Origin of the sequence: Tenacibaculum sp. E3R01, from assembly GCF_003318185.1 — a bacterium.
Classification (GTDB): Bacteria; Bacteroidota; Bacteroidia; order Flavobacteriales; family Flavobacteriaceae; genus Polaribacter; species Polaribacter halocynthiae.
This window is the reverse complement of record NZ_QOCC01000008.1, coordinates 1-57671: the sequence shown is the minus strand read 5'-3', so window position 1 is coordinate 57671 and position 57671 is coordinate 1. Positions and strand designations below refer to the sequence as shown.

General features: G+C 27.2%; 62 protein-coding genes and 1 tRNA gene (1 of these 63 running past the window's edge). 18 read left to right on the top strand and 45 right to left on the bottom strand.

Annotated elements, in window-relative coordinates; genetic code table 11:
• Positions 1-471: the 5' portion of a DUF6714 family protein gene (locus DS884_RS01115; RefSeq protein WP_113785454.1), read on the bottom strand. 144 nt of this gene lie to the left of the window's left edge; the window shows 471 of its 615 coding nt (coding positions 1-471); it begins with the start codon at positions 469-471; its stop codon lies off the left edge, out of view.
• Positions 472-760: 289 nt separating this feature from the next.
• Between DS884_RS01115 and DS884_RS18705 the strand changes: the two genes are divergently transcribed.
• Entirely contained in the window at positions 761-883 is a 123-nt protein-coding gene (locus tag DS884_RS18705; RefSeq protein ID WP_255414808.1) for a hypothetical protein, read from the top strand.
• Positions 884-1091: 208 nt separating this feature from the next.
• Here the strand turns inward: DS884_RS18705 and DS884_RS01110 are convergent, their stop codons facing one another.
• The 21 genes from DS884_RS01110 to DS884_RS01010 form a co-directional block, all read right to left on the bottom strand.
• Positions 1092-1484 (bottom strand): SH3 domain-containing protein, encoded by a 393-nt coding sequence (locus DS884_RS01110; RefSeq protein WP_113785453.1) that lies wholly within the window; start codon positions 1482-1484, stop codon positions 1092-1094.
• A gap of 19 nt (positions 1485-1503) precedes the next feature.
• Positions 1504-2016 (bottom strand): hypothetical protein, encoded by a 513-nt coding sequence (locus tag DS884_RS01105; protein ID WP_113785452.1) that lies wholly within the window; start codon positions 2014-2016, stop codon positions 1504-1506.
• Between the two features lie 42 nt (positions 2017-2058).
• Positions 2059-2523 carry a hypothetical protein gene (locus DS884_RS01100; protein WP_093871908.1) on the bottom strand — a complete coding sequence of 155 codons (465 nt, stop codon included), beginning with the start codon at positions 2521-2523 and terminating at the stop codon, positions 2059-2061.
• A gap of 20 nt (positions 2524-2543) precedes the next feature.
• Positions 2544-3179, bottom strand: coding sequence for a vancomycin high temperature exclusion protein (locus DS884_RS01095; protein WP_093871909.1), 636 nt, complete (start codon positions 3177-3179; stop codon positions 2544-2546).
• A 99-nt stretch (positions 3180-3278) separates the two neighbouring features.
• On the bottom strand, positions 3279-3683 hold the full coding sequence (locus DS884_RS01090; RefSeq protein ID WP_093871910.1) for a hypothetical protein: 405 nt from the start codon (positions 3681-3683) through the stop codon (positions 3279-3281).
• Entirely contained in the window at positions 3680-4042 is a 363-nt protein-coding gene (locus DS884_RS01085; RefSeq protein WP_113785451.1) for a hypothetical protein, read from the bottom strand. Before DS884_RS01085 ends, DS884_RS01090 begins: the two co-directional genes overlap by 4 nt.
• 2 nt (positions 4043-4044) lie before the next feature.
• Positions 4045-4404, bottom strand: a complete 360-nt coding sequence (locus DS884_RS01080; protein ID WP_113785450.1) for a hypothetical protein — start codon at positions 4402-4404, stop codon at positions 4045-4047.
• A gap of 267 nt (positions 4405-4671) precedes the next feature.
• Complete coding sequence (locus tag DS884_RS01075; protein WP_113785449.1) at positions 4672-5403, bottom strand: hypothetical protein; 732 nt, start codon at positions 5401-5403, stop codon at positions 4672-4674.
• Between the two features lie 52 nt (positions 5404-5455).
• Positions 5456-7408 carry a hypothetical protein gene (locus DS884_RS01070; protein ID WP_113785448.1) on the bottom strand — a complete coding sequence of 651 codons (1953 nt, stop codon included), beginning with the start codon at positions 7406-7408 and terminating at the stop codon, positions 5456-5458.
• A 27-nt stretch (positions 7409-7435) separates the two neighbouring features.
• Positions 7436-7723: a hypothetical protein gene (locus DS884_RS01065; protein ID WP_147239346.1), complete on the bottom strand. Its 288-nt coding sequence runs from the start codon at positions 7721-7723 to the stop codon at positions 7436-7438.
• Between the two features lie 80 nt (positions 7724-7803).
• On the bottom strand, positions 7804-9339 hold the full coding sequence (locus tag DS884_RS01060) for a hypothetical protein (RefSeq protein ID WP_147239345.1): 1536 nt from the start codon (positions 9337-9339) through the stop codon (positions 7804-7806).
• Positions 9340-9415: 76 nt separating this feature from the next.
• Complete coding sequence (locus tag DS884_RS01055; protein WP_113785445.1) at positions 9416-9661, bottom strand: hypothetical protein; 246 nt, start codon at positions 9659-9661, stop codon at positions 9416-9418.
• Between the two features lies 1 nt (position 9662).
• Complete coding sequence (locus tag DS884_RS01050) at positions 9663-10013, bottom strand: hypothetical protein (protein ID WP_113785444.1); 351 nt, start codon at positions 10011-10013, stop codon at positions 9663-9665.
• A 152-nt stretch (positions 10014-10165) separates the two neighbouring features.
• A complete protein-coding gene (locus DS884_RS01045) occupies positions 10166-10552 on the bottom strand; it encodes a hypothetical protein (protein WP_093871919.1) in 387 nt (128 codons plus the stop codon).
• Between the two features lie 35 nt (positions 10553-10587).
• On the bottom strand, positions 10588-11154 hold the full coding sequence (locus tag DS884_RS01040; RefSeq protein WP_147239344.1) for a hypothetical protein: 567 nt from the start codon (positions 11152-11154) through the stop codon (positions 10588-10590).
• Between the two features lie 127 nt (positions 11155-11281).
• Complete coding sequence (locus DS884_RS01035; protein ID WP_113785442.1) at positions 11282-12019, bottom strand: LytR/AlgR family response regulator transcription factor; 738 nt, start codon at positions 12017-12019, stop codon at positions 11282-11284.
• Positions 12019-14208, bottom strand: a complete 2190-nt coding sequence (locus tag DS884_RS01030) for a tetratricopeptide repeat protein (protein WP_233487087.1) — start codon at positions 14206-14208, stop codon at positions 12019-12021. Before DS884_RS01030 ends, DS884_RS01035 begins: the two co-directional genes overlap by 1 nt.
• Before the next feature lie 261 nt (positions 14209-14469).
• Complete coding sequence (locus tag DS884_RS01025; RefSeq protein ID WP_113785440.1) at positions 14470-15321, bottom strand: CPBP family intramembrane glutamic endopeptidase; 852 nt, start codon at positions 15319-15321, stop codon at positions 14470-14472.
• Positions 15305-16039, bottom strand: coding sequence for a CPBP family intramembrane glutamic endopeptidase (locus tag DS884_RS01020; protein ID WP_113785439.1), 735 nt, complete (start codon positions 16037-16039; stop codon positions 15305-15307). The genes DS884_RS01025 and DS884_RS01020 overlap by 17 nt, the downstream gene beginning before the upstream one ends.
• A gap of 25 nt (positions 16040-16064) precedes the next feature.
• Positions 16065-16634, bottom strand: a complete 570-nt coding sequence (locus tag DS884_RS01015) for a helix-turn-helix domain-containing protein (protein ID WP_113785438.1) — start codon at positions 16632-16634, stop codon at positions 16065-16067.
• Positions 16635-17086: 452 nt separating this feature from the next.
• Positions 17087-17563 (bottom strand): RDD family protein, encoded by a 477-nt coding sequence (locus DS884_RS01010; RefSeq protein WP_113785437.1) that lies wholly within the window; start codon positions 17561-17563, stop codon positions 17087-17089.
• Between the two features lie 415 nt (positions 17564-17978).
• Between DS884_RS01010 and DS884_RS01005 the strand changes: the two genes are divergently transcribed.
• Positions 17979-18176 (top strand): hypothetical protein, encoded by a 198-nt coding sequence (locus DS884_RS01005; RefSeq protein ID WP_147239343.1) that lies wholly within the window; start codon positions 17979-17981, stop codon positions 18174-18176.
• Between the two features lie 1045 nt (positions 18177-19221).
• On the opposite strand, the gene DS884_RS01000 is transcribed toward DS884_RS01005, so the two are convergent.
• Positions 19222-20307 carry a metallophosphoesterase gene (locus DS884_RS01000; RefSeq protein ID WP_113785435.1) on the bottom strand — a complete coding sequence of 362 codons (1086 nt, stop codon included), beginning with the start codon at positions 20305-20307 and terminating at the stop codon, positions 19222-19224.
• Positions 20308-20542: 235 nt separating this feature from the next.
• On the opposite strand from DS884_RS01000, the gene DS884_RS18700 reads away from it, so the two are divergent.
• Entirely contained in the window at positions 20543-20671 is a 129-nt protein-coding gene (locus DS884_RS18700) for a hypothetical protein (protein WP_255405269.1), read from the top strand.
• 748 nt (positions 20672-21419) lie between these two features.
• Here DS884_RS18700 and DS884_RS00995 read toward each other — a convergent pair.
• Complete coding sequence (locus DS884_RS00995; protein ID WP_158530807.1) at positions 21420-21701, bottom strand: hypothetical protein; 282 nt, start codon at positions 21699-21701, stop codon at positions 21420-21422.
• 50 nt (positions 21702-21751) lie between these two features.
• Positions 21752-21967 (bottom strand): hypothetical protein, encoded by a 216-nt coding sequence (locus DS884_RS00990; RefSeq protein ID WP_113785433.1) that lies wholly within the window; start codon positions 21965-21967, stop codon positions 21752-21754.
• A 265-nt stretch (positions 21968-22232) separates the two neighbouring features.
• Here DS884_RS00990 and DS884_RS00985 point away from each other — a divergent pair, with 265 nt between their 5' ends.
• A complete protein-coding gene (locus DS884_RS00985; RefSeq protein WP_093871930.1) occupies positions 22233-22511 on the top strand; it encodes a hypothetical protein in 279 nt (92 codons plus the stop codon).
• 1456 nt (positions 22512-23967) lie between these two features.
• Positions 23968-24138, top strand: a complete 171-nt coding sequence (locus DS884_RS18365) for a hypothetical protein (RefSeq protein ID WP_158530806.1) — start codon at positions 23968-23970, stop codon at positions 24136-24138.
• Positions 24139-24288: 150 nt separating this feature from the next.
• Here the strand turns inward: DS884_RS18365 and DS884_RS00975 are convergent, their stop codons facing one another.
• Both DS884_RS00975 and DS884_RS00970 read right to left on the bottom strand, forming a co-directional pair.
• Positions 24289-24762, bottom strand: coding sequence for a hypothetical protein (locus DS884_RS00975; protein WP_113785432.1), 474 nt, complete (start codon positions 24760-24762; stop codon positions 24289-24291).
• A gap of 232 nt (positions 24763-24994) precedes the next feature.
• Positions 24995-25618, bottom strand: coding sequence for a hypothetical protein (locus DS884_RS00970; RefSeq protein ID WP_113785431.1), 624 nt, complete (start codon positions 25616-25618; stop codon positions 24995-24997).
• A gap of 1155 nt (positions 25619-26773) precedes the next feature.
• Between DS884_RS00970 and DS884_RS00965 the strand changes: the two genes are divergently transcribed.
• Entirely contained in the window at positions 26774-26956 is a 183-nt protein-coding gene (locus DS884_RS00965; protein ID WP_113785430.1) for a hypothetical protein, read from the top strand.
• Positions 26957-27136: 180 nt separating this feature from the next.
• Positions 27137-27331, top strand: a complete 195-nt coding sequence (locus DS884_RS00960) for a hypothetical protein (protein ID WP_113785429.1) — start codon at positions 27137-27139, stop codon at positions 27329-27331.
• A gap of 541 nt (positions 27332-27872) precedes the next feature.
• On the opposite strand, the gene DS884_RS00955 is transcribed toward DS884_RS00960, so the two are convergent.
• Both DS884_RS00955 and DS884_RS00950 read right to left on the bottom strand, forming a co-directional pair.
• Positions 27873-28328 carry an HIT family protein gene (locus DS884_RS00955; protein ID WP_093871935.1) on the bottom strand — a complete coding sequence of 152 codons (456 nt, stop codon included), beginning with the start codon at positions 28326-28328 and terminating at the stop codon, positions 27873-27875.
• 154 nt (positions 28329-28482) lie between these two features.
• Complete coding sequence (locus DS884_RS00950; protein ID WP_113785428.1) at positions 28483-28701, bottom strand: hypothetical protein; 219 nt, start codon at positions 28699-28701, stop codon at positions 28483-28485.
• 112 nt (positions 28702-28813) lie between these two features.
• On the opposite strand from DS884_RS00950, the gene DS884_RS00945 reads away from it, so the two are divergent.
• Positions 28814-29005, top strand: a complete 192-nt coding sequence (locus DS884_RS00945) for a hypothetical protein (RefSeq protein ID WP_113785427.1) — start codon at positions 28814-28816, stop codon at positions 29003-29005.
• Between the two features lie 726 nt (positions 29006-29731).
• On the opposite strand, the gene DS884_RS00940 is transcribed toward DS884_RS00945, so the two are convergent.
• The 6 genes from DS884_RS00940 to DS884_RS00915 all read right to left on the bottom strand — a co-directional run bounded on the left by DS884_RS00940 (position 29732) and on the right by DS884_RS00915 (position 34393).
• Positions 29732-30283, bottom strand: a complete 552-nt coding sequence (locus tag DS884_RS00940) for a hypothetical protein (RefSeq protein WP_113785426.1) — start codon at positions 30281-30283, stop codon at positions 29732-29734.
• Positions 30284-30464: 181 nt separating this feature from the next.
• Positions 30465-30686 (bottom strand): hypothetical protein, encoded by a 222-nt coding sequence (locus DS884_RS00935; protein WP_113785425.1) that lies wholly within the window; start codon positions 30684-30686, stop codon positions 30465-30467.
• A 589-nt stretch (positions 30687-31275) separates the two neighbouring features.
• Entirely contained in the window at positions 31276-31455 is a 180-nt protein-coding gene (locus tag DS884_RS00930) for a hypothetical protein (RefSeq protein WP_113785424.1), read from the bottom strand.
• Positions 31456-31587: 132 nt separating this feature from the next.
• Positions 31588-31848, bottom strand: coding sequence for a hypothetical protein (locus DS884_RS00925; protein ID WP_113785423.1), 261 nt, complete (start codon positions 31846-31848; stop codon positions 31588-31590).
• A gap of 671 nt (positions 31849-32519) precedes the next feature.
• Positions 32520-33545, bottom strand: coding sequence for a hypothetical protein (locus DS884_RS00920; protein ID WP_113785422.1), 1026 nt, complete (start codon positions 33543-33545; stop codon positions 32520-32522).
• A 35-nt stretch (positions 33546-33580) separates the two neighbouring features.
• Positions 33581-34393: an alpha/beta hydrolase gene (locus DS884_RS00915; protein ID WP_113785421.1), complete on the bottom strand. Its 813-nt coding sequence runs from the start codon at positions 34391-34393 to the stop codon at positions 33581-33583.
• An 862-nt stretch (positions 34394-35255) separates the two neighbouring features.
• Between DS884_RS00915 and DS884_RS00910 the strand changes: the two genes are divergently transcribed.
• Positions 35256-36650, top strand: coding sequence for a TlpA family protein disulfide reductase (locus DS884_RS00910; RefSeq protein ID WP_143032741.1), 1395 nt, complete (start codon positions 35256-35258; stop codon positions 36648-36650).
• Between the two features lie 91 nt (positions 36651-36741).
• On the opposite strand, the gene DS884_RS00905 is transcribed toward DS884_RS00910, so the two are convergent.
• Together DS884_RS00905 and DS884_RS00900 are read right to left on the bottom strand one after the other, a co-directional pair.
• A complete protein-coding gene (locus DS884_RS00905) occupies positions 36742-37542 on the bottom strand; it encodes a TIGR00266 family protein (protein WP_113785420.1) in 801 nt (266 codons plus the stop codon).
• Positions 37543-37588: 46 nt separating this feature from the next.
• Positions 37589-38041, bottom strand: a complete 453-nt coding sequence (locus tag DS884_RS00900; protein ID WP_113785419.1) for a DUF4442 domain-containing protein — start codon at positions 38039-38041, stop codon at positions 37589-37591.
• Positions 38042-38196: 155 nt separating this feature from the next.
• Here DS884_RS00900 and DS884_RS00895 point away from each other — a divergent pair, with 155 nt between their 5' ends.
• The 4 genes from DS884_RS00895 (at position 38197) to DS884_RS00880 (ending at position 41492) form a co-directional block, all read left to right on the top strand.
• Positions 38197-38625: a DUF4870 domain-containing protein gene (locus DS884_RS00895; RefSeq protein WP_093868720.1), complete on the top strand. Its 429-nt coding sequence runs from the start codon at positions 38197-38199 to the stop codon at positions 38623-38625.
• 18 nt (positions 38626-38643) lie between these two features.
• Entirely contained in the window at positions 38644-38988 is a 345-nt protein-coding gene (locus DS884_RS00890; RefSeq protein ID WP_093868721.1) for a PadR family transcriptional regulator, read from the top strand.
• Positions 38981-40957: a PspC domain-containing protein gene (locus DS884_RS00885; RefSeq protein ID WP_113785418.1), complete on the top strand. Its 1977-nt coding sequence runs from the start codon at positions 38981-38983 to the stop codon at positions 40955-40957. The genes DS884_RS00890 and DS884_RS00885 overlap by 8 nt, the downstream gene beginning before the upstream one ends.
• Positions 40958-41027: 70 nt before the next feature.
• Positions 41028-41492: a nuclear transport factor 2 family protein gene (locus tag DS884_RS00880; protein ID WP_233487086.1), complete on the top strand. Its 465-nt coding sequence runs from the start codon at positions 41028-41030 to the stop codon at positions 41490-41492.
• Positions 41493-41622: 130 nt separating this feature from the next.
• On the opposite strand, the gene DS884_RS00875 is transcribed toward DS884_RS00880, so the two are convergent.
• Positions 41623-42237 (bottom strand): YceI family protein, encoded by a 615-nt coding sequence (locus tag DS884_RS00875; RefSeq protein ID WP_158530805.1) that lies wholly within the window; start codon positions 42235-42237, stop codon positions 41623-41625.
• 217 nt (positions 42238-42454) lie between these two features.
• On the opposite strand from DS884_RS00875, the gene DS884_RS00870 reads away from it, so the two are divergent.
• From DS884_RS00870 to DS884_RS00855, 4 genes are all read left to right on the top strand, one after another.
• Positions 42455-43120 (top strand): M15 family metallopeptidase, encoded by a 666-nt coding sequence (locus tag DS884_RS00870; protein ID WP_113785416.1) that lies wholly within the window; start codon positions 42455-42457, stop codon positions 43118-43120.
• A gap of 69 nt (positions 43121-43189) precedes the next feature.
• Positions 43190-43867 carry a hypothetical protein gene (locus DS884_RS00865; RefSeq protein WP_113785415.1) on the top strand — a complete coding sequence of 226 codons (678 nt, stop codon included), beginning with the start codon at positions 43190-43192 and terminating at the stop codon, positions 43865-43867.
• A gap of 142 nt (positions 43868-44009) precedes the next feature.
• Positions 44010-44999 (top strand): pyruvate dehydrogenase (acetyl-transferring) E1 component subunit alpha, encoded by a 990-nt coding sequence (pdhA, locus tag DS884_RS00860; protein WP_093868726.1) that lies wholly within the window; start codon positions 44010-44012, stop codon positions 44997-44999.
• Positions 45000-45025: 26 nt separating this feature from the next.
• Complete coding sequence (locus tag DS884_RS00855; RefSeq protein WP_113785414.1) at positions 45026-46672, top strand: pyruvate dehydrogenase complex dihydrolipoamide acetyltransferase; 1647 nt, start codon at positions 45026-45028, stop codon at positions 46670-46672.
• Positions 46673-46733: 61 nt separating this feature from the next.
• On the opposite strand, the gene DS884_RS00850 is transcribed toward DS884_RS00855, so the two are convergent.
• The 6 genes from DS884_RS00850 to aroC all read right to left on the bottom strand — a co-directional run bounded on the left by DS884_RS00850 (position 46734) and on the right by aroC (position 55903).
• On the bottom strand, positions 46734-47273 hold the full coding sequence (locus DS884_RS00850) for a DinB family protein (RefSeq protein WP_113785413.1): 540 nt from the start codon (positions 47271-47273) through the stop codon (positions 46734-46736).
• Positions 47274-47324: 51 nt separating this feature from the next.
• Complete coding sequence (locus tag DS884_RS00845) at positions 47325-47861, bottom strand: Crp/Fnr family transcriptional regulator (RefSeq protein WP_113785412.1); 537 nt, start codon at positions 47859-47861, stop codon at positions 47325-47327.
• Between the two features lie 88 nt (positions 47862-47949).
• A complete protein-coding gene (locus DS884_RS00840; protein WP_113785411.1) occupies positions 47950-50562 on the bottom strand; it encodes a glycosyl hydrolase family 18 protein in 2613 nt (870 codons plus the stop codon).
• Positions 50563-50649: 87 nt separating this feature from the next.
• Positions 50650-53403 carry a glycoside hydrolase family 19 protein gene (locus DS884_RS18360; RefSeq protein ID WP_158530804.1) on the bottom strand — a complete coding sequence of 918 codons (2754 nt, stop codon included), beginning with the start codon at positions 53401-53403 and terminating at the stop codon, positions 50650-50652.
• 205 nt (positions 53404-53608) lie between these two features.
• Complete coding sequence (locus DS884_RS00825; RefSeq protein ID WP_113785410.1) at positions 53609-54673, bottom strand: PA0069 family radical SAM protein; 1065 nt, start codon at positions 54671-54673, stop codon at positions 53609-53611.
• Between the two features lie 165 nt (positions 54674-54838).
• Complete coding sequence (gene aroC / locus DS884_RS00820; RefSeq protein WP_113785409.1) at positions 54839-55903, bottom strand: chorismate synthase; 1065 nt, start codon at positions 55901-55903, stop codon at positions 54839-54841.
• Positions 55904-56226: 323 nt separating this feature from the next.
• Here aroC and DS884_RS00815 point away from each other — a divergent pair.
• Positions 56227-56311, top strand: a tRNA-Ser gene (locus tag DS884_RS00815).
• 551 nt (positions 56312-56862) lie between these two features.
• Here DS884_RS00815 and DS884_RS00810 read toward each other — a convergent pair.
• A complete protein-coding gene (locus tag DS884_RS00810; RefSeq protein WP_113785408.1) occupies positions 56863-57387 on the bottom strand; it encodes a hypothetical protein in 525 nt (174 codons plus the stop codon).
• Positions 57388-57671 lie beyond the last annotated feature (284 nt).

Here is a 57671-nt window from a genome sequence, read left to right as displayed (position 1 = left end):
TCTGTACTCAATAAATTTCACTAAACACATTAATTGTTTATGATTGAATAGCGAAAAATACTCCTCATAAAACTTTTTATTTTGATTATCATTTTCATCAGATAAATGCTTTGTTATAGCTATTAAATGATCTGTTATATCAGGTTTATAAAACTCTTCGATCATTCCCTCTTTGATCAACTTTTTTTCTTCCTCTTTATATACATCTAATGATACAAGTAAATATTTAGGCATATGAAATAGCATTCCTTTAGCATCAAAAAAAGTGATGGAACTATTACAAGCATATAAATCTATCAAAGATATTTTTGTCCAATCATTTCTTTCATCTTTAGCTCTTAGTTTTCTACATTCTTTAGCAGTCAATCTATCATCATGCCCTTGCGCTTCCCATAGACCTATACCTTCTTCAAGTTTTATATTTTTAAAAGCCTCGTTGATGTTTCTAATTAATTCTTCTTTTTTAATCATTTAAACAAATTAGCCAAAGTAAAAAGCTATTTAAAACCATTAATTGTTAGAAATTTCTTTTATTTTTCCTTCATAATATTCTTCAACTCCATTTACAGTCTGCTTACTGTAATTAATTATTTTATAAATAAATTCTGTTTCAGTAACCCAATGAAATTCCTTAAATGTACAAGTATCATTATTCCAGTTAAATTCAGTAAGATAAATAAACGCTCCATTTACTTTTTTTTGAAAAAAGTAAGATATGCATTCTTGCCCTCCAAAATAACCATTTAGACGATACGTATTTTTGGGTGAAGAAATTATATATTTAGGGTTACCAATCGTTAATTCTGTTTCTCCTGTTTTAATTGAAAAACACTTATCACTTGAATGCCCTCCTTCTAAAACTAAAATATTATATGCTGGATAATATCCAGACCATCCTTCTGAAAAACCATAATCATTACTATGTTGATTTAGTATAAGCTTTTGTCCGTTTTGAGTTTTAATACTTTTTATAGCATCTTCTCTTTTATAATTTTCATTTTCAAATTTAGTTACCCATGTTACACGGTTTTTTAATATCTTTTTAATTGAATCTAAATTTCCGTTTTTTTTAGGCCTATGTATTATTTCTTCTATTTTTTTTTTAATACATTAAACTTTGTTAGACTAATCTTTGACGTATTAATTACATTTTTATTTTTTACCTTTTTCAAATAACCATCAAATACATATCCTTCTTTTTCAAATGGTTTCTCCTCTTTTGAAACTAAATATATATAATTGTTATACTTTATTTTAATCCAACTTCCTTCAATTGGTTTACCATTATCATTAATAGTTATTTTTTTATTGGTATCAAATAGCTTTTCTACCACAACACCAAATGGAATTTTAGCAATTTTTAATGATGACGAATTACTTTTAGACCGAACATTTAAACCATTCTCAGCATTTATAAAATAATACTCTTGTGCTAATACGTTACTAAACATAAACAGCATGTATATTTTAACCAATATTTTCATGTATACAGTTTTAATGTTCTTAAATATAATCTTTCCAACGAAACGGATTTTCAGCTACCAATGCAAAAGATGTTAAATGATACTCATTGGTATTTAATCCTTCAACATCATTTATGTTTCCAAAGGTCAATTCCACACCACTTTTTAAGCGTAACAAAACTCCGAGGTTATCTGTTTTCTTTTTATAATCTATGTTTTCCTCATTTAGTTTTGCTAGTACATATAAAAGGGTGAGTTTATCTATATCTTCAAAAATCCATTTATTAAGTACTAGTTCTTTTGTATTTAACAGTTTACCTTCATACCAATAATCAGAATATATTAAAAACAACACCCCTTCCTCAAAATGCAATTCAATACCTCCATACGTCCAAATATTAAAACTTTCATTTGTATCAGGATCATATCCACTATCAGGATCAGGAAAATTATTTAAAATCCATTCTTGAGTTTGACCAAGTTTTAAATAATCAAACTTTCCGGTTTTAAAGAATTCTAATAAATCTACTTTTATAGTGTGATTTAACTTCATATTACAAATTAACCTTAAGAATCATAGCTATACATAATAACATTACAATCTCGTTTCTTGTAAAGCTAGTTGCCTTTTATTTATATCTGATATTGTTCCGTATATATCACCATTATCAGAAACCACTAAGGTGTTCACTGATACTGGTACTGGGATATCTTTTATTCCACTTAAAAATTGATTTATTTTTTCAATATTGTTGTTTAATGCATTGGATTCACAATAAATTACAATAATTTGTTCTCTAAACTGTCTTGCCAATCTACCTCTTAAAAAACCTCCATAATTAGGCTCATCTTTTAAAATATAGTCAAATCCTTTAGGTACATTCTTTTTATGAGCATCTTTGGCATTAAATAATTTACCATTTGGATAAATCCAAAAAACAAACTCAGGATATGTATGTGTATATTCCTTGATATCTTTTCTCCTTCCTCGATATTTTAATTGTAAAAAAGGAAAAAATTCTGTTGCTTTTTCTCTTGAAATAGAACCTACTGTTATCATTAATTATTTTTAGTATTGCTTCATTTTATTTCAACTTTTTCCCCTAAAAATTTAGGTTCTACTCCAAACATGATATCTAAAAAAGCTTTTGTTCTTGCAAAGTATTCTCTAATTCTAACTTTTAACCCATATTTTCCAGTTAGATCCCTTGCATTAAACCCTATAGCATTAATTCCATTTTTTTCTGCTAGAAAAATTGCGCGTTCATTATGAAACTTCTGAGAAATAATAGTAACACTTGTTTGCCCAAAAATTTCTTTTGCTCTTACCACAGAATCTAAAGTTCGAAATCCAGCATAATCAAGAAATATTCTATTTGCTGGAATTCCTTTTTTTATAAGCTCATTTTTAAAATCCGTTGGTTCATCATAATTTTTATTTCCATTGTCACCACTAACCAAGACAAAATCTATTTTCCCTTTTTTATAAAGCGCTACCGTTGCTTGTATTCGATATTTAAAATATAGGTTAATCCTACCATTATTTAGAATTTTTGCAGTCCCCAATACAAGCCCTACTTTATTCTTTTTTATTTCGTTAGAATCAGTAAAAGTTTTGTTTACTGCATTTTTTTCTATAGAATAATTTGCTACAAACACTAACATAAACGGAATTATAAAAACCAGTAGTACTCCTATTATTTTTTTCTTTTTCATTCAATCTTATTTTTATTAGTTAAACATAACACTTTATATTAAAAACAAAACATTTCTAGTAGAGTTTGGTTTTCAAGAAAAAGTTTATCCAATATCTCTTTAAAATTCAGTTCCTTTTTCCCATACATACACTGCTTTGGGGATTGACTTGCTTTCTTGAACTTCATACCAAACTGTAATCCATGTTTCTTTATCTTTTTCCCAAGTAACTTCATCTATTATAATAGTTTTGCTTACTCTTTCTTCCTGAAGATATTGGTTAGTTATATTATTTCTAAATTCCCCATAAGCAGCATCTAAAGTAAATCGTTCTATAAAAGAAGCTTTTTCATATTTAGCAACAGCTTCTTCTTTTGTTAACAACATCAATTTTTGAATAGATACCTCCTCTTTTAAACTTCCTGCTTTTTCTATTACATGATTGCTTTTCTTTAGAGAAACCTCTTTCTTGTTTACTGAGCAAGAACTAATTATGAGTATTAGTATACAATAAAAGTATTTCATTTTTTTATTTCGTAATAGATATACAATTCTTTTAACTTGTACTTTAGTTTAATTGCTTTTTCCCAAGCTAGATATTCTTTTTTAAAATTATTATAATCACTAGGAATTCCTTTTATCCAGTACATATCACCATGAAGTGCTAGCATTGCCCAATGAAATTCTAATTCATGACCTAAAAACTCTACATCATCTTTAGATTCTGGTTCTTCTATTAAAAAACTGTTTTTTAATTTTTCGTTAGCCCTTTCATATGTTATTTCCCCATATTTCACCATGATATGTTTAATCATTTCACAGAAAGAGTCATGATTAAAAATAACACCTTCTGTTTCTCCTACAAAATGTAAATTATTTTTCAAATCTAATTTTTCTCTTTAAATACATACTTAATTACTCGTCCATTTAAATGAGTAACACTTCCTATAAGTTGTTGTTGCTTTAATTCTAAAAACAATTTCTCTGCATAAGTACCTTTTGTTTTTTCTGTAGCAAAATCTATTATAATTTTCTGGTTTTTTACTAATTTCCAATTAAAGGTACCTATTAATGATATAGATTCTTTACCACAAGTAAAAATTTCTTTTTCAGCTATTTCTACTTTTTTCTCATCAAATAGAAGGCTTAAATATATTTCACTACCTGCACAAGGATTATCATCTGGTGTTTCTTCACAAATTGAGCCTACATTTGCAAGCAATTCTTTATGTAAATAAGTATTCATTTTTTGGGCATAAGACGAAAAGTAGCATATAAAAATCAACAAAATCATTATAAAAACCCGTTTATTATCAGTACCAGTAAAGTTATCCAACTTCATTTTATCTATATTTAAAATATTATTATATCTAACTATCAACAACCTTTTTAAAGTACTATTTAAAATCAACATTCTAGGCTCTTATTTACCTAAAGCTCTTTTCTTTCTTCAGTTGGTTCTCTTATGTCAATTCTTTTACAATTACACTTTAAAACTGTATGTTATTACGAATTAAATTTTCACCCAACCTATCATACTTCTATCTACTTCTTTAAAAACTACTAGCAACCATTCATCTTGGTTTTTAATAATTGTAACCACTTTATCTTCTATAGTTCTAAGTTGATTTCCAATTTTCACATCTCCTGTACAAGGATCATTTTTCTTTGTGTCATCTACAACAGCTTGTGTTCTTAAAACTCCTGAAACTCGTTGTGTTTTTAATGTTTTATTTATGTTATTAAGTTTAGTATCTACATGAAGGGTTAATATGTTTTCTACAATAACAGTATCATCCTTAATCATAAGCTCAGATAAGCTCGCTTCATTAAGGCAACCTATAGCGTCATTTAAAACAAAAAAAGTAGTTTTTTTTCCTTGTTTTACATCTACTAATCTTCCTGGTCTTTTCCATATTTCGACAAAATCATTTCCCTTTTTTACTAATAACATAGTTGTTTGATAATGTCGATTATCTTGATAGATTACATCTTTATCTCCATCATTATTAAAATCTACCAAATATAGATTATTACTATTCATCGTAAACACTTCAGCATTGCTGTTTTTAGTAAAAAATATTGAACTTTTTATTTCTGAATAACCTTTACTATCTAAAGGATATTGATATCCTGGTGGGGTTTGAAATAATTGAAGTTTCTTTTCTAAAGAATTGTTAGAAGCACATGCTATTAGTATTAAAATCATACACCACATAGCTAAAGAAAAAGCTTTATTTTTCATCTTTATACTTTTTAGTTATAAGTTAGATGTATAGTAATACACTAGCGTTTGGTTAATTTTTATTCTTTATATATTCTTCTCCATTGAATTTTAACACTACTGATTTTGTAGTTGTTTTTTCTTTAGAATCGCATTCTCCATTTTCATTTACACTATTTTTAGTCTCAGTAACTTTACTTTTTATAATGATATCAAAATATTCATTCGTCTTTTCTTTTAACATAATGAGTGTATTCTTAACATCTGTAAATTCTCCAACACATTCGGTATTCCATTCTCCACCATAGTTCATTACATCATAATTATGCAGTAGTTTTTTTAACTTGTTTTTTGACTTTATAAATAGTGAAATAGTTTTATTACTATATGGATTGGCTTTAGAACTTCCATAATAATGCACTTTAACCCCAAAAGCTCTATTGTTTTTCGAAACTAGATAAGGAGCAGTATCAATCGTTATTTCTCTTAGTTGTATCGCATCTGAAACCCAACCATTATTTTGAGAACTTTCAAAATACTTATGAGTTATTTTACCTGTATTACTATTTACAATTACAATATGACTATTTAATTCAAAATGATGTTCGTCATTATTAGTATCTGCATATGCTGGAATAACCATAATAATTTCTTGTGAATTGTTAGGCATAGTCTTGGTTACCAAAAAATCAGTATTAACCTTTGAAAGGTCTAAATTTAGTTGTTCAATTACACTATCAATTAACTCTTCTTCTTTAGAAATAGGAATTATTTTTCCATTTGATTTTATTTCAAAAAATGTTGTTTCAATTTTCTTTTCATCTATCCATAAAATATTATGAATTGTTAGCTTATTTTTTTCAATTTTAGATTCAATTTTTGATTGTCCTTCGGCAATTTCATCATAAGAAATTACTTTAGAATCAAGAATATTACCTTTAAGATCGTAATTAATTAATCGAGATTCCATTTCATTATCTCCCTTTTTTATAGTTACTATAACTGAATGAAACGCTTTTGAAATCTTCACTTTATAAGAAGCTATAGCTCTGTAATTATAACCTTCTTTATTTAACTTAGGGTAAACTTCCTCTAATTTTAACGCTTTTATATTTACCTCATTATAATCACCTTCTTCAATAAAACTATCAAAATTTGTGTTATCAACTAAAGGCAATGACCTAACTCTAATCTCATTAATAACCTTGTTAAAATTTGGATTTTCAAATTGACTTATAAAAGTGGCATCTTCTTTTATAAACTGGCCTTCTTGATATGGATTTTGATACGAATGTGTGTTTTTAAAACTTTTATAATTTTCTTTATGAAAGTGTTTTGTTAACCAAACATCACCATTAAATTGGTGTTCTATTTTCAGTTTAGCAGCATCGAAGTTTTTTGCTTTTTTATAATTTTCGAGGTATTTATAATATTCTTGTTTCGTATTTTTAATTGTTTTATTTAATGATATATAAAAATCAGATTCATCTTTCTTTTTCTTATAAAGCATGTAATTTCTAAAATTTCCTCCATATTTAATTACTCCTAATAAATCTCCTTTTTTATGAATGAAAACTTTATTATGCAAATAAAATCCATTAGTAAAATTGTTTTTATCATAGCCTTCAACACCTTCTTCATTACATATTGCTAATTTATAAAAGTCGTTTTTAAAACTTCTTAAAACTCCAAAATCACCTATTGGTGAAATTCCTTTTGTTTTATGAGCAGAATAAAAACCAAAATCAGTTTCAGATAATCTATTAATTACAATAGCTGCTTTGTATATCTCAAAATTGTTGTCACCAATAATATGAGTTTTACCATGTACCAATTCATAAACTCCTGAAATATCTTCTTTAGTATATTCAATACTACTTTCCTTTCCGTCATTTACCTCATCCACAGATGTCCTTACTATTTGTTCACTAATATCTTGCACCTTAAGAACTCTTTCTTTCTTTTCATTTGTGTTTTGAGCACATGAAAAAAATACTAGTATAATTAATATATATATGTTTTTCATTTGTATGTCTATCTATTTTCTAATTTATTAACATGACACTTTGCCTGTTTTAAGGTTAATTGTTTTTCCTCTTCCATATCGTACTTCATTATTTTCCATGTCCCAATGCACCTCAATACTATCTTTAAAAATAGCACAATTATTATTATTTCTGGTCGAACCAATTCCCCTTCCATGGGGATCTTTTAAAACAATTTCTACATAAAAACTAGAACTATCTCCTGGCATAGTTGAGGTTAAAAAATCTAAATCACTCCTTTTTATAATCAACTCAAACTTTCCATCAGGGCTTTTATATGACTTTAAAAAAATCATTGAATTATAAAAACATATACCTAAAACAACAATACTTAATATTACTATAAATAATACGTTATAAATAAATTTTACTCTATTCACCTCTGTTTATATTCTAAAGTATTATATCTAAGAATAAATGTTTTTTTTTCGCATTCTTTTTCTACTTGATTACAGTCTCCTTCTGAATTAATTTCTGAAATTAAATTGCATTGTCTTTTTTTTATAAGAATATCGTGATACCCATTAGTAACAGATTTTCTGACAACCAATTCATTTTTTTTAGTTTTTATATTAGAATAACAAGCATTTTTATTTACAGTAGCTTCTCCTGAATATTCATCTAATACTATATTGTCTAGTACTTTCTTTAACTTGTTTCCTTCTTTTGTATACAGTGAAAGATAGTTACTACGGTAAGGATTAGATTGAGAACTTGTTCTGAAACTAGTTATAATTCCAAAAGTTAATATGCCTACAGATAATTCATATCTTTTAGTATCAATACGAATATTATCTATAAACTCAGCATTAGAAATCCAACCGTTTCCTTTAGAGTTTTCTGAAAAGTAATTTTTAATGTTTCCTGTTACTGAATTTACGATTACAATATGACTTGTTAACCTATAATCATCAGAATCAAAAATAGCTCCTTCAACTTCACCTAATATAATTAGAGTTTCATTATTAGAAAGTTCTTTCTGTAATTTGACTTCAATTTTATTAGTGCTTAAATTTAAGGTCTTAATTATTCTATTCTCTAATTCAATAGTGTTTAACTTATACCAAGAAACATTTTCTGGTTTTATATATTTTTCATTAGAAGTATGAATCCCTTTATCTTTATAACTAGTATGTAAATAAAAATTTCTATCCTTCTCATTTACTATACTATCCCATTTTTGCTCGGAAAAATTAAACCAAGGCTTGGCATATTTTAAATTTATTACTTCCTCTCCATCTCCAATATCAAAGTGTTTTGCATATTTATAAGGAAACCTTCTAAATCCCCAAATACAACTTTGTGAGCTATTTTCTTTATAATTTTTCTTTACTCCTACAAATCCTCTTACTGCTCCATCTTCATAGGTAGTATCCATATCAAATGAAACATCATCAGCATAGATGTTATTAGTAAAAAGTATCATTTTTAATTGACCGATATATGTGCCTGAATCTTTTCCTCTAGTGTTTTCAATTAATTTATAAGTTCCTATTAAAGCAACTTCAACAGGTACATTAGAAGTATTAGCAATTGCTTTTTTAAAAGTAATTTCACCTTTAAAATCATTAATACTTCCATTACATTTTGTTTTACCTTTTACCCTGTATAAAGAATGATCGTTTTTACTTTTTTTTACTTCAGTAAAAACAAACTCAATTTTATTAAAACTATCGCCTAAAAGACCATATAAAGGAATAATTTCTTTTTCAGTGCTAAAACCTGGGTAAGTACCTTTTAATAAAGATGCTAAGTTTTTTTTATAAATTATTTGTTTAGTAACATCAATAATTGAGCCTTCATTACTAATATGTTTTCTATTATATCTCCCCCAATCTTCACTATAATCAACTTGAGCATAACAAAAATGGTGAAATACAATACATACAAATATGAATACTATCTTATTCATTTGGTTTTTAAACATTATCCTTTCTATAAATAACTCTCCTTTAATTGTCTCAATAATTAATTTTCTTTGCTCATTTTTACCAAACTCTCATCTCTATACCACAATAACCAGTAGCTATGTCTAAAATATCATCTACAGCATGTTGAATTGTTTGATTAGTAATATTTTCTTCTTTCATTTTATATAACACTTTTACTACATCATTTTGAGTTCCCCCAAGTTTTTTATATTCTAAAAGAACCTCTCTTGTTTTTTGAGTAAAACAATTTCCTCTTTTTACAAATTCTAGTAAAACCAATTGTAATTCTTCCTTCTTTTCCATTTTAAATTACATCAATAACTTTTTCTAACACATAATGTATTCCTCCTACAAACATTGTTATTAGTGTAAGAAACAGAAAACGAATGATTGTAGCTTCCATATTTTTTTTCAATTTCTTTTTAAGATAAAAAACATCCAAAAAAATAAATAAAAGGGCTATAACAACTCCAATAATTAATCCCACATAAATAGCTCCCCAATAAAAAAAAGCGTGTAATAAGTTCCCCCCACCTTTAACAGGTATCTCATTAACTCCCAAAATAACCTGTATACAACGCATGTAACCAATACCTATTAATAATGCTACAAGCGTCCAAATACAATAAATTATAATTTGCTTTAAGATTTTCATTTATTTTTAGATTATCTTTTTTCTTACACAATACATCTAATAATTTGCTTTACTTAAAAAAAATAATTGTTTTTAGCTCTACGCTAGTAAATTGTGTATTTCTATATTCCTTTACATTATCAACGTTTGTTTTTTAGTTTTACATAGCATTATTACATTGTAGCTTTATGAACTACCTTTTCCAATTCTTTAAAAGCTTTTTTCTGCGCAGGTGCTAACAATGCTTCTTTTATTTTCCCTGTAACAATTTCAAGAATATCTCTTCGTGCTTTTACACTTTTACCAAAATAAGCATTCATAAATGAATTTGGAATGATATAACTTATTTTCACTGTATTTTCTCTTGGAAAATATAGTTTTACAGCATGCATTCCACTTTTTTTAAGAACAAGACATTGCTCCATTTGTCCATTAGCATCTGTTCTTACCTCCCATTTGTCATACTCTTTAGAGCATTCAAATGATGATGCATTTTTTAAAAAATTATGTAATGTTTCTAAAGAATTGTATTCAGTTTTAATTGTAACTATTTTTTCCATTTTTATTGTTTTTATATTCTTATCAAATTTTATAATTAGTAATTCATTTCTATTAACTCTTTATCTATCGTATATCTAAATTTGAAAATTGTTCCTCCATTTTTGGGTTCTAAAATCACATAATATTCGGTTTTAAAAATTTTTCCATTTTTAGGGAACTTAATAAAAGCTATATCTAATTCTACGTTTTCTATACTTTTTTGATTTTTTAATTCTTTTTTCGCTTTTTCAACTAATTCACCCAGTGTTGGTAGGTTAATTTTCTCATTCAATTGAAACATAAAATCTGCTGCTTTATTCCCTTTTGGAACTTCTAAATATATCTCCGAGTTTTGTTTCCAATTGCCTTGCATTAAATTCCATTGCCCCATTTTCAATGACTCTGGAGCTTTAGTAACCGTTACCCCAATAAGATTCCCCATAGATTTATCATAACTTATCGTTAAATCAGTATAATAAGCATTCACTCCAAACTTTTTTTTGAGTTCATCTTCTATAATCATAAACCCTTTCCTATTTGCAGGCTGTTTACTAACCTTATCTCCACAAGACATTGATAAGATTAGTATTCCGGTAATAAAGATATATTTGAATGTTTTCATTTTAGCGTGTTTGTATTTTCCACAACTAAAAGTACAGAGCAAGAATGACCTGAGAAATAGTAAATCTATTTCCGATGCTTTTAAATAAATAAGTGCAATACTTTATAGAATATCTGTAACAAAAAAATTATTTATTATTCCAGTCTAAAAAAGTATTTAAGAAGTTATCTTTTTTTCGAGAAGAAACAGGTATTTTTTTTCCATTCTTTAAATGAATAACACCTGATTTGTCATACTTATCTATAAACTGTAAATTAACCATGAATGATTGATGAGGGCGAGTAAAACTGGCTTTAGAAAGGCGTTCTTCAAATTCTTTCAAAGTTTTTGAAACTACGTGTTTTTTACCATTATTACAATAAAATGTGGTATATCCTTTATCAGATTCACAATATAACAACTCGTTTAAATCTATTACTTGAAAACTATCATGAAGAGATAATACTAATTTAGCGTCTTCATTATTCCAAACGTCTTTTACAGTTTTTATTTGTTGTTTTTGTATTGCTACAGGTAAACTAGTAACTTTTTGTATTGCTATTTGTAGTTCTTCAATATCAACAGGTTTTAATAAATAATCTACTGCTCCAATTTTTAAAGCTTGTAATGCATATTCTTCATAAGCAGTTATAAAAATCACTTTAAAACATAAATTTTCTGTTTGCTCTAAAAAATCAAACCCCGTACCATCAGTAAGGTTGATATCTAAAAAAATAAGGGATGGTTTGCATGCATTTGCTACAACAACAGCTTCTTTTACTGATTCACATTCTCCTATAACTTCAATATCCGTTTCAATTAATTGTAATAAATTACGTAAAGCTTTTCTAATATATGCTTTATCTTCTACTAGTAATGCTTTCATTAAACGTCTGCTTTTATATAAGGAATTGATAAAGTAACTATAGTGCCATGGGCATTGTATTTTTGTCTATCTTCAATAACTACGGAGCCTTTCATTTTAAAATCTTTTGCTAAAATTTTTAATCTTTCAGATGTTATAGTGGTAGACAATGATTTTTTATTTTTCTCTTTCTTTTCATTTTCGGCAAGAATACCAATACCATTATCTATAATAGTACAAATTAATTCTTTATTTGAGTAATCTAGATGAACCTTTAAGTTTCTATCTTCTTTTTTATCTACAAATGCATGTTCTATAGCATTTTCAACAAATGGCTGAATAAGCATAGGTGGAATTTTAAATAATGAAGTATCTATAGCATCTGCCACTGAAATTGTATATTCATATGAATCATTCTCTAAGTTTTGAAGTGCTAAATAGTTTTCTATTGCAATGAGTTCTTGAGAAAGTAAAACTAGTTTATCTCTGGAGTTTTCCAACGTAATACGAAGTAATTTTGAAAATTTTGACAAATAAGATACCGATGTTTTTTCTTCTTTATTTAATATCATTCCCTGTAATACTGAAAGTGAATTAAAAATGAAGTGGGGTGTCATTTGTGAACGAAGTAATTTCTGTTCTATAACAATATTTTGAGTTTTAGATTTCTCATTTCTTAACTTTAAAAAGAAAATTATACTTCCTAAAACTAACGTCGTTATTAAAAAAGCGATAACTCCCAATAATAAATTACGCTGTGTTCTTTCTAAACTTCGAGACTTTGTATTTACTGTTTTTGTTAACCTTAACTCTCTTTTTTCAGCTGATGCTAATTCATTTTTATACTTATATTCATACTCTAACTGAGTTATTTTCTCTATATTTTTTTTATTGAAAAGACTATCATTTGCTATTTTAAATTTTTGAGAGCTTATAAATGCTTTTTCATGGTTCCCTAATTTATAGTTTATATTAGCGAGAAATTTATATGCATCTCGTTGATGCTTTAAAAGTTTATACTTATTTGCTAGCTCTACAGCTTTTTCTGCCTTAACCAAGGCTAAATTATATTTGTTTAGGTTAAAATACGCATTTACAATTCCTAAATAAGAACCTATCAAATCATATTTCTTTTGGCTAATTTTAGTTATTTCATTTGCTTCTTGAAAATATACTAAAGCCTTAGAATTTTCTTTAATTTCGATATAAGCATAACCAAGATTTATAAGACTAATTGCTAGATCTTGATTATTTTTAATTTTTCTACTAATATTAACGGACTCCTTAAAGTATACAATTGCTTTAGTAAATTCTTTCTTATTAATATATATACTTCCAATATTGTTTTTAATTGCTACTATATTTCTAGTATTATAATTAGCTTGATGAATAGTTAAGGCCTTATTATAAAAACTCAATGCTTTGTCATAAAGTTCTTGTTTTCTATATAAGTTTCCAATATTACTAAACGATTGAAAAATACCTATAGAATCTTTAGCTTTTTCAGCTACATCTAATGATTTATTATGATACCTTAAAGACAAAGGATAATTCCCCTGTTCAATATACACTATAGCCATCGCATTCCAACAACTAAGTATTCCATATTCATTATTATTTTTAGTAAAAATAGTTAAAGCCTTCTTAAAGTTAACTAAGGCTTTTTCATACTCTCCATTATCCGAATAAATATCCCCTATATTATAAAGATAATTAGGTATATTTCTTTTTACACTTAGCTTTTCATCTATTGCTAATGCTTCTTTATAATACTTTAAAGCAAGTGTGGAGTTCCCTTTATAATTGTATAAAACGCCCAAAGCATTTTTACAGCCTGCTATACTTTTTATATCGTTTATTGAATTATAAAGTTTTGTTGCTTTTTCATAATTTTCAATAGCTACTTTAAAATCAGCTTGTTCCATATAAATAATCCCTTTCATATAAAAGCTTCTTGCTTTTCCTTTTACAGATTGTATTTCATCTGCTAATTTTCCAGCTTGCTCAGCATAAGTTATTGCTTGAGGTGGATTATTTCTATAATGGTAATAAGCTAAATGGTTAAGTATTTTTACACGAACAGTGTCATGCTTTATATATGTTTTTAACTCTTTTTTTAAACTATCTATCTTTTTATTTTGAGCTTGCATACTTCCTACAAAAAACAAAACGCTTAACAGACAAAGAATGTATTTATTTATAGGGCTCATAAAGTTCTTTTATTTTAAAATAATAAGAAGTGCTAAATCTACAATTTTTTATATTATGACAACATCTATACTAATTAATTAAATTATTCTTTCAAAATACAACTTTCCATTACTCCTTTCTTAATGGTTACTCCCAATAAACTAATGGTTATCCCTAATAAATAGACAAGGGTAATTACTTATTTCTTTTCATATACTTTTTATTTAAGTTTACTATATGTTATTAAGATTTGTAGGGAATTCTTAATAAGAATAAGTCAGCTAGTTTTTAAATAAACTAGCTTTCTTTTTGTAAATCAATATCTTCAAATGCTTTAATATTTTATCCCATTTCCAAATAACCAATATTAGAAATACGTATATACCATTAAACAATGCAAGTGTAATAATAAATGGAGTCCAAGTTTCAAAAGTTATTATATCTGGAATAAATAAAATACTTTTACTCGAGTTAGTATTAGAAATTAAATGTCTAGTTGCCCAATTATTCCCTAAATGAAGTCCGATTGGAAAAAACATCGATTTTGACCTTAATAAGGCTGTAGCAAACAATAAATGTCCAACTGGAATTGTAATAACAAGCATAACTATCATTCCTTTATTTTGTAATACATCTTGATCAACAACATGTATGAGCATAAATAGGATTGAAAAAATAATATTAGTAACAACTACATTAGATACTTCTATTGTTTTCTTAAACAAATAGCCTCTAAATAAAAGTTCTTCAGTTGCTACTTGTGGTAATATAAAATAGAATGCAAACAATATTACTTCAAAATTAATTGATGTTGAAACCTCAAATACTTCGCCAACATATAATCCTCTTAAATATTTTGCTCCTAAGAAAACCAATATCCCTATTAAAATCCCTAGAAATAAGAATCCTATATTTTTAATATTAAAATTAAGTCCAATCTCTTTTAGAGACTTCCCTTCTATTTTATATAAAACCCAAGTCGCTAAAACTAATAACAAAGGTGCCCCATACGGTATACACTGTTTTATAAAACCTTTATTAATTAATGTACTTACAAATAATGCAGCAATAAAAAATATAATCGCTACAACAAATTTAGCCCCTGTTGGATACTTTTTAAATAATAGTTTCATTGCTTATTATTGATTGTTTTGTTTTGAATAAATTTAAATCATAACTCAATGATAATTTCACAGTAAACAAAGTTATAACTGAAGGAAATAAACCTTTGAAAAGGTTAAAAACTAACCAACTCCAATCGTTTAATTGTATTTTACTTATTGTTTTAAAGATCAATTCTCCATAAGGTTGTGACTCAAAGAAAAATGTATTCATTAGGTTTATACCTAGATGAAACCCTAAACCTAACATAATAGATTTTGTTTTATGAAATGTGTATGCCCAAACATAGCCAGTAAATCCAGTTATCAGAATAACGTATAGTATTGTGATAATTCTTGCTTCTGTTAAACCATAAGAGAATACATGGTAAATACCGAAGCACAAAGCAGAAATTAAAAGTCCCCAATTAACACTTAACTTATTAATTAAGATGTAAAGTATTGCTCCTCTAAATACCAAATCTTCTGTTAGTGCTGACCTGAGATGGTAAACAAATGCATTAAGAATTGAGTGATAGTTAATACTATATTGTAATTTCCAATCTATATCCAAAACAATAGTTTCTATATAGATATTCAATAAAGTAATGATCATAATAAATACCATACCAATTACAAACTGAATGGTTCGCTTACCACTAGGCACAATACCTATCGATTCAATGTTCTTATTCAGAATAAGGTGTAGAAGTCCCCAAGAGACTACTATTATTACTAATAATCCTAACATATTATACTATTAAAAAATTAAAATTCTAAGCCAGTTTTGGTTTTAAAAACGGAATTGAAAAAGGGTAATAGCAAGTCGCAGAATCTAATGCAGACATTGTATTTTTGAAACTAAATATTATACCAAAGAGAAATACTGCACCAGTACCAAAAAAATTTACCCCAGGAAAAGGAAAAAATAGTAGCAGCGATATAATTATTAGCAAATTTATTGTGCAATGAAAATTAATAACAGCTCTACCATGTTCATCATATGTTTTATTATCTTCTGCCTTACTTATCCAAGTAAACAATGGAAACAAAATATTTCCAAATGGAAAAATTAAGCCCAAAAAAGGTGATGCGTGTAACAACAGCATCCATTTACGCTTTATTGTTTCTTCTTTTGGATTATCAAGAACTAATAAATCATCAACCTCAACACTTAATCCACTAGCTAATAATTTTATAGTTTGTAAATGTGGTTGAACATCACCTTTCTCTATGCGTTGTATTGTTCTTATACCAACTGTTGTTTTCTCCGAAAGTTCTTCTTGTGTAAACCCTTTTAACTTTCGTTGATATATTAAATTTTCGCTAATTGATTTTGTTTTCATTTTCTATGTTTTGCTTTGGGCAAATCTAGCGTGTATCTATGGTAATTAGCACGTCATTTAAATGTCACCTATATGTCATCTTCAGTAAATATAGGGGTTTCAAAATCAAATAACATTTTTCCTTTAAACTCTTAAAAAGAATTTGATAAAATATCAATTGTAAAAAACACCACATTTTCCAATCAATAAAATTAAGATTTATAAAATAGTCAATGCTAAATTGATGTCTGCTTTCTTTTTTTATCGTTTATTTTCATTTCACTTATAGTCAATCTACCATTCATCTACACATAACACCACCTCATCCAATACTTAAATAAAACACTTATACCTTAAAGTATATTTACTGTATAGTTTAAAATTTGATTATTCATTTTTAGTAAATAGTTTAATTAGTTAAAAAAAGAAGTATTCCGTGGGGGACTGCTTCTTTTTTTATGCAAAAAATTAATTCACAAAATCAACAAAATATAAACCCAATAACAAAAAGACAATAAATAGAAAAGAAAAATTGACATTCTCTTAAATTCAATTTTTTTAAGCTTTATATTTTTTATGACTAACGTTTTTGAAACTTCATCGTGTATTGTCTTTTCACTATCACTAACGAAAGAAACCAAGCTAAAAAACCTACTTAAATTCCTTATCATTAATTGAAAGAAGCTTGGCTTACCTCCTTTTTCATTAACCACCTTATTTTGAGTTTCAAACTTACCCGGTGTTCTTAAATAAAAAAAATCAAATAAAAAATAATAACTAAATCTTACTAAATAGTAAAGTAAGATAGATATCAAAATACCTTTATCAAATAACAAAATAAATAAGTAACTTAAAAGTGACGACAACCAAAAATCAATTATAAAATTTTCGGATCTATCATCACTATTTGAAATAGCCTCCTCTTTATTATTTTCTTTTATTAATTTCATAGTCAATAAACAAACAACAATTGTACTTTTATTTGTTTTACGAATTTAATTCATTTCTTATTTATTCAAAAACTATACTATTTCTTATTTTTAAAACAAATATCCTACCACTCATCTACACATAATACCAACTCAACAAATACTTCAATAAACTACTTAAATACTAAAGTATATTTACTGTATAGTTTAAAATTTGATTTTTCATTTTTAGTAAATAGTTTGGTTAGTTAAAAAAAGAGGTATTCCGCGGGGGGCTACTTCTTTTTTTTGCTGAAAAAATAAAAATATCTAATAATGAACTACGCTTTTTAATTAATCTTCCCCGAATATGAATTTATTTAGTTCAATTTTTAAAAGAGAGAATTTAACATTAAGGTTTGACATAATTTTGATAAATATTTTAAAATATATTAATATGTTAAGAAGGTTATCTAAACTAGGAACAACATTAACTAACCCTGAATTAAAATTAATTCAAGGTAGTAGGAAATTGACAAATGATATGAATTTTGGCCTAGGGGGCGCTTGTTCAAAAAGTAATTTATGTCCTACAGGACAGTGGTGCATTTGTGATAATGATGATTGTACTTCTGGATCTTGTCAATACACGTAGATCTTATATAATCGCCTAAAGTTAATTTAGGCGATTTTCCTCCTAGTTTAACCAAGTAACTTATATTTCTTTAATTTTATCATTTTATTTCTTCCTTTCCTGTTATTTGCCAATAATAAACCATTCATCGATACTTTATACCTTCTCATCAAATACCTATACAAAGTATTTATACCTTAAAGTATATTTACAGTATAGTTTTAAAATTTGATTTTTCATTTTTAGTAAATAGTTTGGTTAGTAAGAGAAAGAGGTATTCCGCGGGGGGCTACTTCTTTTTTTTAGTATAATTATATAACTCAATCAACTGAAAATATTTAATTTATCTCAAATACTACTACTACTTCCATACTACATTTTCAATAATTTAAAATTTATCTTTTATATTTAAGTAATAATATTAGGACCCGTGGGGACGGGCTTGAGGTTAGGTTGGTCTATTTTTCTTTTATAGGAATAGACCAACTATTTTTTATTTTTTCACTTCTTCTTTTAAATTCATATATACATAATATACCTTTCATCTACACAAATCTTCTTTTCATCAAATACTTAAGTTGTTAACTTCAATCTTAAATTATATTTACTGTATAGTTTAAAATTTGATTTTTCATTTTTAGTAAATAGTTTGGTTAGTTAAAAAAAGAAGTATTCCACGGGGGGCTACTTCTTTTTTTTTGCATTATATCTATATGCTTACAACATAAGTAATACATAAATGTTGTATCACTCCACTTCTTTCATTATTTTTTAAATTTAAGAGTAGGGTTAATATTTTTTAACTTGTTATATAAACTTTCCCTCCCTTTTTTAATAATGCTCCTTCGGGAGCTTTTTTTATGCTTTTAAATTTATCGTTAAAAAATTTCTCAATCACTTTAAAAATATTACGAGATCGTTTGTTTTTATTTTTTATCTCTTTGTTACTAGTAAATTATAACTCCTTTTTTTATCATAAAAAACATCTCTTACAAGGTATTTTTATATTTACTAAATAAACATCAGATATAAAAATCTACTCATTTTGAATAGAATTACGTACATATTATTTTTGACTGGTTTTAGATCTAACCTTTTTTTCAAAACATTTTTTTTCCCCTTCTAAAGTTCCTCTATAATATTTATTGTTTTTTATAAATAAAATTTCTCCATATTTTCCTTTTTTTATACTTGAATCTACACCAAAAATTTTATTATCATATAAACTTACCACTTCTTTATTAGAACAATGACCTACTATAATATGATCTGAATTTATTGATTCTAATATATTAGTAATCTGTTTGTCTTGTAAATTATCATTAAAATACCCACGATACCATATTAAACTTTTCTTACCATAGTATACTTTATAAAAATCAGTACTTTTCATCTCTTTTTTACTCCTATCAATTGATTTCCTCATTAAACTATTTATCTCTTCAAGATTAAAATCATTTTGAGATATAAAATCTTTTGAAATACCTCCATGAACAAATACATTGTTATTAATTTTAACAATAGTAGACTTTGACCTTAGCCATCTTCCAATAACTGTTCTATTATTGTACAATTCATTATACTTTAAACCAAGCAAATCAGATGTTTTTTGATATTTTTTATTAATATATCTCAAATCTTTATGAAGAACCATATATTCATGATTTCCTAATAAAAAATGTACTTTACCTCCTCTTTTATCTGCTTGTTGCTCTAGTTTATAAATTAAAAGAAGCATTTCATTTACCTTATTTCCCCTATCAAAAATATCGCCTACAATTACCAAATGACCTTTACCAAACTTCCAATTTAATTTTTTATCTATTATTTTATTTGCTTTTAATAACTTAATAGCTAGTTCATACTTTCCATGAATATCACTTAATGCAGCAATTTTTCTAATATTTTTAAATTCTGATTTATTTGGTAAGAATATTGTGTCATAAGAATTCTTCTTTAACACTTTTGTAAAAACCTGATTCTCTATTATTTTTTTTTCTATTAACTGTTTTTCTTCAATAAAAATATAGGGGCCATCATTTAATTTAAGTTTTTCATTTTTATAACTGCCTTCAGAAGTTATCGCTTTTTGACCATAAACTTTTGATAAACTAACAAGAAGGATTACAATGTACACATAGGTTTTAAGCATAGATCTCAATATTATTAACAAATGATTACAGCAAATATACTTTCTTTTAATTTTCCTCTTATCAATACAAATATCTATATCGTTAAATACTTTATTATTGGCTTCAATCTTATTCTAAAGTCACTTATTTCATAGCCCACAAATAAGTAAGGTAAAACCTTACTTATTTTACGGTTTAATCTTCTTTTTTAAATAATCTAATTTATAAGTTTGAGAAACTTTAAAATCTTATATCATGTTAAGCAACATTTCAACATTAGGATCAGTATTATCAAAACAACAACAAACATTAATTTCTGGTGGAGGTACTACATGCCCTTGGGCATGTGAGGAAGATGGTAGATGTTCACCATGTCCATTTTAATTAAATTATCTAAAAAAAAAGCGAACAGTAGTTCGCTTTTTTAATATTTTTATTTGTAATAATTTCACAATACTCATTATTTTCTTCTTATTTTAAAATTATTTTCTATCTTTAAAAAATAATGTTTAAGACCCGTGGGGACGGGCTTAAGGTATAGGGTGGTCTATTATATTTTTAATAGATCACCTGCTTTTTTATATGCTCATACATTTATGGGACTATCTAAAACACTACTTAACCTATTGATTTTCAGTACACTTTTTAACACTTCTTTTTACTGGTTTTCACGTAGTTATTTACTGGTTTCTACTTATATAATATTGATGGATTCCACCTATTTGTTTTGTTCTTTATTTTTATGAAATTAGTAAAGTAACTAATGACTATTCTATTTCTGCGTATTAACTATATTAAATTTATTAAAACCCGTCCCCCACACACAAAAAGTTAATACGCAGTTTTTTTAACTTCTCTTTTATACTTTTCATAAATACTATCATTAATTTTTCACTTTTTTATAGAACATTAATAAAACAATACTCCGTTCATCTATACAGAATTGCTTTTAATCAAAAATTAATAATACTTGCTTCAATCTTAAACTATATTTATTTGGTAGTTTTAAAAATTTATTTAGCCCTTCCCCACAAAAAGACCTTAATATTATTCTTAACCGAATAAACATTAAGGTTTTTTAAATTTTATAGGTACTTCAGAAAAAGTTTTTCTATTTCTTTAATATATAACTTTACCGTCTACGTCTTCTAACTATTGGAGGACTATATATATTATACTCTAAATGAAGTTCCTTTGATAAACCATTTGCCATTTTTTCAGCTAAATCTTTTTTCCTAGTTATCATTAATAAAAACTTACTTGAATGATTTTCATTCAATAAAACTATTTTATAAATTTCTGAACTTACAGCCAAATCTGGATTTCCTGCAGATACGAAAGCAAATTTCTGAGTTCCAGAACTTGATAAAACACTTACATCTGTAATATTAGTTAATTCAATATTTTTCATCAAAAATGGAAATCCAAATATAAATTGAGAATACTTTAGTTTACGTTCCTTTATTACAACTCCTTGTTTACTAAAAAAAGTGCAAAAATATATACAGAAATTGGTAAAAAGGCTATAGCTATATAATCACTCCTTTTTGTATTCATTTCTTCACTAGGAATTAAACCTAATAAATAAAGCACCCCTATTCCGAATGTAAAAATGAAGAAAAGAAAAAGCATTAATTTTTGATGACTAGTAAATTTTGAGTTAATTATTATTTTTTTCATTTATTTTTTTATCAGATATATCAAACAAAAACTTATCACAATTACATCTATTGACTAACATGTTTTTAAAGAACAAAGAAGTACTATTTCTTTTATCATATTTATTTTCTAACTATACAACATATTTTTTATGTTTCAAAAAAAACAACATGAAACACTAAAAAAACAACCACTTAACACCATACAAATGTTATTGACCGAATTAATCAACTACTCTTTACATTTATACTAGATATTTACAGTAGTTAATTAAAAATAATCAATCATGGCTTTACAAATAACAGAAAAAAAAGGAATTTTTTATTTAAAAGGTAAAATCAATTGTTCAACTGTTAGATCTTTCATTATTCATTTTGAACATTATATTTTACAAAATAGATGTACGACTATAAACATTGATAAAATCAAAGAAATTGACTCTGATGGATTAAAAGCTATAAAAACATTAACGGCAATAGCACTTAGACAACAAAAAATATTTTCTACTACCGGATACAATACAAAAGATATATATGATGATTTTGAAAATTGGGAAGTAGCATAACAGTCTTCTATCTACTCTTTTCACTTAGTTAATTAATGGTTATCCCTTAAATCAATATCAGTATTATCCCTTATTTATAATACCATTTTTTATCCATTAATTTACAAAGTCTTAGGAGACGTCCTTTTAGACTTTCTTTTTCATAGCAATTTTCCCACTCAACTTTGAGTGGGTTCTTTTTTATAACACATACAGTTTGTTTCTTATTAATAGTTTCCTTTTCAATAAACTCCATTACTGAATATTTACTTACTTTTTATTATACTATAATTTAATTTAAATCTTACTTTCAAATGAACTCTTGTTCATTTGAAAGTAAGATTTAAAAAAGATTGACTAACTACTTTTATTTTTTACTCAACTACTTACCTAAATACAGCCAATACACTATACATCAAAAAATTACACTTACACTCGTTTCATCAAATATTCAAATTATTTAATTCTACCTTAACTTAATAAAAAGCATACTGTTCAACGATACAAATGTCCAGTTAATCGAATACTCAAATTGCTTCCTAAAAATCTTAATTATGTTTGCTGGCAGGTTTAAAAACTTGATTTAAACCAAAATTTACATTAACCAATTTAAGTACTTAAAGGTTAGAACAGTTGACTGAATTAAGGGGCGGTTGACTGTTTTTTTCAATCCCTTATACCTTATTTAATAATACTTAGTTGTATTTAATGAGAGTTTTTTCTTTATATATTACGTTTATACAATTTCTAATATTGTGCTGCTTCATTTTTTTAAATTTGGATAATGAAAATCTCACAATGGTTTAATATACTTCTTCTATTAAACACCTTGACAATCGTTCAAATTATTTCTTTTATTTGGTTTCTATACAAAGTATAATCGTACCCTAACCGTAAAGGTTTTTTAAATTGGTAATCCTATTATTATTTATTTCTCGTTACTTTTTTTTATTTTACTTATAGATAACCTACCATTTATCTATACAAAATTTCCTTTCATCAAATACTCAAATTATTTACTTCAATCTTAAACTATATTTACTGTATAGTTTAAAATTTGATTTTTCATTTTTAGTAAATAGTTGGTTAGTTAGAAGAAAAGAGGTATTCCACGGGGGGCTACTTCTTTTCTTTTTTAATACTGTTTTACTCTTTGTTTTGTTTTTAATTTATAAAAAACAGTTATGAACAACTTAAAACTGAATTTATAGAGACAAGAAGAGTTTCTACTTTTATTAAATATGTTTCATTTTATTAGTATTTCTTTTTTTGCAGTTCCCTTATACAAAATTGCTCCTAACTTTAAATACTTCCAATACTATTACATATATGGATATTTTGTCCCTATAGCTCAAGGTAGTTTTTGTTTTATCTACTGTTTATTTATTCGTTTATACATTTATCATTTGCATTTATGAAGTTTCATTACTTTCCTCTTTATTTTTCATTTCATTTGAAAAATTTAAACTTTTATATTATGTTAAAAAACATTAAAAATTTAGGCTCTGAACTAAATAAAACTGATCAAAAATCTATTAATGGAGGTAAAGACACAAATCCCTTCACTCCTTGTTATTGTAATGGTGCTTTAATTGGTTTAGGTCTTAGTCCAAGAGACTGCTATTGGAAATGTATGTTCACATATTAAATTTAGATAAAGAAAGGAACTGTAATGGTTTCTTTCTTTTGTTATAATAACTACAATTATTTTATTACTTATTTACTTAAATCTTGAACATAAAAAAGCACCTTAAAAAAAGTGCTTTGTGGTAAGTTTATTTATCGAGTTGTAATGGATTTATTTATTTTTTTTAATTCTAGCTAATTTATTTTTTTTCAACTCTTTTGAAATACCATTCTTTAATTCTAAATAGTTACCATAAGTAATTGATGTTAATTTATATTCAAAATCTTTCCCGTACAAATTTAATTCTTTCCATTTCAAATTTACATCACCTCCTCCTTTTTTTTCTATCTCTTTCATTGCTTTTAAAGAAGTTAAGGATATTTCTTTCTTTGTACTTCCAAATATTGATTTAATTTTAAAGTGCGATTTGGTAATCTCTAACATGTCAACCTTAAAAATACAATAAAGACTATATATTCCAGCTATCAAAAAGATCAATGAAAAACATAAACTCAAAAAACTTTTTTCATAAATCCCTACATATATAAAGTTCCCTGCAATAATAATAGCTCCAATTCCTCCAATAATTAAGATTAAAACTGAAAAGACATTTATTTCAGAACGTATTGTAATTTTATTAATCATTAAAAATATATTTTCAAATAAGAATATCTGTTTATGAATATAAGCTATTACATATTTTTTATTCAAAAATATTATTTAAAATTTTCTTACCACAATTATGTCAATGAGCTTCTTTCGTTTTTTAGGTATCGGAGAACCTACACTTATTTTATAATCTTTTTATTAAAATTTTGGATATAAAAAACACCTTATATAGGTGCTCGGTGATAAATAACGTTTTTAAGCTATCCACTTAAATTATTTCGTTAAATTTCTTTGTTCTATATTGCTTTTTTTGAAAGTTTTCATAATTATTAATCATTTGATATTTTTTAAGAGATTTAAAAAAATCAAACTCTAAAGAATAATAATTCAATGTTAATGATACCTCATTTTCTATTCTTAAATAATTATTCTTTTCATCTACAATTAAATTACTTTTATTACAAAACGTATTACTATTTTTTAAATACTTTTTTTTAACCCTTTCTTCTATTTTAGGTCTATTAACTGTAGTTGGGAATAAATACTTAAAAAAAACTAATTTTTTTTTAAAAAAATGTAGTTCAACTATAATTTTATGTGAATCCAATTTTGTCTTATAAAATATAATATCACATAGCTTCTTGTTTACCTTTAACCTATATGGTACATCAATATTTTTTTTAGCGTCATATAAATCCACACCAAAAAATATTTTGGAAGAATGATTAATTATTTCAGAGGTTTTAACAGATTTAATTTCCCCTTTAAACTCTTCATATAAACTATAGTAATTCTCTATTTTTTTATATTTATTGATACATCGATTAAAATAACTATTATAATATTGTCTTTTATTAATTAATTGGTTAATTTTTTTTTGGACTTTAAGCATAAATTTAAATTATTTACAAACTATAAGTCCCCCCTAATCAGATAAATATAGTGTTTTTTTTCATTCACTACAAATCTATGTATGAACTTGTTAATCATGAAGCTAATCTTTATTAAAAAAAACAACTTCACACGAAAATATCTAAGGCTCGTGATAACGGACTTAGGTTTACTTGATTTATTCTCTTTTATTTTAAATAGGCCAGTTATTGTTTTATAAATCAAACTACTTTTGCTCTTTTACATCATTTTTAACATATTAATTTCATCAAAACCATATGCATTGTTATCTGTCTTTTTGGAAAGTTTTTTATTTCATTACATACTCTAACTTCATATATAGAAACCAACTATTCATCGACATTAATATTCCTTTCATCAAATACTCAAATTATTTACTTCAATCTTAAATTATATTTATTGTATAGTTTAAAATTTGATTTTTCATTTTTAGTAAATAGTTTAGTTAGTTAGAAGAAAAGAGGTATTCCACGGGGGGCTACTTCTTTTCTTTTTTAACATGCCTAAATACTGTAAACCTACTTAGTTTAGATTTAAAAAAATATTTTTACATGTTTTACTATAAGTTTCTGATATTATTTTTTTGTGTTATCTTTTTGATTATTTCACTTTTAAATACAATCAAATCTTACAAAATTAATTACAAATTTGGTTTAATTTTAAAATGAATTGGCTTCATTATTTTATTAATCTTATTAGTATTAAGAGTTCTATAGAAAATTCTCTCACTACACTTATTTTAATATTCGCTTTTACATTTATTAACTATGTATGTGAAACATGATCCTTTCCCTGTTTTTTTATTTTTTGACAAACTTTAAATTATAAATCATGTTAAAAAAAATTTCAAATTTTGTTCAAAAATAGATAAGAGTGAACAGAAAAAAATCTCTGGTAAAAAAGCTTGTGGACCATCTACTAACTGTATTATTTGCTGGAGCTGTAGCACCATAATATTCAATGTATTCCCTGAAACAGTAACTGACTATTTAAAATATACAAGCTGGTGTCTTAAGGCTGGTGGTAGTATAATTGGACATCAATAAAATAAATATTATCATATCTAGTTATATTTATAAAAATATGGCTTTTTACTTAATGTTTCACCTTATTATGTTTTTGCTAATTTTGATTTATGAAAAACAGCTATGATCAACTCCAAATTGAATACTTAGGTACTAAAAAAGTTTTACTATTTTTTAAATACACTGCTATATTTATTGCTTTTATTCCACTTGCTAAGCTTATTTCTGAATTTAACTATCATTATATTTATTCAAGAATTGGTGTTTTTTATGCAATGGATTATAATTTATAATCTAGATATTTTGCAATTTAAAAAACTACCTCCATCAAACTAATTTTGGCATTTATCTATTAATAACAATACTATTTGCTAATATTAGTTAAATAAGGTTTAACCTTACTTTTTTTACTATTTTTAAATAAATTATCATTTTTAAACTTGTTAGATTTGAGAAACTTAAAAATCTATAGTATGGTAAAGAACATTTCAAACCTAGGTACAACCTTAAACAAATCAGAACAACAATCCATTAATGGAGGAGATAGAAATTGTAATGGTGGTAGTTGCGCAACCTATGATTATCCTTTTGGCATTGACGTTACAATTGAACAATATTTAACGATTCCTATTCAATTTCAATGTTGTGTAAGAGTTTCTCCTTTTTAATAATCAAAACCTTTTTAATCAATACCATTTTCTTAGATTTAGGAAAATGGTATAACTGCTTTTAGTTTAATATTTGATTTATGGTTTATCCTTACTTTCTGTAAGGTTTATTTTTAAGAAACTGACTACCATAATGTTATTTTTGATAAACTAAAAATTTTAAATCATGCTAAAGAACATTTCAAAATTAGGTACAGCCTTAAACAAAGCGGAACTTAAATCTATTAATGGTTCAAGAGGTAAACACTGTACGAGAGAACAATCTAACAATGGCTGCATAGATGTGTTTTCACAGAGAGTATGTCTTTGTCCTTTCTAAATTATAGCGGGTTAGTCCCGCTTTTTTTTCACCATTTATTTACACTTATTTTAATTTACTTAAATCTTGGACATAAAAAAGAACCTCAATTTGAAGCTCTTCTGGTAAGTTATATTTTATAAAAATATAACTCTAAGTATTATATAGTTTGCTAAATTAGTAATCTATAAATTGGGATTCTATTCTAACTTAGAAATAACAAGTATTTAACAGATAACATTTTTAATTAATTATTTTATTAACAACTTCCGTTAATTTTTCATCACTTGCTCTATCACAATCATGCGATGAGATATAACCTTCATACTTCTCAAAGTATTTTACCTGTTTTGATAAAAAAGGCTTCCAAGTTTTCAAGTCTGAAGTACCATGCATCGGGAACAGTTTAACATGGGTATGATCAACTCCAAATCCTTCCATTATCAGTCCTGTTCTACCCACATCATCTAATTTCTCATCTAATAGTTTTCCCACTTGTTTTGCAGCGATTATTAATTTTGATAATTCTTCATCCTTTAAATCAAAACAATAACTACTTAAGTGTTTTTTCGTTGCTACAACTGTAAAACCTTCTGTATTTGGGAAAATTGAGAGAAATGCCAAATGCTCTTCATTTTCCCAAATTTTAAAAGCAGGTGCTTTTCCATTAACTATATCACAAAAAATGCAATTACTCATATTTTATTAAAATGTTATCTAACTATGGAATTTACTTACAAGTAAACAAATATCCATAAATGTATTTCTACAAATTTAATTGATTTAAAATCAATTAAAAATTTACTTACCACAATTATGTCAAAGAACTTTTCAGTTTTAAGAATCTGGAAATCTACAGATTTGTTAATATTGCGTAACCATTATTCCAAACATCAATTTGTTTATATCTCAAAAATTCTAGTTGATGGCATTTATCACGATCTTCTAAAACTATTTTTCCATGCTTCCTTGTAATATATTCATAATCTGAAAAACAAACGTTAGTAACTTTAATTCCTCTTTGCATTTCCGCAACTGCTTCCGATTTTAAAAGTGGGTATTGATCTTCCATAACTACTTTTTTAGTTTAATTCGTTTATACATTTATTCTTTGCGTTTATGAAATATCATAGTTTACCGTGTATTTTTTATTTTTTTTTGATAAACTTTAAATTTTAAAAATCATGTTAAAAAACATTTCAAATCTGGGATCTACCTTAAATAAATTAGCTCAAAAAAATATATTAGGAGGAAAAAACATTTTAGGAGGAATAAAATTAGAATTCGATTGTATTTCTCATGCTCACTTTTGTAATAACGCACACACTTCAAATGCAGATTATGATGAATGCATGGCAGACTGTGGTTGTGAATAATTCATTTAAAAGCGAACTTCGGTTCGTTTTTTCTTTACTTGTATTCTTCTTACCACATATTTTATGATATATTAATTATATTTGACTAAAAATTTTCAACTATGACTAATAACAAGAAAAGATATGACTATAAATTTTTCCTAGGTGTCTTCGTTGGCATTATAATATTTAAAATATTTAATATGTTTTTTTAAGAGTATTTTATTAATACTTAAACTACAATTTTAAAGTAACTACATCAATAGCCTCATTAATCATTTAATGGTTTTCAAAACTTAAACCTCCTTGTTTGTTTAATTTATTTAATACTTCAAACATTTTGGAGCTGCTGAAATCATTTGCTCCTGTCTTAATCCTTCAATTACCTCTTTATTTGTTTTTTTCATTTTATATTGTTTTTACGTAGCGGAATAGATACTGTTTTAAAGTTTATTTATATTTGGGGTATGATTAACTATATTTTGAAATGCTTTCTCTTTATTGCTATTACTTTAATTATTCAATTTATTTTTGAAAAATTTATTATCAACTCTAATAAGAAATTAAAAAGGTGGTATCTTAAAGATAAATTTAACTTAACATATTTGTTAATTGCTTTAATAGTCTTATTAACATTACATGACCAATTCTAACTACACTTATTTTAATATTTGTTTACTTAAATCTTGGACATAAAAAAACACCTTAAAAAAGGTGTTTGTAGTAAAATAATATTTAACAACAATGTTATTTGTGTATTTTTTTTCCGAAATACCTTGTATCAGCAACACTAATTATTTTCCATATGTTATCAAATTTCATCAATATAAAAGCATTAGTTCCAGAGTGAGAAAATTGATTGTTACGGTAAAAGTTATAGGGCACCCAAGCCATAGCCAATTCTCCATCAATGTTGATTCTCACATCAAAAATCTCTTCATCGAGGTCGTCTTTTGTATTATTTAACCAATTCTTAATCCTATCAAGTTTCCCTTCATCTACAGGTTCTTCTATCTTTTTGGTTGAGTTTCCTAATGAATCAATACTTATAGTGTAACCAGCGGCGGTTTTTTCCCAAGCGCTAATTGCTAACTCGCCATCTTTTTGGCGCATTCCATTGTGGAATCTTAAAATAGCATTAAGCACCTCTTCTTTTTCACTAGTAGAATCAATGATAAATTTAGATTCTTCTTTTATAATTTGTTTTTCCTGCGCTTTTAGAGCTTTTTCTTGATTAGTTTTTGAGTTACTACAGCTTACAATTGCTAATAAAACAAATACTAAAATTAGTTTATTCATATGTCTTTATTTAATGTTATATAATTTGTTTTTACACGTATAAAATACGTCGTTATACTACCTATTACTACAGAAATCGACGTACATATATGTGATTATCTTTCCGACTAAATTAGATAAATAATTATTTACTACAATTATGTCAATGAACTTTTACGGATTTTTTAACAGTTCCGATTCACTACTGTTTTACGAGTTTTACATTTTTAGGGTTCAACCCTAATTCATTTGCTACAAAACTCACTCTATTTTTTCCTACAACTGTACTTGCACAATGAAATGAAAGTTTAGTTTTATAGTTGTGTCTTTTTTTACTGTGAAATTCGATATATCTATAATCTATTTCATGCTGGAATGGATACTTACACCAAACCTCTATTTTCTTCCAGTAAATTGCTTTCATAATTCTACAGTTTTATTTTAAAATTTATGTGACTTATTATTTTTATTTGAGTCTTAATTAGTAAATAAAATTTATTCACTTTTAGTAAAAATTTAATAAGTAAAAAAGAACAAGAAGTATTCCGTGGGGGACTGCTTCTTTTCTTTTTTCTACGCTTTTCACGTAAAAAACTAATGTTTTTTTTACTTAGTTGATTTTCAGAGCTTTGAGTATTCTTCATTTTAAAAAATATTTGTTATTTCGATCCGACTTGAACAATAAGTCATTCATTAACAGTATATAGTTATTAGTAAAAGTTAAGAAGTTCCGTGGGGGGACTTCTTTTCTCTTTTAACTACTGTTTTAAAATTAATTATACATACACCTATTTATTAGGGTAAACCATTCTAAACCTGTTTTATATTCGATTGGTGATTTGGGGGAATTATAAATCAGAGTAAACATTTGGAATCTCCTTCGGGAGATTTCTTTTTTATATTCTTCATACTACAATTAAAATGACATCTATTGATTTCAACTAAACTAAATCTTTGACTATAAAAAAACATCTCGTTTGAGATGCTTGTGGTAAGTTTTTTTACTTAACTTATTAATTAAAAAAACTGCCATTCTTTAGCTTAATAACATCTAAAGGGCTCAAATTAATACTTATATGAAAGTCATTCATCAAGTCATTTATAAAATCATTATAATCATTAAAGTTTTTTTTCAACTCATTAAAATTAGACTCGCTTGCTTCATGTAAATGACCTATCTCTTTAGGATGCATTAATTCATCCCTTTTGGCTTTAAGTTTTTTTAAATCATATAGTTTAGAACTAAAATACTTTTGCTGTCTTTCTTTCTTATTCCAAGTCTTACAAATTTGTTTAAAGGTTTTTTTAAATTTATCAATAAAACGTTAATTATCATCGTAACCTTCATATTTATCTAAATTATTAAGCCCAAAAATATCAGCTTCTATTATCGAAAACAACCCCTTTAAAGAGGCTCGGTACAATGCATCAAACTTTTTTTTATTATTAATACTTTCCTCTGTAATCATCAACAACTCTTTATAATCACTACGAATGACATTGTGAATTCTTTGATAATTTTTCATTGAAGCACTAGCTTTATGGAATTCTTCAATAGTTGTGAATTTTTTGGAATGTTTGCTCATATAATATTTTAATACTCAGATAAAAATATGATTTTTTATCCGTAATCTTACTTACCACAATTATGTCAAAGAACTTTTCCGTTTTTTAGGAATCGGAGAACCTACAGTTTTTGGTATATTTTATATTGCTACTTATTTTCTTTGCCTTTACATAATTACCTTTCATCGATACATATCTTCCTCTCATCAAATATTTTAATTATTTACTTCAAGCTTAAATTATATTTACTGTATGGTTTTAAAATTTGATTTTTAGTTTTTTAGTTAGTTTGAATAGTTTAGAGAGAAGAAGTACTTTAGAAGGGTTGCTTCTTCTCTTTTTTATATCATAAAAACCTTAAATCAATATATTGATATTTGTAACAGTTTCTAATATTTTGTTTTGTAGTCATCAGTAAAATACAAAATAACTATACTTGAAAAGCTAACTTTCAAAAAGCATCATTTTTTCTAGCATCTTCCTACGGAAAGAAAAAAAAACACTAATCTAATGGTTTTCAAGTACTCAACTAAGTAAAAACCATTAGTCTGTATTCAAGGATTCCCCGTATTGTCCAATTTATTCTTTTAATCTAAATTGCAATAAGTTTGAAATGAAAATTTCAAGTAGCTTAATATTTCAAGGGGAAAATTCCTACTCTCACAAGGGTAGGAATTTTTATTTAAATACATTAAAGAAGAAATTTAAATGATTTAAAGAAATTATTCATTGAATCATTTTCATCCTTGCTTGGAATTGTCATTACTTGAAGTGATATCTGTAAATTTTGTTTAATAAATGTTTTTTGTTTAATTACTATTAAACCTCCTTTAAAACTTTCCTTTACTTCTATTCCCTCATTACCAGCTATAAATACTTTCTTCTCACTTATTAATTTAGACTGTCTCCCTAATAAAGCTTTTTTAATAACGTTTGAATAGTATTCATCTAATTTAAATCCACTTGTTTTAGTAATATCCTTTGGATATTCCATAACAGAAATCATATATATTAAGTTGTCATCATTTTTAAGTTTTGGCTGATATAATTCTATATAAATATTTGATTTACCATATTCAGTTGAAGTTTCCATTTCACGCTTTTCAGCTTTCATAGGAAATTTGATTTTATAAATTTTTTGACTCTTTATTACTTCTTTCTGATTAATAACCTTAGGCTTAACTCCAATAAGTTCAAATGATTCAAGAAATTGATTTATCCCAACATTAAAGTTATTTTTTTCTTGTGTTCTTACACTTAAAATATACATTCTATTATCAACTAAATAAAACCTTGCTCTAAACATAATTTTATTATCAATGTCTTTCCATCTAAATTCTCTCCCAACATGGCCTAATATATCTAGATTAAAAGTGCCTAACAATTGTATACTTTCAGAATTAATATTTGTTGTTTGTGCTCCGTTAAACAAACCATAAATATTTTTTACACTTAAAGTATCAGTAAAACTTTTAGGATAATCTATGTAACTAACGTTATAAGATAAATTATCCCCATTCTTATATTCAGTATTAAATGATGTAATCGTTATTTTTCCAGAATCAGTATCTCCTGTTTTTTTTGTTATTTCAGGGCTTTTAGGGAATAAAATTTTAAAATTACCTTTTTCATCATGAAATTTACTAGCTTTATCTTGAGCGTAAGTTGATGAAATAATTATAAAAAAACAGCTTATTAATATTGAATGTATTTTCATTTATTTAAGTTTTAACTTAATTGTATTTTATGTGTTTATTTAGTTAGTATTGTTATTAATTCTTTATTATAAACTTTATTGTAAGTTATTCCATTATGCCCTTGATTTTTTAAAGTAATAAGATGTATTCTATCATTAAATTCTTCTTTTAACTTTAAGGAAGATTCATAACTGATAACAGTATCACTATCACCATGAAAAATTGTTATTGGCATTTTGCATTTTTTTAAATACTCATTAGTCATAAATTTATATTTTAAAATAAATGAAGGTATGTATGAAAAGTTTTGCTTCACTATATCTATTAAATTGTAGTAGGGAGCTTGTAAAATCAAATGTTGAGCATTATTATTCGATGCTAATTTAGAAGCAAGTCCTGTTCCTATTGAATAACCTAGAATTATTATATTTTCTTCACTGTATTCCTTTTTTAGTGTATTATATACTAATTGATTATCCTCAAATAATTGTTGCTGATTGATTATTTTCCCTTCACTTTTTCCATACCCTCTATAATCAAGAATAAAAATATCATAATTTAAATCTGTATATACTTTAGCTATATTCCCCCAAGAATCTAATGCACCTGCGTTACCGTGTAAATAAAAAACAAGTCCTTTAGCTTTAACAGACTTAAATAAAAGTCCATTTAAAAAATTACCATCTTTAGTATTAAAATAAAGTTCTTCAAAATTTTGGTCAAATTTAAACTCGTAATTGTTATTCAACTTTTCAGGAAAAAAGATCAATTTTTCTTGAAAAAAGTATAACCCAACACATGTAAAAAAATATAATCCTGATATTAATTTTAAAAAGTTTATTAATTTTCTTTTCCTTTTTTTAGTCATATATTTTTTATAAAAAACAAATAAGAGTTTTAATAGAAATCATATGAGTAACTATTAGTCATCACTGCAAATCTAATGGAATTTCAATTAAAAAAAGTTACTTAAAATAAGTAAAGTAAAAAAAACATAACAACCTCTATAAAAACTAATTATAGTTAATCATAAACTGTTTTTTTTTGATTATTATATTATTTTTTGTAACTTAGGAAGGTTACTTAATTTTTTTCCCCTTGTACGTTAAGTTAACTTTTTACCCTCTACTTTAAAAAAGTAGAGGGTTTTTAGTACTTAGCTAAAACTTAAATTTTAACCACACACATCTACTATGTTTTTTGATACTTAAAGACATAAATTTAAGAGTAAAGATTAAAAAAAACGTCAAAAAAACACAAAAAGCATAAAAAAAATTATCTTTTATTAATACTATTACAATTGCGGCATAGTTATTGATTTAACATTGCTTTAACAATTTATTCATAAACTATGAAGGACTATCTACTATTAATTACGACAGATTTGAGGGGATGATTGTTATTGAAAAAGGAAATAAAAACCGGAGCTATGCTTCGGTTTTTTTATAATATTTAAATACTAAATAATTAGAGTTAGCTACCCTATAAAATAAGTAGAAAAACTAGAAAAAAAGCCATAAAAAACTCACTATGAGTTTGCAAAAAAAATTAGATTTAACACTTTTAACAAAGCTAAAACCGCTTAAAAAAGTTAAAATATTAAACTAAAAACACAAAAAAACCATAAAATCTCAAACAAAAACGAAATAAACTGTTAATTTCTTTGAAAAAAAAACTAAATAAAGTACTTTCGGTACTTGAAATATTATATTACACCTAAATACAGAAGAATGAAAAAACTAGTACTTTTAGCCCTCATAGGAGGTATTATACTTTCATGTAAGAAAGAACCTGTAAAAGATTATTTAGTTATTTCCGGGTCAATTGACAACTTTAAAAAAAGAGATGTTAAATTACAAGGATTTGGATTTGAAAAAAAGATAAAATTCGACAAAAAAAATAAAACTTTTATAGATACTATAAAAATAGATAGAGAAGGTTATTATAAACTGATTGTAAATAAAAAACCTATAAATCTATATTTAACAAAAACTGAAGACACTAAACTTCTTTTTGATTATAAGAAATTAGATGCTATTAATTTTGAAGGAACTAATGCAGCTATAAACAATTACTTCATTAAAAAAGGTAAAGTATTTACAAGTGAAATAGGTAATCTTAGAAAGTTACTTGCTCTTGATGAGGAAGCTTTTTTAGAAAAAGTTGACACTTATAAAAATTCTTTAACTGATTTAGCAATGGGTAGCCAGTTACCTGAATCTTTCTTAAAAAAAGAAATTAAAAATATTGAGTATGAATATTTAAGAGATTTATATCAATATCCAGTATATCACCCTATTTTAATTGGTGATGATGAGTTTGTTGTTTCTGAAAACTTCCCATCTGTTTCTGATAAAATTAGCTACAATAATGGTGAAGATTATATTAACTCGGCATATTACAGAGAAATTTTAGTTGGAGAGATATCAAAAAAGACAAATTCAAAATTAACAGATACTGGAGACTTCTTTTTAACTTATATAGAAACTGTTCATAATGAAGTTAGTGATTCAATCACTAAAAATGATCTTTTATTTAATGAAAAATATAAAGGATCTGCTCAAGCTGGAATTACATATACTGAAGATCCTGAAGTATATTATAATAAGTTTTTAAAATACTCTTCTAATCAAAGTCATAAGGACAGAATTGGTGAAATATACAATTCACTAAAAATTACTGCAAAAGGTAAACCTTCTCCTAAATTTGATAATTATGAAAATTATGATGGAACTAAAACTTCTTTAGATGATTTATTAGGTAAAGGAAAGTATGTTTACATTGATGTTTGGGCCACTTGGTGTGGTTTCTGTAAACGTGAGACTCCTTTACTAAAGAGACTTGAAATGCAATATCATGATAAGAATATTGAATTTGTAAGTATTAGTGTTGATAACATTAATGCGAAAGAAAAATGGAAACAAACCATTGACCAAAAAGAAATGGGTGGTGTACAATTATTCGCTGATAAATCTTTTGGTTCTGAATTTATTAAAAAATACGCTATCAAAGGATTACCTAGATTTATAATGATTGACCCTGATGGAAATATTGTAAGTAGAAATGCTCCAAGACCATCTGCTGGTGAAAAGCTTTTAAATATGTTTGAAGAACTAGGTATATAAAACTTTACCTCCTTAATTTTATATTACAACAACATGAAAAAATCCGCTTAATAGCGGATTTTTTTTATACAATAATTATTTTTTTTAAACTTTAAAACCTATTATCTCCATCTAAAATATCTCCAATACCTCCCAAAATACTACCTTCTCCTCTATCACCCCTACCAGTTTGAGGTGCCATAGATAAAACTCTACCTGCTAATCTACTAAAAGGTAATGATTGAATATATACTGTACCAGGTCCTCTTAAACTTGCAAAAAACAACCCTTCTCCACCAAAAATAGTATTCTTTATTCCTCCAACAAACTCAATATCATAATCTACATCTTGAGTAAACCCTACAATACAACCAGTATCTACTTTTAACACTTCTCCAGGTTGTAATACCTTTTTAGCCATAGTTCCTCCTGCATGAATAAACCCCATTCCATCTCCTTCCATCTTTTGCATAATAAAGCCTTCTCCTCCAAACAAGCCTCTTCCTAACTTTTTAGAAAACTCTATTCCTATAGAAACTCCTTTGGCAGCACATAAAAATGCATCTTTCTGACAAATAAATTTCCCTCCAAATTCAGATAAATCAACGGGGATAATTTTACCAGGATAAGGAGAAGCGAACGATACTTGTTTCTTCCCATATCCAACATTCGTAAAAACTGTCATAAACAAACTTTCTCCTGTAAGAATTCTTTTTCCTGCTGAAAAAATTTTACCTAGTAACCCTTTTTCTTGATTAGATCCATCACCGAAAATAGTATTCATTTTCACATCTGTATCCATCATCATAAAACTTCCACTTTCAGCAACAACACCCTCTTGTGGATCTAGCTCAATTTCAACGTATTGCATTTCTTCTCCAAAAATGCGGTAATCAATTTCGTGTGCATTCATAATAATTAGTTTTTAGCTATTAGACTATGATATTTGTAATTTGTTACTATTTTACTTTTAAACTCCACTCATATTTAAATTGCGAGACCGAAACACCCTCTTCATTAATTCCCTCAGAAGTAACAATTACAGTTTGCCCCTCTCCAGTTTCTATCGATTTTTTTATAGCCTCTCTTATAAGCATTCCATCATTACATTCAAATCTTATTTTACCAATAGCTTTTTTAGTAAAAGTTCCACTCATATTTGTTACCAACATAGATATTTTTCTATTTGATTCACTTATTTCTTTCATCACCAAAATACCTGTTGATAATTCAGATGCCATTCCTTGAACTGCCCAAAACATAGATTTGAATGGGTTCTGATTCATCCATTTATAAGTAACAGACACCACTGAATTGGTATCTGAAATTGATTTTACTCGTACTCCTGTTAAAAAAGCTGAAGGAAGTTTAAAAAATAAAAAGGCATTAATTTTTCGGGGTGTATACTTCATTTATATAGTGTTTATGGGCAATGTACGACTTTTTATTTAATTATTAATACTGCTAACAAATGTTAAAGTTTGTTAAATTTTAGTACTATGTATTGCATAATACCTTTTAAAAGATATATATTTGCATAGTCAAGTATTATATAATTTATATTATTATGCAACATAACAACGAAAACACCAATGCTTTTTTAATACATATTTCAGCTTTTGCTGGTTATTTATTTCCTTTAGGAAGTATTATAACCCCATTAATTGTTTGGCAAACTTTAAAAGACAGAAGTACTTTTTTAGACGAACATGGTAAAGAAGCTGTAAACTTTAATATTAGTTTTGGATTATACATTTTTATACTAAGTGCCTCTTTCTTTTCTTTCTTCTTTGGAAGTTTTCTAGACATTTTCAACGGAGTAGATATTGACTTTGGAGGACATCATTCTTATGGAGGTTTTTTTGGTTTTTTAGGAATAGCCTCTTTAGTAAGTATTGTTAGTTTAATTAAAATTGCCTTAATTATTATAGCAGCAATGAAAGCAAATAAAGGAGAAATGTATAAATATCCTTTTACAATAAAATTTATTAAATAACCACTTAAACAACGCTCAATGAAGATAGAAAACACAAAAGCTCAAATGCGTAAAGGTGTGTTAGAATATTGCATACTATCTATTTTACAAAATGGAGATGCATATACCTCAGAAATTCTTTCAACCTTAAAAAGTGCAGAAATGATTGTGGTTGAGGGTACTATTTACCCGTTATTAACTAGGCTGAAAAATGCTGGATTATTAACTTACAGATGGGAAGAATCAACATCTGGACCACCAAGAAAGTATTACGTACTTACAGAAAACGGACAATTATTCTTAAAAGAATTAGATAAAACCTGGAACAATTTAGTAAACGCAGTAAACCAAGTAACAAGTACAAAATCAACTAAAAATGAATAAGACAATAAACATAAATTTAGGCGGGTTCTTCTTCCATATAGATGAAATTGCTTATCAAAAATTAAACCGTTATTTAGAAGCGATATCTCGCTCTTTAAGCGATGACCCTCAAGGAAAAGATGAGATTATAGCAGATATAGAATCACGTATTAGCGAACTTTTATCTGAAAGAATTACAGATGCGCGTCAAGTTGTAAATGAAGGTGATATAGAAGATATTATTGGTATCATGGGACAACCTGAAGATTATGCGGAAGCTGAAGAAGCATATAATGATAATACAACCTATACTAAAAGAAGAAAAAATACTTCTAAAAAATTATTTAGAGATAGTAATGACAAATTTTTAGGTGGTGTTTGTGCTGGTCTTGGTCATTTTGTTGGTATTGATGCTATATGGGTACGTTTAGCGTTCATTATATTATTAGCTAGTGGATTTTCACCTTTAGTGTATATAATATTGTGGATTTTATTACCTGAAGCAAAAACTACAGCTGAAAAATTACAAATGGAAGGCGAAGCTGTAAATATTGATAACATTGAAAAAAAAATTCGTGACGAGTTTGGAAACATATCAACAAAGCTAAAAGATGGTGCCAGTGAACTTTCTGATAAAATTTCAGGTGCTGACTATGATAAATTACGTGCTCAAACAAAATCAGGTTTTCAAGATTTTATTGACACAATGGGTAAAATTTTACTAGCTGTTTTTAAAGTTTTTGGAAAGTTCATGGGAGTTCTATTAATATTTATTGCTGGTGTTACTATTATATCATTATTGTTAGGAGTATTTTCAGTAGGAAGCTTAGAAATATTAAATTTTGATAACGACTTTATTCATTATCCTCCATTTTTTTATGACTCATCATTACCTAAATGGTTATTAGCTATTTTATTATTTATTTTAATAGGAATACCGTTTATAGTATTATTTATTTTAGGATTAAGAATTTTATCACCTAACATAAAAAAGTTAAGTACAACCGCTGTATTAACTTTACTAGGTATTTGGTTAACAGCTCTTCTAGGTGTTGGTTTTTCAGCAATAGAGTATGGTACATCAAGAGCTTATAATGGAGTAAATGTTAATAAACATAGCATAACTTATAATCAAAATGACCCTTTAAAAATTAGAGTAATAAATGACGATAACATTTATTACCAACACAATTTACGCAATAAAAATAATGGTGTGAGTGTATCTATTGATGATAAAGAAATGAAATACTCTAACGACGTAAACATCGATGTTAAAAAAAGTGAAACTGGTAGTGCATACATTGAAATTAAAAAAACTTCTGAAGGAAGAAAACGTAATAAAGCTAATAAAAATGCTGAAGAAATAGTTTATAACTTTAAATCAGCCAATAATGTAATTGTTTTTGATTCATTCTTTTTAAGTGATTACAAAAACATATGGAAAGACGAAGAAATAAAAGCTACTTTATTTATACCTGAAGGTACTACTATCTATTTTGAAGCTTCATCTCGTAATTTCTTATATCATATAGATAACATTGATAATATTTATGATAGAAACATGTCTAACCATCATTTTAAAATGACTTTAAAAGGTTTAGATTGTACAGATTGTCAAAAAGAAAATAACAGTGATAATGACTCTGAAGACAATGAAGATTGGGACTATGAAAATAATGACGATGTTAGCTTTTTATTTGACAGCACCATTAATGATCTGAAATCTGAATTTATAATAAGTAAAAACACTACTAAAAACGAACTAAAGAAACTAGTTCGTTGGTTTAAAAACAAAAAGGATATAGATATTGATATAATTAATCCGAAATATGATAAGAACGGAATGATTGAAAAGCTAATTTTAAATATTGATTGTAATGATGGATATACAGGAAACATTACAATATCTAACAATACCTTAAGAGATATACCTAAAGGGTTTCGTAGAATATACAATGAAGAAGGTACATTAGCCTTTAAAACTTGGTAACCTAAAACAACCTATTAAAGCAATAACTATGGACTCATTTTTCGATTTCTTTTTTAAAGGTAATTTTTTCATGAAGCTTTTAACTTTATTATACACCTTGTTTATTTCATGGTTTATGGGAGCTCAAACTCACGAAATCCCTAAGTACAAGCCCTCAAATATTGACTTACACAATCAAATTATAAAGATGGACGCTGCTTATTTCATTGCCTATAACAAGTGCGACATAAAAAAACAAAGTGATATATTAAGTGAAAAAATTGAATTTTTTCATGATAAAGGAGGATTATCAACTTCTAAAAAAGAAATATTAGAGTCTATCAAAAAAAACATTTGTAATAAAGTAACACGTACTTTAATTGAAGGCAGTATAGAAGTATATCCTATTAAAGATTATGGTGCAATTGAAATTGGATATCATAAGTTTTTTAATAAAAAAGAACCAAATGCTAAATCTGCTCCAAGTAAATTTGTAGCAGTTTGGAAAAAAGAAAACAATAAATGGATAATGACAAAAGTTATTAGTCTACATTAAAAATATAGTTGACACTAAAAACATTAGTTCATTTTTGCTAGCTAACGCTAAATGACACTAATACTTGGTTTTATTAGTTTACAAGCCAAAGCTGAGGAGCTTTGGCTTTTTTATTAAAAAAACTAAAATATTATGATACTTTTATTCTCATATTAAAGTGCATCCATTTAGTGGAAATATTACTTGATACTCCAGTAATAATTTTATCATAATCAATTCCCCAATCAAATAAATTTACTCTTCCTTCTAAAATTAAAAAGCTAGGATATGTTTCATTAGTATCTCGAATGCCAGAAACAAATAATTTTACTTCTTTTTCAACTCCTTTTATAGACATGATTCCATTAACCTGATACCAATCTATTCCCATTGTATAAACATTGGTAGATTTAAAAGTAATTTTATCTTTTTCATCATTTACAAATATTCCTGGTTTTTTTATTCTTTTATTTAAATCAGCACCTCCTCTACAAACTTTAAATGAATCAGGATCTAAAGCAAAAGAAAGTTTCATATTCTCAAGAGGATTACCCTGACCTTTTCGTTTAGATGTAATAACCTGTAAACTATTTATTGTACCACTAAAGGGAGTACTACAATGGCCATGTGTTACAAATAAATTCATAAAATCACCTTCAAATATTCTACTCTTTTCTCTTTTGTCAGTTTCAAACGTACTGTTAGTATATCCACTAAAAACAACAATAGCTGCTAGAGCTATTATAATCAAAAATCTTTTTTTCATTTTATTCATACTACTTAATTATTAATGTTATTACGAATATACTTTCACCTCCTATCTAAACTTGCAAATTAAATGTCAAAAAAGTGTAAAAAAATGTTCAATAGCCTATTAAATAACACTAAAAGTAACTTTATGTATTTTACTAATTTATTTTAATTTACCTGAATCTACGAATCTATAGATTATATCTATCTTCTTTTTTCATTACTTTTACTCCATGAAATGGATTTTTTCTTTTTTTTTATTTACATCTATAGTAATACAGTCTCAAAATTTACCTGAAGGTTTTTCATATGTAAAAGATATAGACCCAACCATATTACGAGAACTACGTTATTGTAACCATAATAACTTTGTTGGTATTCCTGTAAACGGTTATAATGATGATGTGTTAATTACCTCTACTCTTACCGCAAAAGCTTTAAAAAAAGTACAAGCTGAATTAACTAAAAAGGGATACAGTTTAAAAGTATTTGACGCATACAGACCACAAACTGCTGTTAACCATTTTGTTAAATGGGCAAGAGTAATCAATGACACATTAATGAAACAGCAATACTACCCAAATTTAAATAAACGCCATCTATTTAAACTTGGATATATTGCAACTAAGTCAGGTCATTCTAGAGGTAGTTCAGTTGATTTAACAATTGTAAATATTAAAACTGGGAAGGAATTAGATATGGGAAGTCCTTATGATTTTTTTGGTGTTTCATCTCATATTACCTTTCAAAAATTAACTGAAAATCAGAAAATAAATAGGTCTTTATTACAACAAAGTATGAAAAAGTTTGGCTTTAGACCTTATAAAAATGAATGGTGGCATTTTACGTTACGCAATGAACCATTTCCTAATACTTATTTTGATTTTCCTATAAAATAATAACTTTTAACGCTTTATTTAGATAAGCGTTTTAAAATCGGTATTATATTTGCTTAGATATACGCTATTATGTCATATACTATTAGATTTATTTTTTTAGCCATATTTTTCAGTATCTCTTCTTCAAGTTTTGCTCAATTAGACAATTCTACAAATGGAAAGGATAAAGGAAAATCTTCTTTAGGAAATTTTAAAGTCTCTGCTAAGAATACAAAAAAACCAAAAGTTTTAGATTTTAAAAACGACAATGGTTTTAAAACAGCTCATACAAAACAACAAAAAGATCAAAAAAGAAAACAAGCTGCTGAATCTTATAATAATAAAGGAATACTAACAAAAGCTAAAATAGCTGAAGAACAATATTTAAAGGCATTTAAAAAAATAAATGGCCAATTTCAATATCCAGTAATAGATCAAGATTTAGGTAGCTTTAGCACAAAAGCAAAAAGTGTTAATATTATTTGTAGAGATTATCAATATCCTGATGGAGATAAAGTAACTATCTATATTAATGATATCCCTGTTATTTCAAACCTTACACTAAAACAAAGCTTCCAATCGTTTAATATACCTTTGGATGAAGGTATTAATATTATAAAAATACTAGCTTTAAACCAAGGAACATCAGGTCCTAACACTGCCGCTTTTAAAATTTACAACGATTCTGGAATGTTAATTTCATCAAATGAATGGAACCTTGCTACTGGAGCTAAAGCAACAATTATTGTAGCTAAAGAAAAAGAATAAAAACTAAAGTTTTTAAACTTATTAATAGTTAAAGTAACTTTTAGCAAGAACCTTTTTTTAAATTACTAAAAACTACTACTTTTGTAGGCAGAATTTTTTACAATAAGTAAAACGAACAAACAAAATAAACAACTAATATATAATGAAAGAAATCACCAAAGAGACCTATATCAACTGGTATAGAGATATGTTATTTTGGAGAAAGTTTGAAGATAAATTGGCAGCAGTTTATATTCAACAAAAAGTAAGAGGTTTTTTACACTTATATAACGGTCAAGAGGCTGTTTTAGCAGGAGCATTGCATGCAATGGATTTAACCAAGGATAAAATGATTACTGCTTATCGTAATCACGTTCAACCAATAGGTATGGGTGAAGATCCTAAAAGAGTTATGGCTGAACTATATGGTAAAGCTACAGGTACATCTCATGGAATGGGAGGATCTATGCATATTTTCTCTAAAAAATATCGTTTTTATGGAGGTCACGGTATCGTTGGAGGTCAAATTCCTTTAGGTGCTGGACTTGCTTTTGGTGATAAATATAAAGGAAGTGATGCTGTAACACTATGTTATTTTGGTGATGGTGCAGCTCGTCAGGGTTCATTACATGAAACATTTAACATGGCAATGAACTGGAAGTTACCAGTTGTATTTATTGTTGAAAACAATGGATATGCAATGGGAACATCTGTTGAAAGAACTGCAAATCATACTGATATTTGGAAACTAGGGTTAGGGTACGAAATGCCATGTGGACCAGTTGACGGAATGAATCCTATAAAAGTTGCCGAAGCTGTAGACGAAGCTATTCAAAGAGCTCGTAGAGGAGACGGTCCTACTTTTTTAGAAATGAAAACATACCGTTATAGAGGTCATTCTATGTCTGATGCTCAACATTATCGTACTAAAGATGAAGTTGAAGAGTACAAAAAAATAGATCCTATTACTCAAGTTCTTGATATTATTAAAAAGAACGAATATGCTTCTGACGAAGAAATAGACGCTATTAAAAAAGAAGTAAAAGAATCTGTTAGTGAATGTGAGAAATTTGCTGAGGAATCTCCATATCCTGAATTGAATCAATTACATGATATGGTTTACGAACAAGAAGATTACCCTTTTATAAAATAATAAATCCAACAAAAACTCATTAAAATATGGCTACAATAATAAATATGCCTCGTTTAAGCGACACCATGGAAGAGGGTGTTGTTGCACAGTGGTTAAAAAGTGTTGGAGACAAAGTAGAAGAAGGTGATATTTTAGCTGAAATCGAAACAGATAAAGCTACAATGGAATTTGAGTCTTTCCATGAAGGAACTTTATTACACATAGGTGTTCAAGAAGGTGAAGCAACTCCAGTTGATAGCTTACTTGCTATTATTGGTGATGAAGGTGAAGATTTCTCTGCTCTATTAAGTGGTAATTCAGCTCCTGCTTCTGAAACTAAAACAGAAGAAAATTCAAAAAAAGAAACTACATCAAACACTGATACTGTTTCTATTCCTGAAAATGTAAAAGTAGTAACCATGCCTCGTTTAAGTGATACTATGACAGATGGTACGGTAGCTACTTGGTTAAAAAATGTTGGTGATAAAGTAGAAGAAGGTGATATTTTAGCTGAAATTGAAACTGATAAAGCTACAATGGAATTTGAGTCTTTTCAAGAAGGTACCTTATTACATATTGGTGTTCAAGAAGGTGATAGTGCTCCTGTTGATAGCTTATTAGCTATTATTGGTACAGAAGGAACTGATGTTTCTGCTTTATTAGAAGCAAACAAAACTGGTAATTTAACTTCTTCGAATACTTCTTCTGACAAAAAAGAAGAAGTTAAGGAAAGTACTCCCAGTGTTTCTTCAAATATTGAAACAACTCCTAAAGAGAATTCTAATAATTCTTCTTCAGGTGGGCGTCTTTTAGCATCTCCTTTAGCTAAAAAGATAGCTAAAGATAAAGGTTATAATATTGCTGATATTAAAGGTTCAGGAGAAAATGGTCGTGTCATCAAAAAAGATGTAGAAAACTATACTCCTACCTCTTCAGTTCAAGCAACTACTGTAAAAGAAACTAGTAGTTCAAGCACCACTAATACGGTAAGTAATTTTACTATTGCTGGTGAAGAAAAAACTGAAGAAATTAAGAACTCTCAAATGCGTAAAGCAATAGCAAAATCTTTAGGTAACTCTAAATTTAATGCTCCTCATTTCTATTTAAATATAGAAGTTGACATGGACAATGCTATCGCTTCAAGAAAAACAATAAATTCAGTTCCAGACACCAAAGTATCATTTAATGATATGGTTGTAAAAGCTTGTGCTATGGCTTTAAAAAAGCACCCACAAGTTAATACTAGCTGGACAGACAATACTACATTATTTCATAGTCACATACATGTAGGTGTAGCTGTTGCTGTTGATGAAGGTTTAGTTGTACCGGTTGTTAAACATACTGATGCATTAAGCTTAACACAAATTGGTGGTTCTGTTCGTGATTTAGCTGGTAAAGCTAGAAATAAAAAGATCAAGCCAAATGAAATGCAAGGAAGCACTTTTACTGTATCTAATTTAGGTATGTTTGGTATTGAAAGTTTTACTTCAATTATTAACCAACCTAATTCTGCTATTTTATCTGTAGGTGCAATTATTGAAAAACCTGTTGTTAAAAACAGTCAAATCGTTGTAGGTAACACAATGAAATTAACTTTAGCGTGTGACCACAGAACTGTTGATGGTGCTGTAGGAGCTCAGTTTTTACAAACACTAAAAACTTTTATTGAAAATCCAGTTACAATGCTTGCTTAGTTGAGTAACTAAGTTAATACTATATAAAAAACCAGAACTAAATTTAGTTCTGGTTTTTATTTTACATTAGCTCTTTAGCTTGTACAACATGTCGTTCATTATGATAAATTACAAAACGTAATGTATCACCTAACCTAAATTTTAATAATGGTAAGGTAATTGATGTTTTAATTTTAGTTAAATTTTTATCTTTCACTAACTCTAATAATACCAATAACTCTTTTTGATTTTTAATAAAATTTGAAAGAACATTTATTTTTTTAAGTTTTGAATGTATTGGATTCTTACTTTTAAAAGTCTTCATCGTTTTCATCTTTTCAGAAGGTAACATATCTAAGGCAAATTTATTACCTAAAAAACCAGATTTAAAACTATCAACTGAGGGTAAATTTGAAGATTGTATTCTTTGTTTTATTTCTCTATTATAGAATTCTGCATATAAATTTAAATGCTCTAAACATTCTAAAATTGACCAAGATGTATCGTTTACTTTTTTTTGTAATTCAATTTCAGGTTTACTTTCTAAAAAATGTGCAAATTCTATATGATTATTTGTATATTTTTTTAATTCTGTTAGTAATTCATCTACGTTAAAAACCATTATTCTATTTTTAATCAAATTTCTATTTATTATTAGACATAAATATTGATCTTAATCAAGACTTTTTAAAATTCTTGAAAGAGTTTCAGGCGTCATTCGTAAATAAGACGCTATATACTTTTGTGGAATTTCTTGAAAAACTTGAGGACTTCTTTTTATTAATCGTTCAAATCTTTTTTGCGGAGAAAAAGTTATTAAATCTATTTCTCTTTCAATCTGTTGATGTACAAAGTTTTCTAACATTTTACTCCAAACATCTTTAAACTCTTCTTTTGAATTAATTAATTGATAATATGTTTTTTTTGAAATAACTTTGAGCTCACACTTTTTAATTGCTTGAATAAAAAATGCAGTAGGTTTACCAGTTATAAAGCTATCTAATGCAGTAATAATAGAATTAGAATACCCAAATCGTATGGTATGTTCTTCTATCTCGTTATTAATAAAAACACGTAAACTCCCCTTAGTTACAAAATATAAATTAGTTTCAATTTCACCTTCGTTTACTAAAAATTCATTCCGCTTTATAGAAATCTCTTTTTCCCAATTATTTGATAATATTCCTAATAACTGCTCATAAACTCCCATAAAATATTTTTCTCGAATTTAATGATTTACAAGCTATAAAAAAAGACGGTAATTTTACCGTCTTTTGAATTTAATATATATTAAAAAATTATTTAGTCAATAACATTTTCTCAGTTATAACTTTGTTTCCTACACGTATTTTATAAATATAAATTCCCTTTTTTAAATCTGAAACATCCTTATCTAATATTTTTATTCCTTTAAAGTTTTTTTCACTAATTAAAGTTTTGATTAACTGACCCGAAAAATTGTACAACTCAATTTTAACATCAGACTCTTGATTAATTTCCATATTTATGGTAATCTCGTTTTTAACCACAGTTGGATACTTTAATTCAGAAATCTTACTCATTGACTCACATTTAGAAACAAATTCCCATTCATTAGATACTCCAGGAGTATTATTTTTTGTCCACCATTTAGCTTTGTATATGTTCATTTCAAAATATACTTTATCTCCTGTATTATAAGCTTTACTAGCAATCCAAGTAGAAACCCCACAGTTATTTGTAGTATCTCCATTACAAGGTTGAATATAATCCCATACATCAGCTACACCTGGTGTTTCTGAACTAGAAGCGTACCATTTATTTTTATAAATAGCTCCATTATACTTTACTTCTTCTCCTGCTTGTGCGTATATTTTTGATTTCCATTCTAAAACAGCATCACAAATACTACTACTAACTTTTTTCTTAATAGAAAAAGATGTTAGACTAGAAGTACTAGCTCCTTCTCCATCATTCGTTATAATTTTAAATTCATAAGTTCCAAAAGCAGCAGGTTGCCAGTTAGCTGAATAAACCCCATTATTATTCATTATTGATGTTACTGCAACATTATCTATAAAAAATTCAACAGAATTTAAAGAAACATCGTCAGTTACAGTTGCTTCAAGTACTATATTAGAAAGCGTTATTTGCTCAGTAACACTCAAATCTATAGGTGTTATCTTTGAGATTACCGGTGGAAGATTTGTTCCTGTAGTTTTTTTCTTAACTGTAAAAGTTAAAACTTTTGTAGTTGAAGTATTTTTATCATCAGTTGCAGTTGCCTTAACCAATACTTCTCCAAAACTAACAGGAATAAAACTAGCTGTATATTCATTTCCTTGTTTTGTTGCACTTATCATTTTTCCATTATACTCAAACTCAAAAGAAACTACAGTTCCATCCGAATCTGTTGCTGAAGCTTTTAAATTTATTTCAGATAATTTTTCTACTTCAAAAACCTGGTTGCTCACTGGTAATTTCCAAGTTACTATTGGTACACTATTTATTGAAGTATTATTTCCTGCTGCCTCGTTAATTGCCTTTAATATACTAGAGGATGAATTATAATCTACATCCTGAGTAAGCTCCCAAATAATGACACCTTGATGCCCAAAATTTTTAGTATATTTAATCTTTTCTCCTGCTAATTTAGGAGTATCGAAATATATATTCTTTCCATTTAAAGTAATATGTCCACTTAACTTTTTAGGATCTTTAACATCATAACTTGTTGCTGCATTGGGAAAATCTTTTACAATATCTCTATAGGGTACAAATTTCGCACCATTACCACCATTAGGCTTTTTCTCAGAAAAATCATAACCATACATTGGCACACCAATAACTAACTTAGCTTTTTTAACATCAAAACCGCCAGCATGATTCCAGGTTGGATCTGCTATTCCCATCCAATACTCTAAAGCATCTTCAGCAGCATAAATTGGATTATCCACAGATTGTCCTTGATAGGTATTCAAAGGAAGTTTATGCAAAGATGAATGAGGTCCAATTGGTGATTTATCCCATGAACCAGTAAAATCATAGGTCATCAAACCAATCCAATCCATGTAATCTGCCATTTTTGCATCATAATTATTCCCATACCAAGAAGTTCCAAATACTGCAGCAGTTATTAGTTTATTAGGCATTTTTTCTCTCAATTTCTTACTCAAATTAGTTAAACCAATTGCAGCATTATGAGGACCTTTATCTCCATCTCCCCACTTACTTCCTCTTACTCTTCCTCCTTGGTCAGAAGTACCAGAAATTGTAGGGTCTGCCCACCAACACTCTAAATCTAAATCAATTCCATCTAATTGACGCTCATTAATATAATTTACCAAAAGTGTTGCTATTTCTTCTAGTTTTTGATCATTATTATAATATTTAGACATTAACCACAAAAATGCATAATCTGTTGCTCCTCCTAAAGCTACTGATACTTTTACATTTTTAGCTTTTGCTTTAGCTAATACATTACAGTCTGTTAATACCGAATCAACTTTCTTTAACTGAAACTCATCTAAAGCTATAGATCCAAAATCGTTACTATTATAGTTATTGTTGTTTCTTTTAAACATTAAAAAAGACACATTAATATTAGTTACAACTTCTGGATTAAAATTATTCTTAATATCATAATCAGGAATCCATGTAGGTAAATACCCTATGATACGTTGTTTTCCAGAATAATTTGGCCCCAAACCTCCATCTCCACATCCACCATCACGTTGCCATGAAGCATGTCCTGGTTTTGCTGAAGTATAATATTTAGCAGTATAATTAATTCCATCTAAAGAAACTTGTTCTCCTTTTTTATAATGATCTTTAGCTGCATCCCAATCTGGACTACAAGCAGGGAATTGATATTGAGCCTGTAACAATACGCTCAAAAATAAAAGTTTAATCAATACAAATGTTTTTTTCATGACTTGATGTTTTAGTTGTTAGTTAGTTGTTTATTTTTTTATATAAGAAAAGACTGATACGCTGAGAGAGCGAATCAGCCATGTATATTACTTTTTAAGTATCTTTTTGGTTTTAACCTCCCCATCTACATATGTCTTGTAGATATAAATTCCTTTTTTTAGGTTCTTTATACTTTTTCTAAAAAAGTTAGTTCCTTTATGAAGTTTTACATCTATTATCGTTTCTATTTTTCTACCAGAAAAATCAAATAAATCAATTTTAACGTATGATGTTTTTTCTAATTCTACAGTTACTTTTATTTCTTCAGAAACAATATTAGCATATAACTTTAAGAATGAAATTTCCGATTTTGGTGAAGAGCAAGGTTCAATAACTTTCCATTCGTTAGATGTTGTTGGAATATTATTTTTTGTCCACCATTTTGCTTCAAAAATGGTACCTTCATAATACACTTTATTACCTGTATTATAAACTTTACTAGAAACCCATGCTGGTGAACCACAATAATCATCACCACTTCCATTACAGGATTGAATATAACTCCATACATCTGACTCTCCAGGTACTTCTGCACTAGAAGCATACCATTTATTTTTATAAATAGCCCCATTATAAACAACTTCTACTCCAGCTTGAGAGTATATCTTAGAAACCCAGCTAGGAGTAGTTTCACAAACTGTTCCAGTAGTTTTCTTTTTTACAATAAATGAAGAATTAGCAGTAATACTTTTCCCTTCATCATCTATAGCTATTATTTTAAACGCTACATTACCATAAACTGAAGGTATCCAAGAAGCTGAATATATAGTTGGTTTAGTTGATGTTACGGTAACTTCTTTTTCATTCAATAAAAATTTAACTGAACTTACAGAACTATTATCTTCTACCTTAGCTTTTAAATTTATAACTGAAAGATTTTCTTGTTCAATAACCGAAGCATTGACTGGAGTAATTTCTGATATAACTGGTGATGTATTTTGTCCAATTTCTTTAATAATAAATACTATTTCTTTACTAGTTGTTTTGTCACTATTATCAGTTGCGACAGCTTTTAAAGTTACCGCACCAAATGCTAATGGTGTAAATGTAGCTGTATACTCATTACCTACTTTTGTAGCTGTAATTGTTTTAGCATTATGCAGAAAAGAAAAAGATTGTATAACCCCATCACTATCGGTTGCTGTAGCCTTTAAACTTATTTCTTCAAAAGTTTTCATTTCTATTACTTGATTTTCAACCGGAGTATTCCAAATAACAATAGGTGCAGTTCCTTGATTTGCTCCACACTCTTTAATTTTTTCCCAAACTCCATTTTTATGTGGCTCTAAGCCATTTGCTGCATACCATTTATTTCTATAAATGGTAGTATTATATTTGACATAATTATTGGGTTTATCATAAATTTTAGTGGATCTCCATTCTGGGATATCAGTACAATCCAAATTAATCCCATCCCAAATAACTATATTTATTGAAGTTGAAATTGTTTTCCCATCTTTAAAAACAGCTTCTGTTGTAAGCACATGTGTTCCATAAGAGCTCGGTAACCAAGAAAAAGATGTACCTACAAATGTTTCTGTTCCTACTTTTGTGGTTATAGTTTCTAATACTGATTTTTTTTCGTCAACATCTAAACTTATAGGTATGGAAGCAAATGTTTCTTGTTTTATAATTTGATTATTAATTGGAGTAATGAATACTACAGCTGGTTTTTGCGCACAAGGTTCTGCGGTTAAATCTGAAGCATCTCCTCCATACTTACTCATATCTTTACATCCACAGTCAGACAAATCATTAACACCATCCATATCTGTTCCAATATTATAAACTTGTGCATAACGTTCATAATAACCTATTCTATCAACCACCTGTGGTTTTTCAGTTCCTTGTCCACATTCAACACCTCCATTAATAATATTAACTGTCATCCCTAAACCTGGAACTCTATTTTTAGTTTTATCTAAATCATTTGGTATCCAATTATTAGTCATAACATCATGTGCTGAAGGCTTTGGGTATTGAGGTGTCATCCAAAACCAAATTGCTGTTTGAAATGCTAACGCAGCATCCTCTATTACTTTTTCTGGATTATCCAATAAAACTTGCTTGTCTCCAAAAATAAACTCACTTGCTGGTCCATAATTATAATTATAAGATAATTGAATTGGTCCTCTACCTTTATAAGATTTCCCTGGAGTTGGTGGATAATTAGTATCTGGAGATGCATAAGAAGCATTTGTTGGTTCTTCTCTAAAATGAAGTCCCCAAGAAAACCTTCCTCCTGGAGCTGTTGCCCAACCACCTGTTGTTTCATGGGAAATGTTAGCAAAAAAGGCAATTAACTCACGTTTTCTTTCCTCAGTACTTCCCTCTTCTAAAAAAGATCCATAATCTACTTCCTTAATAATAATTTCTTTATCTACATTTCTTGGTTCATCAAAATCTACATCTTTTCTAATAACCACAGAAGCACCAGTAACTTTATCGATACGAGTTATTTTATAAGAATTTGTACCACAACGTCTATCAAAAACCACTTTAATTTTAGACATTCTGTTTATAGCTTCAATAAAAGATTCATAGGTATAAAAATCATCTTTAGGATCAAGAACCCATTCACCACCACCAATATCTTTAGAACCAAAACGGTAGGGAAATAAAGTATTCCAAAGTTCTTTTGATATTAAAGGGTGATTACTTATTTCAGTAGTATACTCATTTACACAAGACTTCCGTGTTTTTTTAGATAAGTAATTGGAGTTTTTTTCAGAATTAGCGTACACCAAGGTAGATGTAACAAAGATAAATAGCACCAGAAGTGCTTTAACTTTTTGTTTCATTTTTAGAATTTTGAAGGGTTAAAATTGTTTGTTTATGTAATATTTTAAAAAATTATATTAGTTTTTTATGCATACTTTTTTAACTTATTACAACATTAAAACAAATACTAGTTTCTCTTTTGACAAATATTATTAGACAAAAAACAAGATATCATCTATAGATAACCAAAAAACAACTAAATAAACCACTTCATTTATGAACTAATCAAAATAACTTAAATTGATTAGTTAACTTTTTATCAAACCTATTAAAATCTAAAGGAACTAATCCAATACCTTTTAAATATAATTTTCTTGCTATTTTAAATTGCATATTAATTTGCTCTGCTATTTTACCCTCCCCTTTCATTCTACTACCATAATGAGAATCATTTAAAGATCCATTATGACAATCTTTAATTTGATTAATTATTTTATTCCCTCTATCTGGGTAAGCTTTCATTAACCAATTCGTAAATATTTCTCCAACAGCTCCATTTAAACGAACAATTGTATAGCCAACAGACCTAGCACCTAATTCACTTACTTTTTTTACTAATGGTATAATTTCATGGCTATTTATAGCAGGAATAATGGAAGCCATCATTACATTTATTGGAATATTATTATCAGACAATTTTTTAACTGTTGCTAATCTTTTCTTAATAGAAGCTGTTCTTGGCTCTACAACTCTTCTCGTTTCATCAGATAAGGATGTTATTGAAATACTTACATGAACCAAATTCATTGCTGCCATTTGTTTTAAAATATCCATATCTCTTAAAATTAATGAGTTTTTAGTAATAATACTAACTGGGTGCTTTAATTTCAGTAATACTTTCAGCATTTCTCTTGTTATCTCTAATTTTCTTTCTATTGGTTGGTAGCAATCTGTATTTCCTGATAACATTATATTTTGAGCTTTCCAATTTTTGCTTCTTAACTTTTTTTCTAATAATTCTGCAGCATTTGCTTTATATAAAATTTTCCTTTCAAAATCTAAACCAGCTGAATACCCCCAATATTCATGAGTATTCCTAGCATAACAATAAATACATCCATGCTCACAACCTTGATATGGGTTCATTGAATAAGAAAACCCTGTATCTGGGCTTGTTACTTTATTTAGAATAGTTTTAGAATGCACCTCTAGGTAGGAAGTTGAATTAGTTTCATGCTTTTCATTTTCTATTTCACAATAATTAAGAAAATCATCCAGTACTTCATATTCATGAATAGAAAATTTATTATGTGAATTATGTTGTGCTCCTCTACCTTTTATATACTTCATATAAATATTTAAATAACTTTTTTAACTCATTGTTTAATTGTGTGAAAAGACATAAAAACAAAACATATTAAAGAATAAAAAATGTAATATTACAAAAAAAAGAGAGGGTAAAATAAAAAAGAGAGCTGTAAATAGCTCTCTTTTATAATATTTATATGAAAATACTTAAATAATCTTTCTTGTCTTGTTAAGCAGCCAAAAATCGGCTAAGACCATCGCAGTTAAAGCTTCTACAATAGGTACAGCTCTTGGCACAACACATGGATCATGTCTTCCTTTACCATGTATTTCTGTGGCTTCTCCATCGGAATTAATAGTCGCTTGATTTTGCATGATAGTAGCTACAGGTTTAAAAGCTACTCTAAAATAAATGTCCATTCCATTAGATATACCTCCTTGGATTCCACCTGATAGATTTGATTGTGTGGTTCCATCTACATTAAAAACATCATTGTGTTCAGAACCTTGCATCTTTGCTCCACAAAAACCACTACCAAACTCAAATCCTTTTACTGCATTAATAGAAAGCATTGCTTTCCCTAACTCTGCATGTAACTTATGAAAAATTGGTTCACCTAAACCTACAGGAATATTTTGAGCTACACATGTTATTGTACCTCCAATTGTATCTCCTTGCTTTCTTATTTCATGAATTTTCTCAATCATTTTTTCAGCAGAAGGTTCATCTGGACAACGAACTATATTACTTTCAGTTTTCGAAAAATCAAGTTCTTGATAAGGTTTAACCATAAAGATATCTCCTACAGAAGATGTAAACGCATTAATATCAATATGTGCTATTAATTGTTTAGCTAATGCACCTGCTACAACCCAATTCGCTGTTTCTCTTGCAGAAGTTCTTCCTCCTCCTCTATAATCTCTAACTCCATACTTCTTATCATACGTATAATCAGCATGAGAAGGACGATATACATTTGTATTATGATTGTAATCTTTACTTTTTTGGTTTGTATTTTTAATTACAAAACCAATAGAAGCACCTGTTGTAAGTCCTTCAAAAACACCAGATAAAAATTCAACAGTATCTGGTTCTTTACGTTGAGTTACAATTTTAGACTGTCCTGGCTTCCGTCTATCCAATTCATTTTGAATAGCTTGAAAATCTACTTTTACTCCAGCAGGAAAACCATCGATTATTCCCCCTATAGCAGTACCATGTGACTCCCCAAAAGTGGTTAACTTTAAAATATTTCCAAATGAATTAAACATGCTTTAATAATTTAAAGAACGAAAGTAAAATTATTTATTAATATAGCACTAATTAAACAACAATAATTGTCTTCATTTATCCAACATAATACCTTTCATAAAACAATATGAGCTCGCTTTATTAATGTTAAAAAGCATTCTATATTTTTTTAAAAAAAAGTTTTTAAAAAAAACACGCAGAACTATCTAATAATAAGACAATTAAAAAAAACAAGTAAAAAAAAGGCTTTTACAACCTAAAAAAGTAGTCAAAAAGTTTTTGAGAATTAAAAAAAGGTTCTATATTTGCACCCGCATTCAGGGAATACTGAGTGAGTCATTAAGGAGAAATGGCAGAGTGGTCGAATGCGGCGGTCTTGAAAACCGTTGTCTGTAACAGGACCGGGGGTTCGAATCCCTCTTTCTCCGCAAGTCCGAAGCGAAAGCTTCGGATTTTTTTTAGGGGATTAAAGAAAAAAGCTTGCACGTGCAAGCTTTTTTATGGTCTACATTTTTCTTTCTTAGTCAAAATTTCAATTATAACTGTTTTCTTAATTTACCATATTTAGTGATTGTGTATTAAATTGATTATCTATTTAATACTAATACTCAAAATTTACTGGTTTAAAAAGAGATTGTTCTACAATAGATAATATATAAAAATGAATAAACTATATAGTACTCTAATTAATCACTCCTATAAACACAACAATTATAGCATCTAAAGACAGCTTTAAACAACTTAATAGAATTGCTTAAGGGTATTTAGAAATACATCATAAAAATTGAAATTACTCAACTCTTATAATGTTTACATAAAAGATCACTTATTACTAAGTAATCTTTTATCTCTCTCCTTAGAGTATAGCTATGTCATTACACCAATTCTAAAGCTATATCAATTAGGAAAGCAATTAAAATATAGTTATTTCAATAAAATAGGTACTATTAAAAAGAATGTTTATGGAAAAAAATTAACATTATTTCTTCAACCATAAAAAATTAAAGATACTTGATGTATATACTAACCTATTTTTTTTAATAAAGGCAATTATAATTAATTCTATTGAAGAAAATATTGAAAAATTATAACATAGACTTGCGAAACCATGTGTAGAATTAGTACATAACTCAATAAAATACAAAGCTAGTATTCCTAACCATATATTTGATAGTAACGTTTTTGTTACGCAGAAACTTTTATACTTTATAAAATAAACTATTAAAGTAAATAACTTTATAAATAATAGCAATGAAATGGGGGAAAATATACTAAAATTTATTCCTTGGAAAGGAAAGATAGACACACAAATAACTAACCAACTTAAGTAGTAAGATAATGCATTCTTGAAATCATTTGGATAGCTATTAACATTTAAATCGAATATTAAAAGGCTTAATATTAATAAACCTGTAATTAAGTCATAATAATTGTTAGGCAGTTTAAAGCGATAAGCTAATACAATAACTATAGATAAAGTTGCTCTAAATAGTATTTTTTTCATTTTTTTTTACAAATGTACAAATATGCATAGCGAAATATAAAACTTCATAAATTAAATAAATGTCTAAATCCTGTAGTTTATAATTCTTTAATTTAATGATAATAAAATAGCTATATAAGCGAAGGCATAGGTGAAACTCTAACGATCTAAAGTGAAAAAAAGTATTGAAATAGTGTTTACTTAGGTTTTAATAAAGAAGTATAGTTTGGCACAAAAAAAACCGTTCTTTATCTTACTAAAGAACGGTTTAAAAGAAAGGCAACGACCTACTCTCCCACCTGTGG

Bases quoted from the DNA above. Each gene is read 5' to 3' on its own strand.
- DS884_RS01110 (WP_113785453.1), bottom strand. From the start codon at position 1,484: ATGAAAATATTGGTTAAAATATACATGCTGTTTATGTTTAGTAACGTA.
- DS884_RS01105 (WP_113785452.1), bottom strand. From the start codon at position 2,016: ATGAAGTTAAATCACACTATAAAAGTAGATTTATTAGAATTCTTTAAA.
- DS884_RS01100 (WP_093871908.1), bottom strand. From the start codon at position 2,523: ATGATAACAGTAGGTTCTATTTCAAGAGAAAAAGCAACAGAATTTTTT.
- DS884_RS01095 (WP_093871909.1), bottom strand. From the start codon at position 3,179: ATGAAAAAGAAAAAAATAATAGGAGTACTACTGGTTTTTATAATTCCG.
- DS884_RS01090 (WP_093871910.1), bottom strand. From the start codon at position 3,683: ATGAAATACTTTTATTGTATACTAATACTCATAATTAGTTCTTGCTCA.
- DS884_RS01080 (WP_113785450.1), bottom strand. From the start codon at position 4,404: ATGAATACTTATTTACATAAAGAATTGCTTGCAAATGTAGGCTCAATT.
- DS884_RS01075 (WP_113785449.1), bottom strand. From the start codon at position 5,403: ATGAAAAATAAAGCTTTTTCTTTAGCTATGTGGTGTATGATTTTAATA.
- DS884_RS01070 (WP_113785448.1), bottom strand. From the start codon at position 7,408: ATGAAAAACATATATATATTAATTATACTAGTATTTTTTTCATGTGCT.
- DS884_RS01065 (WP_147239346.1), bottom strand. From the start codon at position 7,723: ATGATTTTTTTAAAGTCATATAAAAGCCCTGATGGAAAGTTTGAGTTG.
- DS884_RS01060 (WP_147239345.1), bottom strand. From the start codon at position 9,339: ATGAATAAGATAGTATTCATATTTGTATGTATTGTATTTCACCATTTT.
- DS884_RS01055 (WP_113785445.1), bottom strand. From the start codon at position 9,661: ATGGAAAAGAAGGAAGAATTACAATTGGTTTTACTAGAATTTGTAAAA.
- DS884_RS01050 (WP_113785444.1), bottom strand. From the start codon at position 10,013: ATGAAAATCTTAAAGCAAATTATAATTTATTGTATTTGGACGCTTGTA.
- DS884_RS01045 (WP_093871919.1), bottom strand. From the start codon at position 10,552: ATGGAAAAAATAGTTACAATTAAAACTGAATACAATTCTTTAGAAACA.
- DS884_RS01040 (WP_147239344.1), bottom strand. From the start codon at position 11,154: ATGAAAACATTCAAATATATCTTTATTACCGGAATACTAATCTTATCA.
- DS884_RS01035 (WP_113785442.1), bottom strand. From the start codon at position 12,019: ATGAAAGCATTACTAGTAGAAGATAAAGCATATATTAGAAAAGCTTTA.
- DS884_RS01030 (WP_233487087.1), bottom strand. From the start codon at position 14,208: ATGAGCCCTATAAATAAATACATTCTTTGTCTGTTAAGCGTTTTGTTT.
- DS884_RS01025 (WP_113785440.1), bottom strand. From the start codon at position 15,321: ATGAAACTATTATTTAAAAAGTATCCAACAGGGGCTAAATTTGTTGTA.
- DS884_RS01020 (WP_113785439.1), bottom strand. From the start codon at position 16,039: ATGTTAGGATTATTAGTAATAATAGTAGTCTCTTGGGGACTTCTACAC.
- DS884_RS01015 (WP_113785438.1), bottom strand. From the start codon at position 16,634: ATGAAAACAAAATCAATTAGCGAAAATTTAATATATCAACGAAAGTTA.
- DS884_RS01010 (WP_113785437.1), bottom strand. From the start codon at position 17,563: ATGAAATTAATAAAAGAAAATAATAAAGAGGAGGCTATTTCAAATAGT.
- DS884_RS01005 (WP_147239343.1), top strand. From the start codon at position 17,979: ATGTTAAGAAGGTTATCTAAACTAGGAACAACATTAACTAACCCTGAA.
- DS884_RS01000 (WP_113785435.1), bottom strand. From the start codon at position 20,307: ATGCTTAAAACCTATGTGTACATTGTAATCCTTCTTGTTAGTTTATCA.
- DS884_RS18700 (WP_255405269.1), top strand. From the start codon at position 20,543: ATGTTAAGCAACATTTCAACATTAGGATCAGTATTATCAAAACAACAA.
- DS884_RS00990 (WP_113785433.1), bottom strand. From the start codon at position 21,967: ATGAAAAAAATAATAATTAACTCAAAATTTACTAGTCATCAAAAATTA.
- DS884_RS00985 (WP_093871930.1), top strand. From the start codon at position 22,233: ATGGCTTTACAAATAACAGAAAAAAAAGGAATTTTTTATTTAAAAGGT.
- DS884_RS18365 (WP_158530806.1), top strand. From the start codon at position 23,968: ATGTTAAAAAACATTAAAAATTTAGGCTCTGAACTAAATAAAACTGAT.
- DS884_RS00975 (WP_113785432.1), bottom strand. From the start codon at position 24,762: ATGATTAATAAAATTACAATACGTTCTGAAATAAATGTCTTTTCAGTT.
- DS884_RS00970 (WP_113785431.1), bottom strand. From the start codon at position 25,618: ATGCTTAAAGTCCAAAAAAAAATTAACCAATTAATTAATAAAAGACAA.
- DS884_RS00965 (WP_113785430.1), top strand. From the start codon at position 26,774: ATGAAAAACAGCTATGATCAACTCCAAATTGAATACTTAGGTACTAAA.
- DS884_RS00960 (WP_113785429.1), top strand. From the start codon at position 27,137: ATGGTAAAGAACATTTCAAACCTAGGTACAACCTTAAACAAATCAGAA.
- DS884_RS00955 (WP_093871935.1), bottom strand. From the start codon at position 28,328: ATGAGTAATTGCATTTTTTGTGATATAGTTAATGGAAAAGCACCTGCT.
- DS884_RS00950 (WP_113785428.1), bottom strand. From the start codon at position 28,701: ATGGAAGATCAATACCCACTTTTAAAATCGGAAGCAGTTGCGGAAATG.
- DS884_RS00945 (WP_113785427.1), top strand. From the start codon at position 28,814: ATGTTAAAAAACATTTCAAATCTGGGATCTACCTTAAATAAATTAGCT.
- DS884_RS00940 (WP_113785426.1), bottom strand. From the start codon at position 30,283: ATGAATAAACTAATTTTAGTATTTGTTTTATTAGCAATTGTAAGCTGT.
- DS884_RS00935 (WP_113785425.1), bottom strand. From the start codon at position 30,686: ATGAAAGCAATTTACTGGAAGAAAATAGAGGTTTGGTGTAAGTATCCA.
- DS884_RS00930 (WP_113785424.1), bottom strand. From the start codon at position 31,455: ATGCATCCTAAAGAGATAGGTCATTTACATGAAGCAAGCGAGTCTAAT.
- DS884_RS00925 (WP_113785423.1), bottom strand. From the start codon at position 31,848: ATGAGCAAACATTCCAAAAAATTCACAACTATTGAAGAATTCCATAAA.
- DS884_RS00920 (WP_113785422.1), bottom strand. From the start codon at position 33,545: ATGAAAATACATTCAATATTAATAAGCTGTTTTTTTATAATTATTTCA.
- DS884_RS00915 (WP_113785421.1), bottom strand. From the start codon at position 34,393: ATGACTAAAAAAAGGAAAAGAAAATTAATAAACTTTTTAAAATTAATA.
- DS884_RS00910 (WP_143032741.1), top strand. From the start codon at position 35,256: ATGAAAAAACTAGTACTTTTAGCCCTCATAGGAGGTATTATACTTTCA.
- DS884_RS00905 (WP_113785420.1), bottom strand. From the start codon at position 37,542: ATGAATGCACACGAAATTGATTACCGCATTTTTGGAGAAGAAATGCAA.
- DS884_RS00900 (WP_113785419.1), bottom strand. From the start codon at position 38,041: ATGAAGTATACACCCCGAAAAATTAATGCCTTTTTATTTTTTAAACTT.
- DS884_RS00895 (WP_093868720.1), top strand. From the start codon at position 38,197: ATGCAACATAACAACGAAAACACCAATGCTTTTTTAATACATATTTCA.
- DS884_RS00890 (WP_093868721.1), top strand. From the start codon at position 38,644: ATGAAGATAGAAAACACAAAAGCTCAAATGCGTAAAGGTGTGTTAGAA.
- DS884_RS00885 (WP_113785418.1), top strand. From the start codon at position 38,981: ATGAATAAGACAATAAACATAAATTTAGGCGGGTTCTTCTTCCATATA.
- DS884_RS00880 (WP_233487086.1), top strand. From the start codon at position 41,028: ATGAAGCTTTTAACTTTATTATACACCTTGTTTATTTCATGGTTTATG.
- DS884_RS00875 (WP_158530805.1), bottom strand. From the start codon at position 42,237: ATGAAAAAAAGATTTTTGATTATAATAGCTCTAGCAGCTATTGTTGTT.
- DS884_RS00870 (WP_113785416.1), top strand. From the start codon at position 42,455: ATGAAATGGATTTTTTCTTTTTTTTTATTTACATCTATAGTAATACAG.
- DS884_RS00865 (WP_113785415.1), top strand. From the start codon at position 43,190: ATGTCATATACTATTAGATTTATTTTTTTAGCCATATTTTTCAGTATC.
- pdhA (WP_093868726.1), top strand. From the start codon at position 44,010: ATGAAAGAAATCACCAAAGAGACCTATATCAACTGGTATAGAGATATG.
- DS884_RS00855 (WP_113785414.1), top strand. From the start codon at position 45,026: ATGGCTACAATAATAAATATGCCTCGTTTAAGCGACACCATGGAAGAG.
- DS884_RS00850 (WP_113785413.1), bottom strand. From the start codon at position 47,273: ATGGTTTTTAACGTAGATGAATTACTAACAGAATTAAAAAAATATACA.
- DS884_RS00845 (WP_113785412.1), bottom strand. From the start codon at position 47,861: ATGGGAGTTTATGAGCAGTTATTAGGAATATTATCAAATAATTGGGAA.
- DS884_RS00840 (WP_113785411.1), bottom strand. From the start codon at position 50,562: ATGAAAAAAACATTTGTATTGATTAAACTTTTATTTTTGAGCGTATTG.
- DS884_RS18360 (WP_158530804.1), bottom strand. From the start codon at position 53,403: ATGAAACAAAAAGTTAAAGCACTTCTGGTGCTATTTATCTTTGTTACA.
- DS884_RS00825 (WP_113785410.1), bottom strand. From the start codon at position 54,673: ATGAAGTATATAAAAGGTAGAGGAGCACAACATAATTCACATAATAAA.
- aroC (WP_113785409.1), bottom strand. From the start codon at position 55,903: ATGTTTAATTCATTTGGAAATATTTTAAAGTTAACCACTTTTGGGGAG.
- DS884_RS00810 (WP_113785408.1), bottom strand. From the start codon at position 57,387: ATGAAAAAAATACTATTTAGAGCAACTTTATCTATAGTTATTGTATTA.